Genomic DNA, 57,671 nt, shown 5'->3' with positions numbered 1-57,671 from the left:
GGCGTATCGATTATAATTTGGTAAGCGACTCATTAGAAAGCCGTTTAAAAAGAGCAGTGATCCTTCCAGATGCAGTGCATTCAGATCATTGTCCGGTTTTAGTTGAGATTGAGTAAACTTTGGTATTGTTATTGTTATAAAGCTTACGATTTTATTTAGGAGCTGCTTCCTGCTGTCCGCTGTATCTTTTCCTGGCTAAAGAAGCCAGAAAAAGGATGCCGCTTCCATCAGGGCTAGACCTTACATAAAACAAAAAATACAATTTATAAACGCCCCAAATATAAAACCAATTAAAGAAAGATGATTAAAAAAGCCTCCATCGGATTGCTGGTATTAGCCCTCTCCACAACGTCTTGTGTTTCTAAGAAAATTTACAATGATCTAGAAACCAAATATTCGGATCTAAAAAAAGAAAATCGTTCTGTTGTAGACGAAAATGATAATTTAAAGAAAGACAAAAATCAGTTAGAACTGGATCGCGATAAATTGACTAAAGATCTGGCAAGCACCAAAGATGATTTAGCCAAACAAAAAGCAGATTTAGCCGCAGAGCAAAAAAAATACAAAGTATTACAAGACTCTTATAACGCATTAGAAAAAAACAGCAACGATGCATTAGAAAGCAACATGGCCAAAAACCGTGAACTTCTAGCACAATTAGAAGCAAAATCTAAAAAGCTGGCAGACGAACAAGCACGCTTAGACAAAACTGCAAGCCGTCTAAAAGAGCTTGAAGACATGATCGCGGCTAAAGAAGAGTCGATGCGTAAACTAAAAGAAACTTTATCAAAAGCCTTAAACGGTTTTGAAGGTAAAGGTTTGACAGTGGAACAAAAAAACGGAAAAGTATATGTTTCTATGGAAAACAAACTGCTTTTTAACTCAGGAAGCTGGGCCGTTGGAACAGAAGGTAGAAAAGCGGTTGTAGAACTTGGAAAAGTATTGGGAGACAATCCTGATCTTTCGGTGTTAATCGAAGGACATACAGATGACGATCCGTATGCTGGTTCTGGACCAATTGCAAACAACTGGGATTTGTCGACTAAAAGAGCAACAGCAATTGTGGCAATTTTGAGTGAAAACACTAAAATCAACAAACAGAAATTAACCGCTGCCGGAAGAAGCGAGTTTTCTCCATTAGCGAGTAACGCAACTCCAGAAGGAAAAGCAAAAAATAGAAGAATCGAAATCATCTTGACACCAAGATTAGATGAGATTGCGGAGATGCTTAATAGTATTAACTAAAGTTCTGAGGGACTGAAGTTCTAAGTTGCAAAGGCTCAAAGTTTTTACTTTGAGCCTTTTTTATTTCCTGCAAGGTTTTAGAAATCTTGCAGGAGCATTATAAAAAACGTAGTTACGCAGCACCTTAGCACCTCACAAAAAAATCTTTTAGTTTTTTTAACCTTTAACAAATTTCAATTTGAAAAATCCCTTTGTACCTTTGCCTCTTTGCAACTTTGAACCTTAGAATAGAATGAAATACACAACATTACCCAACACCGATATAAAAGTCTCAAAAATATGTCTAGGAACGATGACTTTCGGGCAGCAAAACACAGAAGCCGAAGGACACCAGCAAATGGATTATGCGCTTGAAAGAGGCGTGAACTTTTTTGATACTGCCGAAATGTATTCGGTTCCGGCCAGTGAAGCCACTTACGGAAGCACCGAAAAAATTATCGGGACTTGGTTTAAGAAATCAGGAAATCGCGATAAAGTAATTTTAGCATCTAAAATTGCGGGGCCGAACCCAAATTTTGGATACATGCGTGAGAAATTAGACTTTTCGCCTGCGAGTATCAAATTTGCTGTTGAGCAAAGTCTGAAAAGACTGCAGACCGATTATATCGATTTGTACCAAATGCATTGGCCAGAGCGTAAAACAAATAATTTTGGGCAGCGCGCTTTTCACGGACATGATGATGTTTGGCAGGATAATTTTAGAGAAATCCTGGAAACTTTTGACGGATTAATCAAAGAAGGAAAAATCAAACACATTGGCGTTTCTAATGAAAATTCATGGGGAATGATGCGTCTTTTAGAAGAAAGCAAATATCAGAATCTGCCGCGAATCAAAACCGTTCAAAATCCGTATTCTTTATTGAATCGTTTGTTCGAAGTAAATGCCGCCGAAGTTTCAAAATATGAAAATGTTGGTTTGCTGGGATATTCGCCTTTAGCATTTGGAGTTTTGACAGGAAAATTTTTAACTGGAGAAAGTCACCCGAAAGCGAGAATTAACCTTTTTCCGCAATACAAACGTTACAACAGCGACCAATGTACCGAAGCGACCAAATTGTATCAGGAAATCGCTAAAAAACACGGTTTAACGCTGACCCAGTTAGCAATGGGATTTGTTTTAGCACAGCCGTTCTTGACAAGTGCCATTATCGGAGCTACGACTTTAGAACAATTAAAAGAAAACATTGACACGATTGATGTAGTGCTTTCTAAACAAATATTGGCAGAAATCGACGCCGTTCAGGCAATAATTCCAGATCCGGCGCCTTAATTTAAAAACAACAAAAAACACAAATTCCACAGATTAACACGGATCGTTCGTGAAAATTTGTGGAATTTGCATTTAATGCTATTTGCTTATAAATTTAAAACCTGGTCTTTCGGATATTTCACCCTGTAACTAATCCTGAATTTCTTGGTTTCATTTGCTTTTAGCAGCAGCTGCCAAGTCAGAATTCCGGTTTCAGAATTTACTTTGGCGCCGTCGCTTTGTAACAGCTCCACTTCAATTTCTTTATTGGTCGTCAACGGATATTGATCTTTTAATAAAAGTTCTACATTTTCTTTTTTGTTATTGCGAACCGTAATATCGTAGGTAAAAGTTTGTTCTTTTCTGGCAGACAAAAACTTAGTTCCCGATTTATCAGCGACTTTTTCTCTTTTTATAGAAACTTTTTTATCACGTCCCATACTTAAGTTTAAAGTATCGCTCGTCTGGTTGGGCTCAATAAACGTTTTGCCGACATACATGCCTTCAAAAATAATATTGGCTTCGCCTCGCAGTAAGTTGTATTTGCTGTAGTCTGCAATTTCGGCAAGAAGAAACGCTTCGTTTTCTACCCTTGGAGCAGCATAATATTTATAAGTTGCAGGCAGTTTTATTTCTTTTAAAGAAACGCTGTGTATCTTTCCGTTAGACAAAATATCATACGGAATATCTATGTCAAAAGAAATATTAAGCTGATTTTCGGCAACAGTAGTGTAGTCAGAAATTGATGATTCTGCCATTATAGGAGCCGCTGACATATCTCCAGTTGCTTTTGCTTTATGAATGCTTGCCTGCAGCTGATTTCTTGTACTGTTTCCGTAACCTGTAGCAGCAACTTGATTAGTAGAGGCTTGATTTGCCAAAAACCAAGAACTCAATATCGGTGCCTGATTGTTTTGGTTGGGATAACCGCTGGATAAACTCAATTTTATTTTTTTCCAGTCAATTCCTGTATTTTGAACCACCTGTGCTTTGTACATCATGTTAATGGGAGCGTTGACACTTTCGGTGCGCAAATCGTAAAATGGAGCCCACGAAGCACTATGTGTTAAGTATGAAATTTCAAGCGGAACCGGTCCTGTAACTGTATTCATAACCTGAACAATCAATTTTCCAGAAGACATTTTTTCTTCTTTGCTCGTATCTACTTCCAATTTATTGTTTAATTTTTGAAGCGTCTCCTGCAGCTTTTTCTGTTTATCTGTCAGTGTATTAATATTGTTGGCGATTTCTACTTGTTTGCTTTTGTAGTACTCTACCATTTTCATTAATTCGGCAACATTTAATCCTGTATTGGCTCCAGAGATCTGTTGATTTTTGTCTAACAGCTGTATGGTTTTTGTTTCAGAATTAATGGCATTGTTTACTTTCTGAATTTCCTTTTGAACGATTACGATACTGTCACTCACTCTTTTGATCAAAGGTGATTTAAAATCGGGCTCAAATTCTGAAATGTAATTATTGGTAAACTGCACCGAAAGTACCGTTACATTTGCCGGCGCACCAATTTGCACAGAGCTTTCGTTTAAGTTGGAAGCCACATTTTTGATCACGATTTCGCTTGTTCCGGCAGGAAGAGTTGTACTTGCGGTCTGCGAAATTTCGGCTGCATTAAAATATACTGTTGCCGCTTTTACTTTTGCGGTAGTAAAAATTGGTTTTTGCGCATTCGCGAAAGCGCTGATTAATAGCACAATGAATAGAATTGATTTATTCATAAGGTTGAATTTAAATTACAAGGGAAATATACAGATAATTGAGGTTGATTTAAAATCCGGGTGGAATAAAAGAAACTTTGCTTCTTATTGCCTTTGTGGCAAATCAATAATACATAACCAAAATAATTTTCTTTTTAGAAGTATCGATTGTTTTTTCTAATACGCTAAAAAACTTTTCATTCACCATCGGACATCCCAAACTGTTGCAAATAGGATAAGGCTGTTCCTCATCAGGAATATCTTCATACTTATGGAGCACAATATTTCGATCAAAGGCATTGCTGTTGGTTTGGTCTAAGCCATGCAGTTTGTAAGCCTTTCCGAATGTTCCAACATAAGAACCTCCAATAGAATACCTGCCCAGCGAACTGCAGTTGGAGTTTTTGACATTACTAAATTTTAATTCGCCCCGGATCCCTGTTTCTGAACCCGAACCATGTCCGACCAGACCTTTGTGCACTATTTTATTGTTTTTTAAGTCGTAAACAAAAAACCGATTTTTTCCAGAATCCAGCCTCATGTCTAAAAATAAAGCAACATCTGAATTGTAATGAGTAGATTTCCCCAAAAAGCTCCTCATTTTTGTTACTTCAGTTTTTAGTTTCTCTTCATAGGAATAAATCGGTTTCGAATTTTTGATCGTTATCGTTTTTTCTTTTTTGTTTTCACAGCTTAAACAAATAAACGGCATCACTGAAAACAGGATAAAATAGATTGTATTTTTCATTGAATTAGGGACTAACATTTCTTATTTCTCTACTGTATAACCTTTTACTTTTGCAAAAGCCACAATAGAACTGTTTATCGTGTTGCCTAAATCGTCTTGTTTTTTGGTTTTTTTAGCTTCGGCATCAATATATTCCTGGCGTTTTTTTGCCAAAACACTAATCTCTTTTTGAATCGCTTCGCGCTCTTTTGTTTTCTCGGTTACAATTGTTTTAATTTCTGCTTCCGATTTGTCCTTCAGTTCATCAGGCAGTTCTTCTTTTTTAATTTTAGAAATCACATTCGGATCTTGTTTTGTTTTATCAACCAAATCCCAGCTTTCATTTTTGTAGACTGCTTTAGATTTACTTACGGCGCGATTGGTATAATTGGCATTAGAAACTTTTTTTGCGTTTTGGTCCTGCATAACCTGATTCATTTTTTTAGCCGCTCCTTTTTCACCGTAATTAATATATGTTTTGTTTATTTTTTCATCGTATTTACTGATTTCATCGTCATAAGGCGTTGCGATATACTGTACAGATTGGTTAGAATCGATGTTGAAATATTTTCCTTTTCCGCGGTCAGCGCCGTCTTTCCAAAGAATGTTTATGCCTTCAATTTTATTGCCGCAAAAAATAGTATTCACATAAATATCATTTTTTAAAGCATCACTGATCGCTTCCTTATAACTGATCTTTCCTTGATTGAATCCTTCATTTCCGGCAATGTAAATCAATTTCATGCTGTTGTTTTCCGAAGCCCATTTCAATTCTTTAGTTGCATCCTGAATTACGGCACCGCAATATTCGTTGCCGCCGTTTATTCTAAGGGCAAATAATTGTTCTGAAATCAAATCGAGATCTGTCGATAGAGGCGTTATTTGTCTAATGTAATTGGACTTTTCAGACAAACCGCTGTTTCCATATTCATACAAAGCGATTTCTATTTCGGGAGTTCTTCCTTCGTATTTTAAGGTTGTCATTGTATTTACAATTTCCCATAATCTCGATTTCGCCTGATCGATTAATCCGTCCATACTGCTCGATGTATCTAGTAAAAGTGCTACTTGGATTTTGGTTGCAGTGCCAGAATCAAGATTTTTTATTTCTAAATTTTTTTGAGATTGTGCGTTAGAAGAATTGAAGCCCATCAATAGTAGCGTAACCGCTAAAAATGCTGTGGTAAAAAGATTTGATTTCATAATTGTTAGTTTTTAATTGGATGATTACAGATCAAACTTAGAAACTAAAAAAGCTCCGTTTTTGGACAAATGGTGAAACGGTCTTTTGACTTGGTGAAATAAATTAGCAAAGATTAGAACACCGATAACACAGATTTACTTTCGCAAAACCCAGATAAAATCGGATCTATCTTTAGTGTTTTAAAAAAATCCGCGTAAATCCGTGTCTTTGCGAAAGCAAATCTGTGTTCTCCGTGTTGAAATAGTACGTTCAATGATTGTAGATTAATACGTTTACTTCTTTTATTGTTTTACCCGTTTGGGGTGTGCTGAAAATCGCGGTATAAGCATCTGCTTTTACATTGGCAAATAATGCTGCTGAAAAGAAAGAGAATAGTTTTTCATGGTCGTTGTTTTAAGTTATGAAGCAAATGTATTGACTGAAAAAACGTATTTTTGGGAGAATGGGTCAACCGAGTGTTTGACTTGGTGAAAGATGTAGGTTAGAAATTGGAAATTAAGTTACTTTACACTTCTAAATATACTATTTGTGAAACGTCATCTATTAATTGGTTTTAGTCTGTTTTTTTTAACGTTATTGTTTCCGCAGCAAACAACAGCGCAGGCACTTCCTGAAAAGAAAGTGGAAACTAAAAACAAGATTAGCAAAGCGGCTGTTGAATTATCGAAATCATTGGATGAAAACGATGAATCGAAAATTGCGGCAAATTATGAAAAGCTGGCAAACGAATTCCTGAATAAAGGCGACAATGCCAAAGCAGAAGAATATTATAAAAGGGCTTTAAATACTTATACCAAATTAAAACTCAACGAAGATAAAACCCGTGTGACGAGAAGTCTTGCCAAAGCACAGGAAAATCAGAAAAACTTTGATTCAGCAATCAAAAATTATGAAGCAGCAGGTTCATTGTCCAAAGATGAAGCCGAAGAAAAAATCAATCTTAATGATGCCAATCGATTAAAAAATCAGGCAGATCCGGCGAGTCAGACCAATTATGTAGATTCTAATATCGAATTGCTCAAAAGAGAAAAGAAAAGCAAAGAAGTTAAAGAAGCCTACGTGCAAAAAGCCGAAAATTCTTTGGAGTTAAAAGATAAAAAAGTGGCGATTGAAAGTTATAAAAAAGCGCTGGACTACGCCAAAGACAAACCAGAAGAAGTCATTAAAATCAAAAACGAAATTGCCAAAGTTTACGTGGCAGACAATCAATTTGACAAAGCGCTTGCGATTAATGAAAAACTGCTGGCCGAGGCGAAAACCACTAATAATTATACAGCCGAAATAAAACAGCTGCAATCTCTGGCGGCTCTTTATTTTGAAAAGAAAGAACCTCAGAAAGCCATTTCGTCTTTAAAGAATGCCTACAATTTATCCTTTCAAAAAGGAAATTCGGCAGAAGCCAAAAAAAGTCTGTCTTCTCTGATTCAATATTACAAAACAAAAGGCGAAGACAAAGAAAGTATGGCGCTTTACCAACAGTTTTTTGATAATTTTGAAAAACTCATCAAGTCGGATACCACACTTATTGATGCTAAAACGTTTCAGATTACCGAAGATAAAATTCGACAGCTGGAAAAAGAAAAAGACTTGAAAGATGAATTGATTTCGAAGAAAAACTCTTTTAACTATTTTCTTTTAGGATCGGTTGGCTTATTACTGCTTTTGTTTCTTTTTATTGTAAAAGCGTTGTATTCCATCAAAATCAAGAATAAAGAAATTGCGCTGCAGTCACTCCGCCGTGAAATGAATCCGCATTTTATTTTTAACAGTCTCAACAGCGTGAATCAGTTTATTGCAGAGAACAAAGAACTGGAAGCCAATAAATACCTGACGTCGTATTCGAATTTAATGCGCAACATGATGGAAAACTCGAATAAAGATTTTATTTCATTAGATAAAGAAGTTGAGCAATTAAAGAAATATCTGGATCTGGAACACCTGCGTTTTCAGGATAAATTTGATTTTGAAATTGTAGTCGATGATTCGCTGGATGCCGAAAGGGTTTTTGTACCGAATATGATTATCCAGCCCAATCTGGAAAATGCGATCTGGCACGGGCTGCGTTATCTGGAAACAAAAGGGTTTCTGTCTTTGAGATTTGAATATACAAACAGAAAAATTAATGTTTTTATTGAAGACAATGGAATTGGTTTAACCAAAAGCCGTGAACTGAAAACAACGAACCAGAAAATATACGAATCGCGCGGGTTAAACAATACAAAAGAACGAATAGAGCTTTTGAATGAATTGTATAAAAAAGATATTTCGTTTACGATTTCAGAAAAAGAACTTCCAGAATCTGGAACCGTGGTTCAAATTGTTTTTCCATTAATTTATAAGATATGATGACGATACAAAAGATAAAAAGTGTAATTGTCGAAGATGAATTGGCGGCACGCGAAGTACTTAAGAATTACTTGAGCAAATATTGTCCGCAGGTTGAGGTTGTAGGCGAGGCGCAGAACATCAAAGAAGCCGTTCCGTTATTACACGAAATTAAACCGCAATTGGTTTTTCTGGATGTAGAAATGCCTTTTGGGAATGCTTTTGATGTTTTAGAAGCTTGCAAAGATTTGCAGTTCGAAACCATTTTTGTAACTGCTTTTTCAGAATACTCGCTAAAAGCCTTAAACCAAAGCGCGGCTTATTATCTCTTGAAACCAATCAGTATCGAAGAATTGATTGTTGCGGTAAACAAAGTCCAGCATCAGATTTTAAATCATGAAATTTTTAATAGAAACAAGATTATTGTAGAAAATTTTCACGAACAAAAACCAGAAAAGCAACAAGTTATTCTGCCCACTCTGGAAGGTTTTGAAGTTGTAAAAATGGAAGATATTATCAGACTTCGCGGTAACGGCAATTTTACCGATTTGTACCTGAATAATGGAAACAAAAAAATGGTCTGCCGATTTTTAAAACATTTTTCTGAGATTTTGCCATTGCCGTTTATACGCGTTCATAAATCGCATATTATCAATATCAATGTTGTCAAATCGTATAATAAAGGCGGTATCGTAACCTTAAACGACGGAACAGAAATAGAAGTTTCGCCGACTTATAAGGAAGATTTTTTAAAGAATTTTAAATAGTTGTTTTTTGCCACGAAGACGCTAAGGCACAAAGTTTTTTAATCACAGTGACCGTACTGCTTGTCATCCTTCGTTCCTCAGGATGACAAAAATGAGAATAACCTTTGCGACTCTGCGACTTTGCGAGATTAAAAAACTTTGTGTCTTAGCGTCTTCGCGGCAGCCCTAACTTTTACAAATCAAATTCATCAGTTGTATTGAGCGAATCTAATTTGATTGCCGTAGAATCCGGCACTTTAATTTTTATAAACGAACGCGCATTTCCAGAAATATAAACGGGTAACTGCCCAATGGTATCTTCGGGAATTAACAAACCTCTCCTAAACATCAGATTCTTCAAAAATGTCTGATTCTTCAAAGCGTAATCTTTCAAATTACCTTCGTCATTAAATTGATACATGAATTTTCTTGGTTTCGGAATAATCGTGGCCAAGTATAAACATTCATCGACATTTAAAGCTGATGGACTTTTCTGAAAGTAAAAATGACTTGCTTCGCCAATACCGTAAACATTTGGGCCCCATTCGATAATATTGAAATATACTTCGAGCATTCTTTCTTTGCTTACAATTCGATTGTTTTCTAAAATGTAAACCAAAAGGATTTCTTCAAGCTTTCGCGAAAGCGTTTTTTCACGAGTCAGGAACACATTCTTAATCAGCTGCATACTGATCGTGCTGGCACCGCGCGAGAATTTTTTGGTTCGAATGTTTTTTAGGATCGATTGTTTAAACGCTTCATTGATAAAACCGCGATGCGAAAAGAAAGACGGATCTTCTGTCGTTAAAACACATTTTCTTAAATAAGGCGAAATCTGGTCCAAAGGAGTGTAATTCGGATTGGCGTTTCCAACCAAAACAGGTCGCTGTAACACATTCTGAATAATCGCGCGATAGACAAACTCGCCGTTTAATTTGTTCAAATCGGCTTCGCCATATTTGGTAATGCGTAAATCTTCTTTGTTGAGTTTACTGTCGAAAACAAGCGTATTTGGTTTGTTTTTATTGAATTTGAAATCCAATTTATAATCGAAATTCCCCGTTGCCTGCATTCCTTGAAAATGGGTGAATAAACCATCAGGAAGCGAAACAATAAAATCCTGCGCTTTCATTTTCGGGATGTCCACTTTCAGCGTATAAACTGTGTCTTTTTCGGTATCATAAGAAACATAAGGACGTACTTTAATTTTGTTCAGCTGCATGGTCGAACTGCTGTCGATAGAAATAAAATTGTCTCCGAGTAAAAAACGGTAATCAAAACGGGCATTTTTGATCACAACATCTTTGCTGGCAATTTTTGGATGATTGATGGTAAGATTGGCGATCGAAGTATAACCGTCAATGTGTAATTCGCTGCCGCTTTTATCAATGTTCTGAACATTTAATCGGATAGAATCAAAACTTGCTTTTAAGTTATAACGTTCGTCCAAATAAGGCACTCGGATTGCACCTGTGTCTAGATTGAAGAAACGAATATCGGCTTTTTTATTTCTAGGATCTGCAAAACCTTTTATGTTCCAGCGCTGGTCAAAATCTTTGGCCTGAACATGAAGATTGGTTTCTAACTGTTTGTTGTTTAAAACCAGTTTATTTACAGCAATTGAAGTGTGTTTTCCGTTATCATCGATTTTGAATTGAAAGTTTTTCAAATCCATATCGGTCGGAACGAGATTTAATAGCTTTGAAATGATATTATAAGCAAACGAAGCATATTTGCGTTTTTCGTTAGAGTCGGTTTCGTTTTTGTCTCTTTTTAAGAAAGCATCAAAATTTCGTTTTTTACCTTTCTTTACTAATTGAATATATCCGTTATCAATTTTTAAAGTCCCAACCTGAACATCACCGATTAATAAGCTGCTTAAACTTACGCTGGTTTCTACACTTTTGATTTTGCAAAGAGTATCAGCGTTTATGGGCGCCAAAACGATATTGGTTAATTTTATAGTAGACAAACCATCAAAAGAAGCCTCTTTTACAGAAAAATTACTGTTGTACTGTACCGCCATTTTATGAGTGACTTTGGCAATAGCTTGTTTTAAAAGCGAATCACGAAAATAGTAGAGTCCAATGAAAAGCAGTATTATTAATACTCCTAGTATTTTTAATGCGGTGTATATTTTTTGTTTTGGAAAATTCATAGGGGGTGAATTTACAATATTTTTATGATGTATGTAGGGATTTTTTTAGCCGCGAATTCACGAATTATTATAATTAATAAAATAAATAATTCGTGGCAAATAAAAAAAATTAACCAAAAAGAATACTTGCAACATCTTCAATTTTTGCAACCAATTCAATTTTGATTCCGGTATTTTTTAAAGCAATTTTATTGTATTTGGAAACAAAGATCGTATCAAAACCTAATTTCTCGGCTTCTTGTATGCGCTGATCTACTCGGTTTACCGGACGAATTTCGCCAGAAAGCCCCACTTCTCCCGCAAAACAAAAACCTTTTCCCACCGGAATGTCTTCGTTTGAAGACAAAATCGCAGCAACAACCGCCAAGTCAATTGCAGGATCGTCGACAGAAATACCGCCCGTCACATTCAGGAAAACGTCTTTTGCTCCTAAACGAAATCCGGCTCTTTTTTCTAAAACAGCCAAAATCATGTTCAGTCTTTTGGCGTTGTAACCTGTTGTGCTTCGCTGCGGTGTTCCATAAACTGCCGTACTTACCAAAGATTGTATTTCGATCATCAACGGACGCATGCCTTCAAGCGTTGAAGCGATTGCAGTTCCCGATAATTCTTCGTCTTTGTGTGAGATTAAAATCTCAGACGGATTATTGACTTCTCGCAGACCGCTTCCGAGCATTTCGTAAATTCCGAGTTCGGCAGTAGAACCAAAACGGTTTTTTAGCGAACGCAAAATTCTGTAAACGTGGTTTCGGTCGCCTTCAAACTGAAGAACGGTGTCTACCATATGTTCCAGGATTTTTGGTCCGGCAATATTTCCGTCTTTGGTGATATGTCCGATAAGAATTACGGGAGTATTGCTTTCTTTAGCAAATTTGATCAATTCTGCTGTAGTTTCGCGAATCTGTGAAATACTTCCAGCTGTAGATTCAATATAATCGGTATGTAAAGTCTGGATAGAATCTATAATAACCACTTCGGGTTTCATAGTTTCAATCTGCTTGAAGATATTCTGCGTTTTAGTCTCCGTCAAAATATAGCAGTTGTCACTATTGGGCGTGATTCTTTCGGCACGCATTTTAATCTGCTTCTGACTTTCTTCTCCAGAAACGTATAAGGTTTTATAGGGTAATTTTAATGAAATCTGCAGCAAAAGTGTACTTTTTCCGATCCCGGGTTCTCCGCCCAAAAGCGTCAAAGATCCAGGAACAAGTCCGCCTCCTAAAACACGATTCAATTCGCTGTCAGTCGTATCCATGCGAACTTCCTGAGCCGAATCAATTTCGGTGATTTTTAAAGGTCTTGGTGCTTTGCTGGTAGAAGTTGGCTCACTTTTCCAAGCCACTTTTTCCTGTTTCTGGATAATTTCCTCGGCAATCGTATTCCATTCTTTGCAGGCATTGCATTGACCTTGCCATTTCGAATACTGCGTTCCGCAGTTCTGACAAAAAAAGGAAGTTTTAACTTTTGACATTATTTACTTTTTTTAGCAAGCGTATTCATTTCGTCGATTTTCTCATACATCAAATCTTTATTCAAATCACCAATCGGCTCCATCTGCGAAGCATTTTGATATTTTTTAGACGCATGTTTCGGGTCGCCCATTTTTTCATACATTAATCCTAACTCATATTCACCCAACATGGCTTTAGGATAATTTACATTTCCTATTTCCGCCATTTTTCCTAATTCATCGTAGGCATTCTTTTTTAAAATCAGATTTTCAATAACTTTAAAATCGCTCATTCTTACAGGAATCTGAACTCCCATAATTTCAGACATTGTCGCGTATTTTTTTTCTAAATAATCTGCATAACCAGTTTCAAGTACCGCAATTTTTTCGTTGTATTCAGCAGAATTTATTGGTCTGTATGCTTCAAAAATCTGGTACAAAGCACTTGGGATAGAGTGTAAGACCTCAGTATAATGGGTTGCACCCTTAATAACTTCATATTTATAATTCACTAACGGATTATTAGCGATTTTAATATTTCCGTTTAACTTTTCTATTGGTTCTTTTATTTTTTTAATATCACCTTCGCCGGCAGAAAGATAATAGAACACTGGTTTTTTAATTTTGGCAAACTTTTCTGCAATACGCACCTCCATTTTTGGAGCCAGTTCAGGGCTCAAACAGATGTAGGCATTAAAAAGCGGATCTTCTTTGTACAAATAAAAATTAGCAAAACTTGCTGTTAGATCATGGCCCGCAATAAGTCTAAAAGGCGAAGTGCGGTATTTTTTTTCGATATAAGGAACTAATTCACCACCTAAAAATTCAAAAAATTCGGCTCCTTTTTCAAACGGAAGTCCGGTATTTTGATCAATTGTGGTATCGTCAAAACGTTCTCCATCTTTATTTTGATGAATTCCGATAATGATCATTTCGGGCATATCATCCCAATACGAACCGTAACTTACGGCTCCAGAAAAAGGATCAAATAAATAATCTCCATCTAATAAATAAAGAACAGGATATTTTTTGTCTTTGTTTGCTTCGTAAGAAGGCGGTAATCCGATTGTGATTCTTCTTTCTGTTCCGAGTTTTTCAGATTTAATGTTGTCAAACGTTTTCTGTGAAAAGGCAGAAATTGAAATTAAAATAAATAATAGGTAAACTTTCTTCATGATTTGGGGCATTTCAGTGAATTAAAAAGTATTGGAAATAGTGTGGCAATATACTATTTTATTTGTTTCTATCTATGAAGAAAAAGAGGCTATCCATACAAAGGTTGTGGGGAAATATTTTTTTTGGCGTATTATTTAACCGCAAAGAACGCAAAGGTTTATTTGTAAGATTATTATATAAAAAGGATAAAGTTCGCAAAGCTTTACCTGTAATGCTTTGCGAGCTTTAATATTTATTAGATAGATGCTGTGTGCAAAAATCTTTGCGTTCTTTGTAGTTAAAAAAAGTTCGAGAGTAAATCTTTTCCGATTTACAGCAATAAGAAATGCTTTGTTCAAATATATTGGACAAAGCATGTATTTTTAAAAAATGAAAAGTATTACGTCAGCGAATTATCATTTTCGTTAGGGAAAATAATCCACGGTTTGAAGGTTTTGGCTTCTTCAAATTCTAAAGTTGCATAAGAAATGATAATGATGATATCATCTTTCTGAACTTTTCTTGCCGCAGGACCATTCAGGGTAATTTCTCCCGAATTTTTTTCTCCTTTAATGGCGTAAGTTTCAAAACGTTCCCCATTATTAATGTTTACAATAGATACTTTTTCACCTTCAATAATGTTTGAAGCTTCTAGTAGCGTTTCATCAATAGTAATGCTGCCAATATAATTTAAATCGGCACCCGTTACTTTAACGCGATGAATTTTAGATTTTATAACTTGAATTTGCATGCTGCAAAGTTAGATTAATTTAATGAAATGGTGTCAATCAGTCTTATAGAATTAACAAATACCGCTATAAATGCACGGTATTTTTTGTCTTTATCTTTCTGATCGATAGGCAAAAGTGTAGATTCGTCAGCAATAACAAAATACTCGAGCTCAAAATCTTTGTTGTTTTTGAAAGAATTTTCTACAAAATCAATGGTTTCTTTTGGAGTTTGTTTCTGGAAAATTTCTTTTGCTTCTGTTAAAACCTTGTAAATTATTGCGGCTTCTTTGCGTTCTTCGACAGTAAGGCGTTCGTTACGAGAACTCATTGCCAGCTGATTTTCTTCTCTAAAAATAGGACAGCCCACAATGTTAACCGGCAGATTTGTTTTTTCGACTAATTTTTTAACAATCTGGAGCTGTTGAAAATCTTTTTCGCCAAAGTATGCATTGGTAGGAGTAACGATTTCAAAAAGTCTTTTTACAATAGTTCCGACTCCGTTAAAATGACCCGGCCTGAATTTTCCTTCCATCTGATTTTCCAATCCGTCAAAATCAAAATCCTGCGAAACAGTGTTTCCTTCATAAATATCTTCGACAGAAGGAGCGTATAAAATAATTTTATCGCTTAATGTACGCATTTTCTTAACATCTTCTTCGAGAGTCCTCGGATATTTGGCCAAGTCTTCTGGATTGTTAAATTGAGTTGGATTGACAAAAATGCTCACTACCGTGTCGTCGTTTTCTTTAAGAGAACGCTGCATTAAAGCCAAATGTCCTTGGTGTAAAGCGCCCATAGTTGGTACAAATCCAATAGTTGAATTTGTGGTTTTGATAGTTTTTAAATAAGCTATCAAAGCGGCTTTACTGTAGAAAATATGCATTGAGGTATTATTAAAATTTAGTGCAAACATAATATATTAGTTATAAACTGCATAAAATTTTGTAATTTTGCGACGTTTTTATTACCAAAAATTAAGTAAATTACTATTATGAAAGATAAGAGGATATTATACGTATCATCTGAAGTCGTGCCGTATCTGGCTGAAAATGAGGTTTCTTTAATGTCTTATGACGTTCCGAAAATGATAAACGATCAGGGCGGTCAGATAAGAATTTTCATGCCAAGATATGGGAATATTAATGAAAGAAGACATCAATTGCATGAAGTAATCAGACTTTCAGGGATGAATTTGGTAGTGAATGATTTAGATATGCCATTGATTATTAAAGTAGCTTCTATCCCAAAAGAAAGAATTCAGGTTTACTTTATTGATAACGATGAATACTTTAAACGAAAAGCAACTTTTGCTGACGAAGAAGGTGTCTTGTATCCTGATAATGATGAACGAGCTATTTTCTTTGCAAAAGGGGTAGTTGAAACAGTGAAAAAATTAAATTGGGTTCCTGATATTATTCACGTTCACGGCTGGCTTGCTGCAATGCTGCCAATCTACATGAAGCATTTTTACAAACATGAAGCAATGTTCTCTGAAACAAAAATTGTGACTTCGGTTTACGGACAGTCTTTTGATGAGAATTTGGATTTGGAAATGATCAACAAAGTAAAATTTGACGGTGTGCCTCACGAATCTGTTTCGGATTTAGAAACTCCAAATTACGAGAATATCTTAAAAGCTAGTATATTACATTCAGATGGTGTTATTATCGCCTCAGAGAATGTTTCCCCAAGTTTAACAAAATTTATAGAATCTTCAGGAAAACCTTTTTTACCTTTCGCACCGAAAAATGCATTCGCAGAAGCGTATACAAATTTCTACAAAACGTTTGGTCTTTAAATTTAACTATATTTTAAAAATGTATAATACTTCTTTGATTAAGAAAATTCTATTAGCTGCAGTTGTTGTTTTTTTATATTCATGCGATAAAGATTTTAATGCTATTGGTGATGATTTGATTAGTGATGATCATTTTGGTCTGGAACCTGAAAAATATGATGTCTTGGCTTTTAATCAAGAAGTAACACCAATTCAATCCAATAATTTGGCAACAAATGCTTTGGGAATTTATAATGACCCTGTTTTTGGTGAAACTACTGCTAATTTTGCTACTCAGGTGACGCTTGAAACTTATGCACCTACTATTGGCGAGGACCCGAAAGTTGAAAGTGTTGTTCTAAGCATACCTTATTTCAGCCATATTACACAGACCAATACAGACGGAAGCCATGTGTATGCTTTGGATTCTATTTTTGGAGATAAAAAAGAAGGGAAAATTAAGTTAAGCGTTTACCAAAACGGAATGCAGATGCGTAATTCTTATTTTGATAATGGTACGCAGCTGGCTCAATTATATTATACAGATCAGAATGCAAGTTTTGAAAGTTTAAAAGCAAGTGCTTTGTTAAATGATGATGCGGATAAAACGCAGAATGATGAATTCTTTTTTAGTGCTGTTGAACGAAATGATAGTATTGCAGGAACAGATGGGAAAAAAACATTACAGAGAACGAAGCCTGAAATGCGTTTGAATCTGAACCAAGACGAGTTTTTAAATAAAATTCTTAAGGCACCAGCCGCAAAGCTATCTAGCGCTAATGTTTTTCAAGAGTATTATAGAGGATTGTATTTTAAAGTTGAAAAATCTGCAGCAAGCGCTACTACAAGTATGGGACTGATGAATTTTGCAGAAGGAAAGATCACCATTACTTATAACGTGAAAACGGATATTACTACAGATGATGAAAGTAAAAGAGAAACCCGTACGGTAGTTTTAAAGTTAGGAAGCTCGTTAAGTACAGCTAATTTTCTGCAAAACCAGAGAAATGCAACTTATGAAAACGCAATTACTAATGTAAATACGACCGAAGGAGACGAAAGACTTTATTTGAAAGGCGGACAAGGCTCTATGGCAATTCTTCGATTAAATGATTTTGCATCGAAGCTGGAAAGCATAAGAGATAACAGCTGGATGGTAAATGAGGCCAATTTGGTATTTTATATCGATGCTGAAAAAATGGCTCCGACTACAGAAGCAATGCGTGTGTACTTATATAACTTAAGTACCAATCTGCCTTTACCTGATTATTATAATGACGGTACTTCGGCAGTAAATTCAGATCCTAAATATGCTAAACAGATTTTTAGCGGGATCATTAACCTTGACGATAATAAGCGAGGGAAAAGTTATAAAATAAGAATTACAGATCATATACGCAGTCTTATTAAAGACAAGACGTATAAAAATGTAGATTTAGGATTAGTGGTTACCGAAGATATTGCTACAGTGACTTCAAGTGCTTTGAAAAATAAAATTCAAATCAAAGCAGATCCGATTGAATATTTTATAGCAGCGCCTAGAGCATCAGTTATGAATCCTTTAGGAACAATATTGTACGGAGGAAAATCTTCTGTTTCAGAAGATAAAAGATTAATGCTTCAGGTTTACTACACGAAACCAAATAAATAAATAATATATGTGTGGAATTGTTGGATATATCGGTCATCGAGAAGCCTATCCTATTGTAATAAAAGGATTAAAGCGACTTGAGTACAGAGGGTATGATAGTGCCGGAGTGATGTTGTATGACGCAAACGAAGGTGTTAAACTTTGTAAAACAAAAGGTAAGGTTTCAGATCTTGAAGCTAAAGCAAAAGAGAATCTTACTGTAAATGGTACTATCGGAATCGGGCATACACGCTGGGCTACTCACGGGGTGCCAAATGATGTAAACTCACATCCTCATCTTTCTAATTCTGGTGATTTAGTGATTATTCACAACGGAATTATTGAGAATTATGCGCCATTAAAAGAAGAGTTAATAAAAAGAGGTTATACTTTTAAATCGGATACAGATACTGAAGTTCTTGTAAATCTTATTGAAGAAGTTCAGAAAAAAGAAAACATCAAGTTGGGTAAAGCAGTCCAGATCGCTTTAAACCAAGTGGTGGGTGCTTATGCTATTGCTGTATTTGATAAAAAAAATCCGAACGAAATTGTTGCTGCTAGACTAGGAAGCCCGTTGGCAATTGGTGTGGGCGAAGGAGAATATTTTATTGCTTCTGATGCTTCACCATTTATCGAATATACTTCTAATGCAGTATATCTTGAAGACGGCGAAATGGCAAATATCAGATTGCACAAGCCTCTAAAAGTTAGAAAAATCAAAGACGACTCTTTGGTAGATCCTTACATTCAAGAGCTTCAAATGAATTTGGAGCAGATTGAAAAAGGTGGGTACGATCATTTCATGTTAAAAGAAATCTACGAACAGCCAAGTGTGATCAAAGATACCTACCGTGGAAGACTTCATGCAAATGAAGGAATCGTTCAAATGGCAGGTGTTGAAGATAATTTGGAAAAATTCTTAAACGCTAAACGCATCCTTATTGTTGCCTGTGGTACTTCTTGGCATGCTGGTTTAGTAGCAGAATATATCTTTGAGGAATTTACCAGAATTCCGGTAGAGGTAGAATATGCTTCTGAGTTCCGTTATAGAAACCCAATTATCAATAAAGACGATGTTGTAATTGCAATTTCTCAATCTGGAGAAACGGCAGATACAATGGCAGCTATTAAACTGGCTAAAGAAAACGGTGCTTTTGTATTTGGTGTTTGTAACGTAGTAGGTTCTTCTATTTCTAGAGAAAGTCATGCAGGTGCTTACACGCACGCAGGACCAGAAATTGGAGTAGCTTCAACAAAAGCATTTACAACTCAGATTACTGTTTTAACCATGATTGCTTTGCGATTAGGAAAAGCAAAAGGAACTTTGTCAAATCCAGATTTTCATGCTTATTTGCAGGAATTAGAATTGATTCCGACAAAAGTATCAGAAGCTTTAGAAACTAACGATAGAGCAAAAGAAATTGCTGCGGCTTTTAAAGATGCGCCAAACTGTCTTTACTTAGGCCGCGGGTATAATTTCCCAGTAGCTTTAGAAGGAGCTTTAAAACTAAAAGAGATCTCTTATATTCATGCTGAAGGATATCCTGCAGCAGAAATGAAACACGGTCCGATTGCTTTGATTGATGAGTTGATGCCTGTTATTGTAATTGCACCTAAACAAGGTCACTATGATAAAATTGTAAGTAACATTCAAGAGATCAAATCTCGAAGCGGTAAAATTATCGCTGTTGTAACCAAAGGAGATACGCAGGTTCGTGAGCTGGCAGACTATGTAATCGAAATTCCAGAGACTTCAGATGCATTGTCGCCGCTTATTACTACAATTCCGTTGCAATTACTTTCTTACTACATTGCTGTTATGAGAGGTTGTAATGTGGATCAGCCGCGTAACCTGGCAAAATCAGTTACCGTAGAATAAGGTTTAGATAAACATATTTAAAAAGCGAGATTTAGGTCTCGCTTTTTTTTATGGGCAAAAGTTAAATGTTACAAGGGCGTCTAGAGAATATTCCAAGTGAAAACGAAGTTTTGCAAAACGGAATCAATTTAGGTGAAATGAATGCCAAACTGCTTCAAAAAATTGAAGAATTGACTTTGTATTTGATTGATCAGAGCAAACAAATAATGGAATTAAAAACCAAATTAGAAAAAGTTGAATTAAAAAATTAGAAATTCAGGAAAATCCAACAATGTTAAAAAAGCGAGATTTAGGTCTCGCTTTTTTTTATTGTCAAAAAAAAAATTACGGATATGTATTTTTATGAAATATTCATTATTTTGAATAAAATTTATATGTATGCATAGTAAGTTGGTTTTTCTGTCGGTTTTATTTGATTTTATTCTAATAAATTGAATTAGCAAATAGTTAAAATATTGTACAAATTGGTATTAAATATTAATTTTATTTAACTTTTTTTTATACATATTAAAATATTTACGTATTTTGGCTATATAAACTAACGAATAACTAATCCAATAAAACTAACCCATGAGAGTCTACTTACTAATTATGTTGTTTTTCAGCGGAATTTGTTTTGCGCAGAATACAATTACCGGTTCGGTTACAGACAGTAACAAACAATCTATTCCAGGTGCCAATATTGTTGTCGTCGGAGATAATACCGGAGCGTCTACCGATTTTGACGGAACATTTAAATTAAGTACAACTGCCAAACTTCCGTTCTCGGTAAAAGTAACGGCAATTGGATTTGAAAGTAAAATAGTTAACGTTACTTCGGCCAGCCAAAAACTAATTGTTGTTTTAAAAGACGAAGAAACAAAACTAGATGAAATTGTAGTTTCTGCTTCTAGAACTCCTGAAAGGGTAATTGAGTCTCCAGTTACTATTGAAAGAATGGGGATTCAGGAAATTAAAAATACCACAGCGGCAACTTTTTACGACGGTTTAGAAAATTTAAAAGAGGTAAATTTCAATACGAGCAGTATTTCTTTTAAGTCTGTTAATACCCGTGGTTTTGCAACAGTTGCTAATACTCGTTTTATGCAGTTGGTTGATGGTATGGATAATTCTTCTCCTGCCTTAAACTTTGTTTTGGGAAATCTTATTGGAGTTTCGGATATTGATGTTGCCAGTGTGGAGCTTTTACCAGGAGCTTCTTCTGCTCTTTATGGAGCGAATGCTTTCAACGGAATTATGTTTATGACTAGTAAAAGTCCGTTTACTAATGAAGGAATCAGTGTTTATTACAAATATGGACAGACTACTCAAAATGCTGCAGGAACAAATGATTATAATGATTTTGGAATTAGAGCGGCAAAAGCTTTCACGAAACATTTTGCTTTAAAAGCTAACTTTACTTATATGGAAGCGAGCGAATGGATTGCAAATGATACAAGAAGTATGACAGGCGGTTCTGTTGGTCACGACATGAACCAGAATTATGACGGATTGAATATTTATGGTGACGAGGTTACTACTTTTATTCCGAATGTGGGGCAGGTGAGTAGAACGGGTTACCGTGAGCAGGACTTGACGGATAATAAAGTTCAGAGTATGAAAGCTGACTTTAGTGCGCACATCAAGCCATGGGCAAACGAAACAGAGTTTATATTGCAATATAAAATTGGAACAGGAAGTACTATTTATCAAGGAGCAAACCGTTATGCGTTAAAAGATTTCTTAATGCAGCAAGGTAAGTTTGAGGTAAAAGGGAAAAACTTCTTTGGTAGAGTGTATTTTACAAGTGAAGATGCCGGAAACTCTTATGATATGAGATTTGCAGCCTGGAATGTAAACAGAGCCGCAAAATCGGATCAAGAATGGTTTACAAATTATGCAACTGCGTATCAGTATGCAGGAGCAGTAATGGGAACAGATGCAAATCAATCTGCTTCTATTGCAAGAAACTTTGCCGATTATAATGTTTTGCCGGCTCAAATTTCATTTATTCCAAAACCAACAGGTGCTGCAAGATTCGAACCGGGAAGTGCACAATTCAATCAAGCGCTTGCAACTGCAGTTGCAAATCCAGATTTGACAAAAGGAGCTAAATTTATTGATCACTCAAAATTATATCACTCAGATGTGAATTATAATTTTAAAGATATTATCAAATTTGCTGAAATTCAAGTTGGAGGATCTTGGAGAAAATATGTAATGGATTCTGAAGGAACTATTTTTACAGATTATGACGGTCCGATTGAATATAAAGAATACGGTGCTTATGCGCAGCTTCAGAAAAAATTCTTAGACGACAGATTGAAGTTTACAGGATCTTTGCGTTACGATAAAAGTCAGAACTTTGACGGAAATATTTCTCCAAGAGTATCATTTGTATATTCAGCAGGAGCCAACAAAAATCATAATTTCAGATTGTCTTATCAAACTGGTTTCCGTAACCCAACTACACAAGATCAGTATATTGGTTTAGATTTAGGGCCGTTTGCATTAATCGGTTCAGCGCCTGAAAACTTAGATCGTTTTCAAGAAACGGTAAACGTAAGTGCAGCAGGACAAGCGGCAGGACAGCCGGCGACTATCGGAATGTCAGGTCAAAATGCGTATCGTAACGCGTATACAGTAGCTTCGGTTCAGGCTTTTGCTGCTTCTGCAAATCCAAGTGATCTTCAAATTGCAGATATAGGATTGGTGAAACCAGAGCAGGTTCAGGCTTTTGAAGCAGGATATCGTACTGTTATTCAAAATGATTTATCGGTAGATTTGAATGCTTACTATAATATCTACAATGACTTCATGAACACTGCAAGAGTAATTTCTCCTTATTACGGAACAGTGGGTACAGATCCAACGAATCCAGCGGTGCAGCAAACTTATCAAGCGCTTGCTTTTGGAGACAGAAGAGTCTATCAGGTTTATACGAATACAACAGCGCAGATTTCTTCTTTTGGTGTTGGTATAGGATTGAATAAAAAAGTTTATAAGGATTTTGAAGTGGGAGTTAATTATAATTATTCTCAATTTAACTTTGATCAGTCAGAAGATCCAGATTTCGTAGCTGGATTTAATACTCCAAAACACAGGATTAAAGGTTCCTTAGGAAATGCCAAAGTAATTAAAAACTTAGGGTTTAACGTGAATGTGAGATGGAATTCTGAATATCTATGGGAATCTTCTTTTGGAGACGGAATGATACCAGAAAATACAGTGCTTGATGCTCAGATAAATTATGCGCTTCCAAAATGGAAATCAGTTATTAAAGTTGGAGCGACAAACCTTTTTGGATCAGATTACCTTCAGGTTATTGGAGCGGGAGCAATCGGTAAAATGTGGTTTGCATCTTGGACAATTAATCCGTAATGGATTTGTAATGGAAATGAAAAGGTTATAATTTTAAAAAGTATTAAGATGAAAAAAAATATAAAATGGCTTTTATTGGTTTCTTTAACCGTTATGGCTGCTTGTAATAATGATGATAATAATGATGCACAGGCAGAAGTTCCAGTAACGCCGGGCTCTGCTGTATTTACAAAATATATTGCACTTGGTGATTCTTTTGCGGCGGGATATAGTGATAATGCATTATTTAAGAAAGGACAGGAGAATTCGTATCCAAATATTTTGTCACAGCAATTTGTTGCTGCTGGAGGAGGATCTTTTACGCAGCCATTAATGAATGATAATATTGGAGGTTTGTTGTTAGGTGGAAATGTTGTTGCCGGAACACGTCTTTATTTTGTTGGAGAAACTCAGACTCCAACAAATGTTCAAGGAAAACCAACAACAGAGATAACGGCTCGTCTTACAGGTACATTTAATAACTTAGGTGTTCCTGGGGCAAAAAGTTTTCATTTACTGGCTGCAAACTATGGTAATGTAGCTGGAGTAGCGACTGGAGCGGCGAATCCGTATTTTGCAAGATTTGCAAGTACGCCTTCAACAACAGTTTTGGCTGATGCTTTGGCGCAGGATCCGACTTTTTTCTCTTTGTTTATTGGAGGAAATGATGTTTTGGCTTATGCAACTTCTGGAGGAACCGGGAAAGATCAGACAGGAAATCCGAATCCTGCGACTTACGGATCAAATGATATTACAGATCCAGCGGTTTTTGCAAATGTATACGGGGGGTTAGTGACTTCTTTGACTGCGAAAGGTGCAAAAGGAGTTGTGGCTAATTTGCCGTATATTACGGCTTTGCCTCATTTTACAACTGTTCCGTACAATCCTCTTACTCCTAAATTGATTGGAAAAAATAATGAAGCTGTAGGTGTGGCTACAATTAAACTTCTTAACACACAGCTTTATGGTCCTTTGAAATTAGTTTTGACTAAGTTGGGTGCTGGGGATAGAATTAACCTTCTTTCAGAAACTGGCGCGAGTCCTATGTTGATAAAAGATGAGTCTCTTGAGAATTTGACTGTGGGTTTAATTACTGAATTTACGCCACTAGTGGGGGCGCAGACAGCTGCTTTTTATGGGGCTGTTTTTGGACAAGCGAGACAAGCTAAAGCTACTGATTTAGTAGTGTTGACTACAAGAGCAGATATTGGAACAGCGCCAACGGCGGCTAATTCTGGAATTGGAATGGCACCTCCAGCGCCATTAAACGCATTTGGAATCTCTTATCCTTTACAAGATAAACATGTGTTAATCCCAACGGAAATTGCGGAAATCAAAAAAGCGACAGATGCGTATAATGTAACAATCGAGGCGGCAGCTAAAGAAAAAGGCCTGGCGTTTGTGAATACAAAAGCAACTTTAACACAATTGGCAAACGGAGGAATTAGATTTGGAAATTTTACAATGAGTTCTTCTTTTGCAACAGGCGGAGCGTTCTCTTTAGATGGAGTTCACCCAAGCGCAAGAGGTTATGGGTTGATTGCTAATGTTTTTATCGATGCAATTAATGCAAAGTATGGTGCTACACTTCGTCATGTTGATTTAGGTATTTATCCAATCCAATATCCGGCAACACTTCCATAAAAAGAGATGCTTTAAAGTTATAAAAAACCGCTCATTTTTAAAATGCAGCGGTTTTTTCTTTTAATAAAAAAAATGCTGTTTTGGTTATTTTTCGGGTAAGTTTTATGAATCAAACAAAATCATGCTATTTTTTATGAAAAAAAAATTGATTTTATATTTTAAAAAATTATCTTTGCGCTCTGAAAAAAGAGGTATTTTCGATAAACCTAAATAGCTATTTAATAAACACATAAGTAATGTCAAAAGTAATAGGAAAAGTTGCTCAAATCATTGGACCAGTAGTTGACGTAGTTTTCAACGGTAAAGATGTTGAACTTCCAAAAATTTATGATTCTCTAGAAGTCAATAAAAAAGACGGAACTATTTTAGTTCTAGAAGTACAATCTCACATTGGAGAAAATACTGTTCGTACAATCTCTATGGACTCTACAGACGGTTTGTCGAGAGGATATGAAGTAGTTGGAACTGGTAATCCAATCCAAATGCCAATCGGTCCAGATGTATATGGAAGATTATTTAATGTTGTAGGAGATGCAATTGACGGTTTAGGAAACTTGCCAAAAACTGGAGAAAATGGTCTGCCAATTCACAGACAAGCTCCAAGATTCGAAGATTTATCAACTTCATCTGAAGTTTTATTTACAGGTATCAAAGTAATCGATTTGATCGAGCCTTATGCAAAAGGAGGTAAAATTGGATTGTTTGGTGGTGCTGGTGTTGGTAAAACAGTATTGATTCAGGAGTTGATCAACAATATCGCAAAAGGTCACGGTGGACTTTCAGTATTCGCAGGAGTAGGAGAAAGAACACGTGAAGGGAATGACTTACTTCGTGAGATGTTAGAGTCAGGAATTATTAAATACGGTGATGATTTCATGCACTCTATGGAAAATGGAGGATGGGATTTATCTAAAGTAGATATGCCGGGAATGAGAGATTCTAAAGCGACTTTCGTTTTCGGACAAATGAATGAGCCGCCTGGAGCTCGTGCACGTGTGGCACTTTCAGGATTATCTATCGCTGAGTATTTCCGTGATGGAGCTGGATCTGATCAAGGTAAAGATGTATTATTCTTCGTTGATAATATCTTCCGTTTTACACAAGCAGGTTCTGAGGTATCAGCACTTTTAGGACGTATGCCTTCTGCAGTAGGTTACCAGCCAACATTGGCAACAGAGATGGGAGCTATGCAAGAGCGTATTACTTCTACAAACAAAGGATCTATTACATCTGTACAGGCGGTTTACGTTCCTGCGGATGATTTAACTGACCCGGCACCGGCAACAACTTTCGCGCACTTAGATGCAACAACAGTATTGTCTCGTAAAATTGCTGAGTTAGGTATCTATCCTGCGGTTGACCCGTTAGATTCTACTTCAAGAATTTTGACTCCTCATATCTTAGGAGATGAGCACTATAACTGTGCACAAAGAGTAAAAGAAATTCTTCAAAAATACAAACAATTACAAGATATCATCGCGATCTTAGGTATGGAGGAGTTATCAGAAGATGATAAACTTGCTGTATCAAGAGCACGTCGTGTACAACGTTTCTTGTCTCAGCCATTCCACGTAGCAGAGCAATTTACAGGTATCCCAGGTGTATTGGTTGATATTAAAGATACTATCAAAGGATTCAATATGATTATTGATGGTGAGTTAGATCACCTTCCAGAAGCTGCTTTCAACTTAAAAGGTTCGATTCAAGATGCAATCGAAGCTGGAGAGAAAATGTTAGCTGAAGCATAAAAATAAAGTTAAAAGTTAGAAGTTAAAGGTTATACGTTTCGTAACTTTTAACTTTTAACAAATAACTTCTAACTTAAAAAATATGATTTTAGAAATAGTATCACCAGAAGCTAAATTATTTTCAGGAGAAGTAACATCAGTTACTTTACCAGGAGTTGATGGAAGCTTTCAGATTTTGAATCACCACGCGCCGATCGTTTCTATTTTAGAAAAAGGAACTATTAAAATCGCAGCACCAAGCTTTGATTTTTCTAAAGAGGCCGCAGATAAATTCACGAAAGTAAATGACCAAACCTATACTTTGGAGATTACTTCAGGAACTATCGAAATGAAAAACAATAAAATAATTGTATTAGTTGACTAAAACAATTACAGAATATTTTTAAAAGCCAGACAGTATTGTCTGGCTTTTTTTGTAATACCAAAATGCCTGAGATCTTTCATAAAATTAACAAGAAACCAAAATAACCACTTAAAAATGTTGTAGCATTTTACTTTGTCTTAAATATATTTGTAAGTATATTAACAAAAAACAAAGTAATTATGAAAAAAGTATTTTTAGGAATGCTGTTAACGGCATTAGGTTTTGGAACTATGTCTTTTGGTTCTAATGATATTACTAAAGCTTCTATCGACAATCAAGAAGGGATTGAAGTTGTTTTTGGGCCAACATATACAGCTCCGTGGCTAGGAGTTTGTTGTGAGTCGCCACTTACAGCGGTTGAACGTGATCTTGCTAATCGCGGATATCCTGCTACTACACAATACATTATTAAAAGTGCCACAAGTAATACTGTAACTTATACAGTTAATTAGTTTTTGAATAATTTAGATTTTAAGAAATAAGTTAAAGCTGGACAAATACTGTCTGGCTTTTTTTTATTTTATTATTTTTGAAGTATTAAAATCTCTTTATAAAATATTTGATCATTTGTAAAAGCTCAGTAAGCTTTTATATTTTGCTTCTTCGTCGATAAAGAAGCAAAAATTTTTATGTCAAAATTTTATAAAGAGATTATATGAAAAATATACAAAAAGTTGCCGTACTTGGCGGTAATGGCAGAACAGGAAATCATCTTGTTCGCCAATTATTAGAAAAAGGATTTGATTTAAAAGTGTTACTTCGAAATCCTGAAAATTTTTCCATTCAAAATCCTAAAATAGAAATTGTCAAAGGAGATGCTCTTGAGATGAATTGTATCCGAGATTTATTGAAAGATTGTGATGTTGCTATTAGTACTTTAGGACAGCGTCAAAATGAACCTTTAACAGCTTTGAAAGCAACAGGAAATATTCTTAAAGTCATGAAAGAATATGCAATTAAAAGATATATTCTGCTGGCGGGTTTAAACGTTGATACGCCATTTGATAAAAAAAGCGATATAACAATTTCTGCGACTAATTACATGAAGACTAATTTTCCAGAAATTCAAGAAGATCGTCAGAAGGCTTATGATGCTTTAGTTGAAAGTAATATTGATTGGACTCTAGTTCGTGTACCGTTCATAGACTTTAATGTTCCTTCATCTAAAATTTTGATAAGTTTGGAAGATTGTCTTGGCGAGAGAATTGCAGCGACAGCTATTACCCGTTTTATGATTAAGGTATTAGAAGAGTCTATTTTTATAAAACAAGCGCCATTTATAGCAGGAGAATAACAATTTGAAGAAGCAGGTTTAAAACCTGCTTCTTTTTTAGATTTTTAAAGGCGAAAAATAATGCAAAGCTATGAATGCTCCGGTTTTTTGCATTTAGGTCAATATAGCTCTTAAATTGGCTGATTTTTGAATGCTTAAGGCGGATAGTATTTATGTTTGATTTTATACCAAAAGCTTCGCTAAAATTCGGCAAAGATTCTCAAAAGTTAATTTACTGTGTCTTTGTGTTTTTACTTTTTGAATCTCTGTGGTAATTAATTTGAAGTAAAAAATTCTCTCGCTAAGCTTTATATTTCCTCACTTTTTAAAAAAGTTTTAATTTTTTTTGTAACGTTTTGATTGTTCGATTACTTACGAGTCGTAATCAAATAAAACCAAACAATTATGAAAACAAAATCAACTTCATCAGTAGAAAACATTTTTAAAATTATTCTTTACACTTCAATAGGATTTTTAGTAGGCTTTCTAAGTTACTTTTTAATCAAGTTCGTGGGATTTGTTATTGGTGTCTGTGTGATAGCAGCAATTGTGGCTTCAGAGCAGCGAAATAAATATAACAAATCTAAAAAGGAGTTTTAATCATCAAAAAGAAATCAATCAAATCAGCAACTTAAATCAATCAACAAAATGAAAAATGCAATCAAATCAATCGTAATCGCAGCAGCACTTTTTTTTAATATCACTGCTAAAGCGCAAAATGCACCAAAATTAGAAAATTCGCTTTTATGGGAAGTTTCAGGAAACGGATTATCAAAGCCTTCTTACTTGTACGGAACCGTTCATATGATTTGCTCGGGAGATTATTTTCTCACCGAAAAAACCAAAAAAGCATTTGATGCTTCATCTAAATTGGTTTTAGAAATCAATTTTGCTGATCCAAAAGAAACGTTAGAAATGCAAAAATTGGCCATGGGTAAAGAACCTTTGAGCAAAAAGTTAAGTCCAGAGCAATTGACTAAATTAGATGCGATTTTAAAACGTACTTCGGGAATGACAGTGCAGCAGGTAGATGGTTTTAATATGATGACCGTTATGAGTTTAATATCAATGAAGAGCTTTGGCTGTACCGATCTTAAGTTTTATGAATTGGATTTTATTGAACAGGCGAAAAAGAAAAACATGACTTTTGGCGGTTTAGAAACAGTGAAATCGCAATTTTCTATTTTAGAAGGCGCTTATTCTAATGACGAAATGATTAAGATGCTTGAGGAATCGGATCAAGAAGCGACTTCGAAATTAGTTGAGGAATATAAAAAAGAAAACATTGATGCTTTGTATGATATCATCACAGATAAAAAAGTAACCAGCGAAAAAACTAAAAAAGAAATTCTGGACAACAGAAATTTAAACTGGATTAAAATTATGCCAGAACTTATGGAGAAAGAAACAGTCTTTTTTGCAGTGGGATCGGCACATTTGGGAGGTGAGTTTGGAGTAATTGATTTGTTAAGAAAAGCAGGGTATAGTGTAAAACCAGTATTGAACTAAACTTATTTTGAAAGAGAAAGAGCAAGAATTTTTAAAACGGATAGAAAGTCATAAAGGGATTCTCTACAAAGTTTCTAAAATGTACATGGACAATCATGATGATCAGCAGGATTTGTTTCAGGAAATTGTCTGCCAATTATGGAAATCGTATGATACTTTTAGAAATGAAAGCCAGTTTTCGACTTGGATGTACAGAGTCGCGGTAAATACAGCCATTGTTTTTTTGAAGAAAGAAAAGAAGAAGGTTGATAAATACGAAATAGCTTCAGAAAATATTAAAGAGGATGAAGGGGATTCGGCAATAAAAGAAAGTCAGCTGGAGCATTTTTATAAAGCGGTTCAAAAGCTTGAAAAAATTGATAAAGCGATCATATTTTATCAGCTAGAAGGCTTTTCTCATAGAGAAATTGGGGATAATCTCGGAATTTCTGAGGGCAATGCCAGGGTTAAATTAAATAGAGCAAAAGAAAAATTAAAAGAAATTATTAAAAATCAAGGATATGGATTTTAACGATATACAAAACGCATGGAACAATGAAAAGACTGAAAATGTAGTTGTTCCAAATAATTTAGAAAAAATACAATCGGCAAATACGCCTTTGGATAAGATCCGAAAAAATTTGAAGGGTGAATTAATTGGGCAGTCAGTAGCTGTTGTTTTAATGGGCTTCACACCAATTTTATTCGACTTTCCTTCAAAATGGATCGTTCCGTTTTATTTGCTTTACAGTATTTTTACGTCAGTGACTGTGTATTATTTGGTGAAACTTTACATTTTTTATAAGAGACTAAATAAGATTAATTTAAAAACTAAGGACAGTCTTTATGAAACGTATTTTGACATCAGACTTCATATGGAATTGTACAAAACTTTCGGGTTTGCTTTGACTCCGTTTTTGGTTTTGTTTTTAGTTGGCTTTTTGTACTATAGGTTTTCCCTAAAGCCAGGTTTTCAATTGGATAATTTTAGCAATCAGTTTCTGATTGGTGTTTTTGTAATGGTTGCGTTTTCGATTTTATGGATGGGAATTACCTTAGAGTGGTGGGTGCGTTCTTATTACGGAAAATATGCTAGAGAAATCAGAAAAGTAATCGATGAGTTAAAAGAGGAATAAAACTCAATTAAAAAAACGATTTAAAATAAAAAATCCATTCTGTTTCATCACAGAATGGATTTTTTTATGGAGTAATTATTTAATTTTTATTGAAATATGATTTTCTTCGTAACGATATGATCATTTTCTAAAGTCACTTTCACCAATAAAACTTGATTACTTGATTGTAGATTTTGAATAGATAATTCGGTCTCATTCACTTTCTTTTTGTTGTATAATAAATGTCCCGCAATATCATAAACAGAAACTTCTTTGATGTTTTCGTTTAACGAATTCACTTTTACAATTTTGTCTTTTACTGAAACCAAAAGATTATTATCAGCACTTTCGAAATCCTCATTTCCTAATGTTTTGTTGGTATAACGTAAGACAAAACGATCTGTAAAAGTTCCGATTGCACTAGAAAAAGTATAATTTGAAGTTCTTAAATCATGAATTTTTTCTAGAAGTTTGTCTTCAAGATATACTTCTTGTCCAGTAAAGAATCCGTCAACCTCATTTATTGCGATTGTAAAATCACCCGCGATAGTCGTTTTGTATCCTACAGGAACTGTTTCTGTGTTGTCAAATGGCAATGCACGAGCCTGAATAGTCAGTTGATTAGTATTGCTGATCGTATAAAAATCAACATAACTGTTGGCATTCATTGTTTCGGCATCATAGTTCGTATCTATATTATTGGTTGCGCCCTCCATATAACCTAATAAGATCTGCTTAAAAGCTCCTTGTTCGTTGCTGAAATTCAACCACAAACGATTTTTATCCCCATCCTCGTTTGCGGCAGTTTTGTAGAACTGAGTATTGTTGCCAACTCTTCGCATAGAGTTTGTAAATACGATTGGAGTTGCAGTGCTGGAGTTAACAAAAAAGCCCTGCCCTGCAGCAATATAACCATTCGGTCTGTCTGCACCAGCTGTTGTGCCTGTGCCTCCTGCTAAAGTATATACGGCATAATCACTGCTGGTATAATTGTATTTTGCGTCACCAGCCACCGCATTGCTTGGAGGAGAATTGTGTGTCCACAAATAAATAGCTCCTGTATGTAGATTGCTGTTTATAAAAGCATCTGCAGATATTGCCGACGGATACGGGTTTCCAATTAGGTACCAATTTCCTGCTATTGTTGTAATAGAAAAGTTTCCATTGTTTGGAACTCCTGTGAATGTAGCCAGATAAGTTGCCGCATTTGTAATACTGTAAGTTTGTGGTGCGCGTACGCTGTAAGACACCCCTGGTGCCATAACCATTTCTCCTCTATAGCTTATTTTCCAAGTGCTGTTGGTAGAATCGTAATAATAATATTTATCTGCCAAAGTTGCAGAAGATAAAGATTTAAGTGTGTAAGCAGAACTGTAAATAGGAGAAGACCAATAGGTAAAATCGTATCGACGAACTGGTTTTGTAATTCTTCTGTAAATAATATTTCCTGTATTGGTAACATTATTAGTCTGTACAAGACTCGAATTGTTTTCAAAAGTTAAAGATCCGGTACTCGAAACCGAAACAGCATTTAATACATTTAGCGTAACGTTAGTTGGCACGACTAAATTTACCCCTGCGCTAACGGTTAGCGCACAAGCATTGATATTGCCGGTAATAGTATAAGGTCCTGAGAAAACAACATTTTTGTTAATATCTGGTGCGCCTTGGCTCCATGCCGTACCATCCCAAGTTGTAGTAGATTGGTTTACAATATTAAAAGGGGCAGATGAAGGTGATTTACAGCCAGAACTAGTGGTGACAGTAAACGAATAAGCCGTTCCAACCGGAATATTTGAAATAGTTGCGGTGGTGCCAGTTCCGGTCGTTACAACTCCTCCCGGAGTTCTTTGTACCGACCATGATCCAGCAGGAAGGTTGCTTAATTCAATACTTCCTAGATTAGAACAGCCGACATTGGTAATTGCGCCAAGAGTTGGCGGTGGAAGTAATATAATTTCAGTTGCAATGTTATCGGTATAACTATGGCCTGATACATCTTCAACAATGTTTAATGACGGATCAGATCCCGAAACTTTTGCAGAGTTTACTACTTTTCCTGCAGAAACATTCGCTGGCGTAATAGTATAAGTTCCCGTTAATGTTCTGGTATCTCCAGCAGCCAAAGTCGGAATAGAATTTCCAGCGATAGTTAATCCTGCCATCGGATCCGAAACACTAATATTGCTGATCGGAACCTCTCCAGTATTTTTAATATCAAAAGAATAGGTAAGAACATCGCCTGCTTTTCCACAAGCCGAAGGCATTGAAACACTTTTGATCATGCTTAATTCGGCAATTTTTAAAGATTCGGTATTAAAAGCAATAAAAGCGCAATCGGAGTTTCCAGAAAACGTAACCACAAAACGGTCTACTTGAGAAGCATTTGCAGCAGTAATACCAAATGAGCTGGTTTCAATTCCGAGCATTCTAATATCTCTTTTGTCAGCAGCGGTAAAGGCTGGAGCACCATTGTCTGCTCTAAATAAATCTAAACTGTAAGTACCGACTGCATCGATAGAAACAAAATTTACCGATATTTCAGTTCCAATAGTATTTCCAGCAGCATCAACAAATTTAAATTTGTCTGGTGTTCCTCCTGGTTCTGCAACTTGTGTTACAATAAGATCGGGTTTTCCGTCTCCGATTCCTGTAATGTTTAGATTGTTCGTCCCGATTTTAAATTCGGCAGTTCCCGCTTTTATGTTTGCGATTCCCGTTCCTAGAGTTAATCCGTTGACACCATCGGTAAGTCTTGCGGCAAGTTCTGGACCAGTAGCAGTTGTCCCTACAAGAGGCGGTTCTAATTTAGTGACAGCGTTAGATCCATCAATCATCGAGCCTTGTAAAAAATAGGTGTCGGTTGTGTAACCTAAAGATTGAATTTTTAAAGCTCTGAATTTTTGCGGAACGAAAGTAACACCCTGCGTAGTAAGAGTATTGTCGTTTACGCCTGTAGAATAGGTGGTCCCGTTCCACTGAAAGGCAAGTAAGTTGTTGGCAGTATCTGGACGATTGTTTACCAGTGTTTTGTCATTTGATGTCCAGTAACCTTTCCAGTCTGTGTGAATTCTTGATATTCTAAGTTGTGCAGTTGTCTTTATTGAAAATAAAAAAAACGACAACATTAAAAAATGCATCGTAAAAGAACGAAAGTGCAAATGCAATTTTTGTGACATGGGGTTGACGGTTTAGGGTTGGTTTAGTTATTTTTTTTCTCTTTTGCTTTTTCTTCTTATTGAAAAAAGTAAGCTCTAAAATCTGTTTTAATTTAGGTTAATCTCTATGCATAAAAATCCGGCAATGTTAGCTGCCGGATTTTGGTATGTTCTTAAATCAATTAATGAAATATAATTTTCTTAGTTACTGTGTAACCATTTTCCATCGTAACCTTTGCAAGTAAAACTTGTTCGCCAGACTGCAGATTGCTAATCTGATGCTCACTGCTGTTTACTTTGTTCTTACTGTAAAGCTGCTGTCCAGCTATATTGTAAATAAGAATGTCTTTTATGTTTTCCTGCGAAGAAGTAATTTTGATCAACTTGTCTTTTACAGAAATTAAAACACTTTCTGCGGTATTTTCAAAATCACCGGTTCCTAATGTTTTATTAGTATATTTTAGAACAAAACGATTTGTAAAAGTTCCGACAGCAGTTGTAAAAGTGTAATTGGCTGCACGCAGATCTACAATTTTACCATTCGTTTTATCTTCTAAATAAACAGCTTGACTAGTAAATAAACCATCAACATGATCAATCGAAATTGTAAAATCACCTGCGATAGTACTTTTGTATCCTAACGGAACTTCTTCAGTATCTGTAAATGGTAAAGCACGAGCTTGGATAGTCAATTTTTCGGCATCACTTATAGTATAAAAATCAACATAACTGTTACCGCTCATAGTAACTGCATCATAATTTAGATCGATACTATTTGTCGCACCGTCCATGTAACCAAGAAGTATTTGTTTAAAAGCACCTTGTTCATTGGTAAAATTCAGCCACAAACGATTTTTCTCAATAGCATCCGTTTTAGCAGTCTTAAAAAATTGACCATTTTTACTGCCAACACGCATATCGTTATTAAATACAATAGATTTAGTTCCAGTTGGGTAAACAAAGAAAGCTTGTCCAGAAGCAATAAACCCATCACCCACAACTGCATTATTATGTGTTACAACATGACCTGTAAGATTAAATACTGCATAGTCATCGCTGGTGTAATTGTATTTAGCATCTCCTGCAACAGCGCTGCTAGGAAGTGATTTGTGTGTCCAGAAGTACAATGCTCCAGTTTCAACACCATTTAATGATAAATTTAAATTGATGAACTTTTCAGCATCAACAGCAGAAGGATACGGATTTCCGATTAAGTTCCATTTTGAATTTGATGTAGTAGCATCGATGTCTCCATTGTTAGGAATACCTTTAAAAGTTGCTGTATAAACCTGACCAGAACCTGTAAGAGCATACGTCTGTGGTGCTCTCACACTATAACCTTTTGCTAAAGCCATACTCATAGTACCTTTTCCGTTTATTTTCCAAGCCGAAGTAGCAGCGTCATAATAATAATATTTGTCGCCCAAAGTTGCTGGTGATAAATTGTTAAGCGTAAAGTTCGATTCAAACGTAACAGGAGAAGACCAATAAGTAAAATCGTAACGACGCACCGGCTGAGTATCTCTTATTAATTCGAATGAAGTTGTAGAACCTTTATAGAAATCCTTACTTGAAGTAGTCTGTAAAAGAGATCCTCCGTTTTGCAAAATCAGTTTACCGTTTACATTTAAGTCTTGATCTACGGTTAAAGTTTTTCCGTCTGGAACAGTCAAACTCGCGCCGGCATCAATTGTACAAGAACAAACCTGAAGATCATTATTTAAGATAGTCGGCGTAGAAATTTTAATCGAAGTTGTATTGGATGGGAAAGTTCCTGTTCCATCATATGTAGTAGGGTTATCAACAAAATTTAGTGCGACATTTGCATCTCCGCCGTTCTCTCTTAAACGAACTTCTACTCTAGAATTTTGGTTTAAGAAATAAAGCGTAGGTGAATTTACTTCTCTAGCATTAGGACTGTAACCATCGTAATAGTATACCTCCTGGCCGTCAATAAAAATTTGTACAGCGTCGTCAAAGTTTGCAAAAGTAAGCTTGTAGCGGCCACAAGGAAACCCTTCACGTTTGTATGTTAAAGCAAAATTGTCAATAGGCATTGGTGCGCCTTGCCACGCAGGAGAGTATGATGGTGATTGCCCTTTTGGCCAAAATTTTTGACTGTCAAAGCTTAAATCCTTGTCTACATAAGTTCCAGCAAAAGCGGCACTTGGTAATGTCAGATCAGGTAAATTGAAACCATATACATTCCACTGATTAATTCCAAACGGAAGTGAAGCATTGGCAGCATTTACAGCGCCATATGAAAAGGAAACTCTTGCGATGCCGCCTTTTTCATAATACTCATATACGAAACTATGTGATCCTGCCGATAATGGAACTTGCGCTACATAGGTATTGTATCCATGATCACTCCAAGAGTTTGCTGGACTAACGTTTACTATATTTCCGTCAATGTAAAGTCGTACTCCGTCATCTCCTCCAATTGTAAAGTTATAGGTATCAGCTACAGTAGTAGTCTGCATCAAATAGCGCACAAGGAAATTTTCTGCAGGAACAGGTCCGCAAAAATTATCTGCTTCAACTGTGGCGTCTCCTGTAATAGTACCATATTCTACATTTCTTTCAAAATTTGCTTTTTCTGCAACACTTCCTACATAGGTTGTTGCAGCAGGAATGTTTCCTGTATAAGTATACACATATCCTTTCCAAAAATTATTTCCTGGAGTTAGTGTTGCCGCACATGGTGGTGCGGTTACATTTACAGTAACTGTTGCAGTAGAATAATCGGTTCCATTAAACAAAGTATATGTAAAAGTAGTCGTACCTACGAAATCTGCAGCTGGAGTAAACGTAACATTTGTTGTGCCATTAACCGCAACTGTTCCTCCAGTACTTGGCTGTGTAACGGTTATAGAAGTTAGGGGATTATAGTTTTCGTCATTAGATAAAATGGCAATCGGGATTGCAGTATTTTTAGCTGTAGATGCTGTGTCCGGATTTGCAGTCAATAAATTTGAAGGTTCAACAACACCCGTAATAGTTGGTCCTACTTCTCCTCCGTAATCATGTTTTATTTTGAAATAACCGTTATATTGATTCGGTACCGCGTATGGGTATATTCTGATATAAAAAGTTTGAGTGGTACTGCTTGTTACGATAGTATTTGCAGGGAAATTTAGGGTAACCTGAGTGTCAGCTCCTAATACAGCATTTGTTTCTCCTGCCAATACTGTTCCGCCATCGGCAAAAGTTGGGTCAGTAGAATAGCGCACCTGATATTTAGTAGCACCTTCATTATTTTCTGTTGGAGAATTATAAATAAAACTAAATTGCGTAAGTGTAAGTCTGTAATTCGTTTTAGGAGTAATGCTTACCTGTACATATTTGTCTTTATTGAATGTCGGTGTACCATTTACACCACTTAAATTAAAATAATTTGGGTTGCTGTAAGTGGCTAAAGCCATGCTAGCTGCCGAGATATCATTTCCAGTTATATTTGGATCTGTTACCACAGCTTTTGGCTGCTGTAATGCACCATTCCAGATAATTAATCGTGGAGTAAGTTCGGTAACTGTTACTGATACAGTTGCTGTAGATGATTTAGCACCAGCTGTTAAAGTATACGTAAACGAAGTCGTTCCTTTAAAAGTTGCTGTAGGCGTAAAAGTAAAAACGTTATTATTTCGGGTAACCGTACCAGCAGCTGCAGGCGGCTGTGTATTAGTAATAACTGCTCCTGCGTAATTACTATCGTTTGTTAATGGATTAAATGAAACAGCTCTTTTTTCCTGAGTCGTTACAAGATCATCATTAGCATTTAAATCATTTGTGTCATAGTTTAAAACAGTTCCTGTAAAAGTTGGAGTAGTGTTTCCTGCATCAAGAGTATTAGAATTAATCAAAAACAGAGGCGAGTTGTTGTCTTTGTTCGATTGTAATTTGTAACCATAAATACGTAAAGTCAATTTTTCTCCTGGATAAAGAGTTACATTCGATAAATCCAATGATTTGGTTACTTTTCCAGTTCCAGTTTGATCATCTATTAACAAAGTGCTTGTAGCAAAATCATCTTTAGAATAACGAACCTGATATCTTTGTACATAAAGATTGGCATCTCCTCTATAAGTAAAATTAAACGCATTCAATTTAATTTTATAGCCTGTTTTTGCCGAAACACTAACCTGAAAATATTTTGTGGCGTCTATACTAAATTGAGTTGGCCAAGGACTTCCTTTAAAGCCCTCGTTTGCAAGAGCATCTAGGGTTATACCAGATCCATTGGTCATACTTTCTGCCCCAACTGCGTTTGTAGATACTAAAATGTTTGGCAGTTTAGTATCAGGACCATTCCATTTTACTAAAGCAGTAGTAGTCGGGTCAGTAACTGTTACATTTACAGTTGCTGTAGAAGTATTTGTGCCGTCTCCAATGGTATAATTAAATGAAGTTGTCCCAGTAAATCCATCTGCAGGAGAGAATTTTATTGTTTTGTCTGCATTAACAACTGCAGTTCCGTTAGCAGATTGAGAAGCTATCGTTACTGTAGAAATGGGATTAGCTGCCTGCGTATCATTAGATAATACGTTAATTGATACAAAATTGTTTTTTATACTTGTGGCGTTATCGTTATTGGCTTTTAATGTTGGATTGTTAATGCTAACATTTCCATTTATAGTTGGTACACTATAAGTTCCTCCACTGTTTACATCTGGATGTGAACTAATTAACCCCCATCTAGCACCATTCCACCCATTTGCACTATAGTAACCATAAAAACGGATGTACATTGTTTCTCCAGGAAGTAAAAAAACATTTGCAGGAAAAGTTGCAACAGCATTGTTTTTTCCTGTTAGTGAACTTTGATTATCTAGTAATAAAGTTCCATTCGATGGAAAAGAAGGGTCTTTAGAATAGCGAATCTGGTATTTTCTACATGTTTGCGGATTATCGTAGTCAAAATAAGCATATTTTAAACTAGTTAAATCAATTCTATAACCAGCATCTGCTGTAATTGATATTTGGATGTAAGTATTTGAGTTGATAGAATTTGCAGTTGGCCAGTTTGTACCGGTAAATCCAACATAGTTCAACATTGATAGATTACTTCCTGTCATGTCTGTAGAAGTGACATGAGCAGCTAAAACGGTTGGAGTAAAATTGTTTGGATTGTCCCATCTCACCAAATCAGTTTGAGCAAATCCAAAAAAAGGTAACAATAAAAATAAAAGTAAAGTTTTCTTCATGTTAAATGTTTTCTATCAGGTTGTTATGCGGGCATAGGATTTAACAGCCGTCGCAAAGATAGATACATCTACGTGTGGTAAATAGTTCGGGTTTTAGGAACCCTTATTTAATCGATGAAATGTTAAAATAATCGACGAAATGCATAATGAAAACAGCAGATTTATGGAAATTCTTATAAATCTGACTGTTAAAAAATAAGAAAAATCGCAAATTGAAGCAATTTTTTAAGTGTTTTTTTGAGCTTTTTGTTCAAAAAACGCGAGTTTAGTTATAAAATCCAAAAGAATGGAATAATTTATAACCAATGGTTATGGTTAAATCCGTAAGGAATTTAAGATAATTCAAAACGGTAGCAATTGATAATGAGAATATAGCTGATTTTGTAATTTTTGACCGAAAAGTTAAACAAAAAAATCAGCCCTGATTTTTCTCTAATTCTTTTACTTTTTCATAGACAAGATCGCTCTCAAAACCTCTTCGCAGAAGATAGTCACAAAATTTCTTGCGTTTTTTCAGTTGATTGGTTTCCGTTAAGATGTTCCAAGACCTTTCCGCTAGATTTTCAAAAGTCGAAAGATATTCTTCAATTGTAATTTCTTTCATAGCCAGCGTAATATTTGCAGCAGATATTTGTCTGGCTTTCAGTTCGTTTTTGATTCGAATTCTGCCCCAGCTTTTCATTCGGTGTTTGCCTCTGGCAAAGCTGCAGGCAAAGCGGGTTTCGTTAAGGAAATTTCCCTCAATAAGCTTAACTATAATAAAATCAGCTTCATCGGGTGTCATTTTGAGACTATATAGCTTTGCGGCGACTTCTTGATGACATCTTTCTTGATAAGCACAAAAATGTTCTAATTTTTGCAGCGCTTCATTGGGTGTAAAAGTGTTTTTCATCGGGTTTTTCTCTCCTTTTAACGATTATATCATAAAGTAATCATTTGATAATCAAATAATTCTTAAAATTGTTAAATTTTTCTGTGATTTGATTTGCTTAAATCCTTGGGATTGTCAGTAAATTAAATATTTTTGTAAGTGATTTTAACATTTGTTGGAACTTTCTTCAAGACAGGATTTTAACACTATTTAGATCTCAAATTCAAAGCACAAAATTCGGAATACTTTTTTAAAGAAATGCCCTTTTTTTGTTTTGAATAGCCCAAAAACAAATTTATCATTAAATACCACTAGCCTATGAAACGAAAATTACTTTTGTTAATTATTTTTATCGTTTTTCCTTGTATAACTTTTGGACAATCTATTTGGACCAATCCAATAGGAAATAATTCTAGCGGATCAAATCCATATACAACTGGTCAGACAGTTGACCCAAATATTACAGTAAGTGGAATTGGAAGAGCATCTGCATTAATAGGATCTAACGTTAATGGTAGATATGCCGCTTCTAATTGGACAGGAACAACTGCTATTAATTTAAATAATTATTTTGAGTTTACTTTGACTCCAAATTCTGGTATTGGTATTAATTTTGTTAGTTTAGAATATGATGGACAGATAAGCGGAAGTGGTGGAAACTTCACCAATTTTGCGATTAGATCTAGCATTGATGGATTTAGCTCCAATATTTCGACTCCTGGTTCTGGAGGTGGTACCATATCGTTGTCAGCAGCAGCATTTCAAGGTGTAACATCTGCAATAACTTTTAGAATTTATGCATGGGGTGCTGCTACTAGTAGAGTATATGGTATAAATGATTTTACTTTTAATGGAACAATTTGTCGCTCAGCAGCAACTACAACACCGACTATAATTTGTCAAGGAGATGCAGCAACCATAAATGCTACTTCAACTTCGGCTGTTACAGGAAATACTTTTTCCGGGTCTTGGAATGGGGGTAGTGATCCAACAGCCAGAATTATTGCTTCTGCGATGAATGATAATGCTACCTGTGCCTTTGGAAATACTGTAAGAAATTATACGACAATAAATTTTACAGTAAATACAACCGGAAATTATGTCTTTAAAATGGCAGATACTGACGATTATGACGGTATGGCCTACATATATACGGGAAATTTTACTCCAGGTACATGTAGTGGAGGAGGGACATGGATAAGAGGTGACGATGATCATGGGACATTATACTCCGAGCCAAGGTTGACCACAACGCTAACTGCAGGAGTTGTGTACACATTAATTTCTACAACTTATTCGAATAATAATGGAACATATTCTGGTAATTATTCATGGAGCGTTACGGCTCCAGCTGGCGGACAGGTAACATTATTGCCAATAGAATGGTACACAGCTTCGACAGGTGGTACTTTCTTAGGTGGAGGTTCTCCGTTTAATCCTGTTGGAGTTGCAGGTTCAGGTTTGCCAAATACAAATACTCCAGGGCCATATACATTTTATGCGCAGGCAGTTGGAGCATGTACAAGGACTCCAGTTACATTAACCATAAATCCAAAAGCGACGATTAACGCTATGACAGCTACAATTTGTTCTGGAGGAACATTTACTGTAACTCCCGTAAATGGAACAAATGGCACTGTTCCGGCAAACACTACTTATAGCTGGGCAATACCAACAATGCCTGATGGAGTAAAAGGAGCTGTGGCAGGAAGCGGTGCTTCTAATATTTCAGGTACATTAACCAATATTAATACCACTTCGCAAAACGTAGTTTATGCAGTTACGCCTTTAACGGGAAGCTGTTCTGGAACTCCTTTTAATGTAACAGTAACAGTAAATCCAAGCGAGATTAATAATAAAATAACACTAGCTGGTTCCACACAAACTTGTGATACAGCAGCTGAAGGAGGTAATGCTTCTTTGGTTGCGCCTGCAGGGACATATTTTAATAATGTAAGTTTTGCCAGTTATGGGTTGCCAAACGGTTCTTGTGGTTCTTTTACAATAGGAAATACTTGTCATTCTAATTTAAGTCAATCGGTTTCCGAAACTTATCTTTTAGGAAATACCAATTCTATTACTATTCCAGCAACAAATATGGTTTTTGATGACGCCTGTGTTGGAACAGAAAAAAGATTATATGTTTCTGCAAATTATTCACAGCCAATATGTTCAGGTACAATACCAGGAGTTATTTCTGGAACTCTTCCAACAGGAACTGTAACGGCTTATTTATGGGAAAGCAGTACTTCAGGTGCGGCAGGGCCTTTTGGAAATGCAGCTGGAACTAATAATACGCAAAATTATACTCCAACTGTTGCCTTAACTCAAGATACTTGGTTTAGAAGAAAAGTTACGGTTAATGGATGTACAAATATTTCTGGCCTGGTATTGGTAAAAGTTAGTGCACTGCCTACAATTACACATGCAGCAACAGCAGCATCAATTTGTCAGGGTACAATAAGTACAACTTTAGCGTACACGGCTACAACAGGAACTCCGACAACTTACAGTATTGCTTGGAATTCAACACCATCAAATTCTTTCCTTGGTGTTGCAAATGCATCATTAAATTCTAGTCCTATTACTATAGCAATTCCATCAGGAGCTGCAGCAGGAACATATACAGGAACATTAACTGTTAAAAATGCTAATGGATGTACTAGTGCGGGAACAAATTTTACTGTTACAGTAAATCCTCTTCCAGCAGCAGCAGGAACCATTAGCGGAACCTCTCCTGTATGTCAGGGACAAAATGGTGTTACTTATTCAGTTCCTGCAATAACCGATGCAACGGGATATACATGGACTTTACCAGCGGGAGCTACAATTGCATCTGGCTCAAATACCCGTACAATTACAGTTAATTTTTCTGCAACAGCGGTAACTGGAAATATTACAGTTCAAGGAACAAACAGCTGTGGAAACGGAACAGTATCAAACAATTTTGCAGTTACAGTAAATCCTCTTCCAGCTGCAGCGGGAACTATTACGGGAGTATCCCCAGTTTGTCAGGGACAAAATGGAGTTACTTACTCAGTTCCTGCAATAACCAATGCAACAGGATATACATGGACTTTACCAGCAGGAACTGCAATAGCATCTGGTGCAAATACCCGTACAATTACAGTTAATTTTTCTGCAACAGCGGTAACTGGAAATATCACAGTTCAAGGAACAAACAGCTGTGGAAACGGAACAGTATCAAACAATTTTGCAGTTACAGTAAATCCTCTTCCAGCAGCAGCGGGAACTATCAGCGGTACGTCTCCTGTTTGTCAAGGACAAAATGGTGTTACTTACTCAGTTCCTGCAATAACCGATGCAACGGGATATACATGGACTTTGCCAGCAGGAGCAACAATAGCATCTGGTGCAAATACTAATACAATTACAGTTAATTTTTCTGCAACAGCGGTAACAGGTAATATTACAGTTCGAGGAACAAACAGCTGTGGAAACGGAACAGTGTCAAACAATTTTGCAGTTACAGTAAATCCTCTTCCAGCAGCAGCGGGAACTATCAGCGGTACGTCTCCTGTTTGTCAAGGACAAAATGGAGTTTCTTATTCAGTTCCGACGATTGCCAATGCAACAGGATATACATGGACTTTACCAGCAGGAGCTGCAATTGCATCTGGTGCAAATACTAATACAATTACAGTTAATTTTTCTGCAACAGCGGTAACAGGTAATATTACAGTTCGAGGAACAAACAGCTGTGGAAACGGAACAGTGTCAGGCAATTTTGCAGTTACAGTAAATCCTCTTCCAGCGGCAGCGGGAACTATTACTGGAGTATCCCCAGTTTGTCAGGGACAAAATGGAGTTACTTACTCAGTTCCTGCAATAACCAATGCAACAGGATATACATGGACTTTACCAGCAGGAGCAACAATAGCATCTGGCGCAAATACTAATACAATTACAGTTAATTTTTCTTCAACAGCGGTAACAGGTAATATTACAGTTCGAGGAACAAACAGCTGTGGAAACGGAACAGTGTCAGGCAATTTTGCAGTTACGGTAAATCCTCTTCCAGCAGCAGCAGGAACGATTAGCGGAACATCTCCTGTATGTCAGGGACAAAATGGAGTTACTTACTCAGTTCCTGCAATTACAAATGCAACAGGATATACATGGACTTTACCAGCAGGAGCTACAATTGCATCTGGTGCAAATACCCGTACAATTACAGTTAATTATTCTGCAACAGCGGTAACTGGAAATATTACAGTTCAAGGAACAAACAGCTGTGGAAACGGAATAGTATCAGGAAATTTTGCAGTTACGGTAAACTCAATGCCATCAACCCCAGTTGCTAGCGTAACTACACAGCCAAATTGTGGTGTGCCGACAGGAACCATTACAGTTACAAGTCCGGCTCCTGCAGCGGGAATCACGTATAGTATTAATGGATCAGTCTATACTAATACCGACGGTATTTTTACAGGTGTAGCACCGGGATCTTATACAGTATCGGTAAGAAACGGTTCTGGTTGTACTGCATCAATGGCAGCACCATTGAGTGTAACAATGACTGGTTCTAAAGTTTGGAATGGTGACACCAGTACAGATTGGAACGTAAGTACAAACTGGACTCCAAACGGTGTTCCAAACGATGGTGATTGCGTAGTGATACCAGATTTAACATTCATTACCAATAAACCAGCTGTTTCTGGAACGGGAGCTATAGCATTTGCCTATTCTCTTTTAGTAAATGACAAAAGTTCGTTAACGGTAAACAGTCTTTCTACTTTAAAAGTAGAAAATGCCGTAACGGTACAAGGAGATGGAGCTTTAGTTTTTGAGGACAAATCAAGTTTGGTTCAGACATCAAATATTGCGAATATTGGAAACATCACATACAAACGCCGTACAAAACCAGTTCGTCGATATGACTTTACTTATTGGACAGCTCCAATTTATAGTGCAGCTTATAAACTTACTAATTTATCGCCTGCTACACTAGGAGATAAATACTATTATTATGATGCTGCAAATTCTGTTTGGAAGATCAACGGAAAAGGGACTATGACAATGGAACGTGCACATGGCTACAGCGTGAGAGCACCGCAGACTTATGCTATTACAGGTGCAGGTCAGGTATATGAAGCTGAATTTAGAGGTGTACCGAATAACGGAGATATCAGTGCTGGAACAGTAAACGGGAAATGGAACTTAATCGGAAACCCATATCCATCTGCAATTGATGCCGAAGAGTTTATTGATTTAAATGCAAGTTTAAATGGTATCGATACAGGAGCATTGTATTTCTGGACTCATAAATCGCTGCCAAGTGATGCAGTAGATGGTGATGCAAAATACAATTATACAAGCGACGATTATGCTGTTTTAAATCTTACAGGGGCAACAGTAACAGTTCCAGGTGCAGAACCAGTAGATAAATTTATTGGATCCGCACAAGCTTTCTTCTTATATCCAACGGGAAGTAATACCAATTCGATTACTTTCACCAATGCTATGCGTGACAAAGTGGGAAAAAATTCTCAGTTTTTCAAAACAGCAAAAACAAGCAGTATTGAAAAAAATCGTTTGTGGTTAAACCTTAGTAATGCACAAGGAGCTTTCAAACAAGCTTTGGTTGGTTATGTTCAAGGAGCTACAAACAACTTTGATAATAATTTTGATGCTGTAACTATGAGCGGAAATACTTTTATAGATTTCTACACTATTAGTAATTCAGAAAAGCTGACGATTCAGGCGCGTGCAATACCATTTGATAATTCAGAAGTTATTCCGTTAGGATACAAAACTACTGTTGCAGGAGATTTTACTATCGGAATTGATCATGTTGACGGATTATTTACGAGTCAAGCTGTTTATTTAGAAGATAAAACTACTTCGAAAATCATAGATCTTCGTACAGGAAATTATACGTTCAAAACCGCAATCGGAACTTTTACAGACCGTTTTGTTCTTAGATATACCGACAAAACATTAGGAACAGGCGATTTCGAAAATCTTGAGAACACAGTAGTAGTTATTGTAAAAGATAAAAATATCAAAGTAGTTTCTTCAAAAGAAAACATAAAAGACGTATTGGTATACAATATTGGAGGTCAGGAACTTTATAACAAAAAGAAAGTAAATGCATCAGAATTGCAGATCACAAATCTTCAGGCTGCTGATCAGGTATTGTTAGTCAAAATAACATTAGAAAATGGACATACTGTTACTAAGAAAATTGTATTTCATTAAAAAATAATAAACAGAAACGTTTATTTCTTAAGCCCATCCTAGACAATAGAATGGGCTTTTTTATTTTTAGAAATATCCCTTAATCACGGTATTGCCAGTGAATGAAGAATCTTTTAATTTTCGGTTAATTCTTACAATGTGATTAATCTAATACTTTTGGTTTTGAAAATTATAAAACGTTCTTTATTTGGTTTCGTTATCCTGTTATTTTGTTCTGTACTTTCTGCACAGCAAGGCAAAGTTGATCTTAGCTTTAATACTATAGACGACGGTCTGACTGGAGATGGTTTTGACAATGCTGTCCGGACTTTGGTTTTACAACCCGACGGCAATTTAATTGTAGGCGGTGAATTTTTGAGTCTGAACGGAGTTCCAACGGCCTATTTAACAAGATTAAAACCAGACGGATCTGTCGACGAGACTTTTAATACAGGAGCAGGTTTTAATGGAAAAATTTACAAGGTATGCCCGCAGTCAGACGGAAAGCTTTTAGTCGGAGGCAGTTTTACCAGTTTCGACGGTCATAGTGCGGGGAGATTAATTCGATTAAATGCAGATGGCTCTTATGATGCTTCTTTTAATACAAGAATTGGTGCCCCGACCGGAATTGTTTACGATATGGCAGAGCAGCCCGACGGAAACATTATTATTGTGGGAAGTTTTGCAAAATATAATACTGTAACAGTCAATAGAATTGTTCGTTTATTTTCTAACGGTTCTATAGATCCTTCCTTTGCTACAGGAATCGGTTCAAGCGTAAACATTACCAGCGTCAAAGTGCTGACTTCTAATAAAATTTTAATTGGAGGTAATTTTATTTCTTTTAATGGTACTTCAGCCAATAGAATTGCCAGATTAAATCCAAACGGAAGTATTGATACTAGTTTTAATATCGGGACAGGTTTTAATGAAAATGTTAATGTCCTTGCTGTTCAGCCTGACGGAAAGATCGTGGCGGGAGGAAATTTTACAAGTTTTAACGAAATTGAAGCCAGCAGAATTATTCGACTCAACGAAGACGGCACGCCAGATACAGCTTTTGTATCTGGTTCGGGATTTAGCAAAGAGGGAGTTCAGACCATTAAAATTGACGGCGTTGGGAACATAATGGCGGGCGGATCTTTTACTGGATTTTACGATGGAAGCAATGTTAACAGAGTAGTTTTCTTAAATACCGATGGCAGTATAAAAAGTGATTTTGATCTCAGCAGCGGTCCTGGTTCTGCATCTGTTTTTGCATTAGAAACCGATCAAGACGGATCTTGGTTTATTGGCGGCTCCTTTGTTCTTTTTGATGGGCAAATCCAAGGCAGGCTTGCAAAAGTGTCGGATGAAGGCGAACATGATAGCGCTTATCTGGCAGCGGGTGTAGGTTTTGATAATTCTGTTCTTAATCTTCTTCCCGTAGAAAACAAAAAGACGATCGCTGTAGGAAGTTTTACAAAATTCAATGCTATTCCAACGTATCGGATTGCCCGCCTTTTAGAAAACGGATTACTAGATCCCTCTTTTAATTCAGAGAAATCGGGAGCAGATAATTTAATCAAAACTGCAGTGCTTCAAAATGACGGAAAGATTATTCTAGGCGGTAATTTTACAAAATACAATGAGGTGCAAAATAATCGTATTGTCCGAATTTTACCTGACGGAGCTATTGATGATTCATTTTCTGTTGGAAAAGGGTTTAATAGTCAAGTGTATGCCATGCAGCTGCAGTCTGACGGGCGCTTGATTGCAGCCGGAAATTTTGCTACCTATAATGGCGTGACTTCCCCTAAAATTGTGCGAATTCTTCCAGACGGATCACGAGACAGCAGTTTTAATCCTGGATTTGGAGCAAATGGAGTAATTGAAGCGATTGCCATACAGCACGATGGAAAAATTTTGGCTGCAGGAAGGTTTACTTCTTTTAATAATGATACTTATGCAAAATTGGTCAGACTAAATGCAGACGGAAGCATAGATAAAACCTTTTTTATCGGCGACGGTTTTGATAAAAATGTCTATGCTGTTGCGCTCCAGTCTGACGGAAAAATAGTATTGGGAGGTAATTTTACAGAGTATAATAGAACAAAACAAAATCGATTGGTACGTTTGAATCCAGACGGGAGTTTAGATACTTCGTTTGAATCTGGGAGTGGTTTTAATAAAGGAGAGGTCCGAACCATTTTAATTCAGCCCGATACTAAAATTATTGTGGGCGGTACTTTTTCTGGAACATATAAAAATGTAACCGCTCTTCGTTTAATAAGACTTCTTGAGAACGGAAATGCAGACAATTCATTTGCAGTAACTCTTAACAACAAACTTTTTGCGGTGACTATTGGAGCCGATTTTAGACTATGGATTGGCGGTAATTTTAATTCCGTTTCTGGAATTTCCAAACACCGAATAGCACGGCTTAAACTTTGTCTGGATTCAACCATTTGGAATGGTATTTCTTGGTCAAGAGGATTTCCGTCAGGCGGAAAAGAAGTAACTTTCAAAGAAGATTTTACACATTTAACTTCTGTAAATGTCTGCAGCTGTACCATCGAAAACCAAAAAACCGTCACTGTAGTAGAGGGAAATACTTTAGGAATTGAGTTTTCGTATTCAGGATCTGGAACTCTTGTGCTGGAAGAAGCAGCAAGCCTTTATCAGTCCGATGATGATATGGTGAATACAGGAATAATACATCTTAAAAGAAAAACACAGCCCGTATTAAAGTTTGATTTTACCTATTGGTCTTCTCCTGTGGCGCCTCAAAAGCTGTTGGATCTTTCGCCGCAAACCCTCGCAGATAAATATTATTCTTATAATGATGTTTTGCAAAATTGGAAGATCGAAAAACCTGCATCAATAATGCAGATCGGTAAAGGTTATTCCATTCGAAGTCCCCAATCTTTTTCGGATACGAATAGATCGGTTTTTGAAGGTGTTTTTAAAGGAATCCCAAATAACGGAAAAGTCGAAATAAATCTTGAAAAGGCCGATGATTACAATCTGATCGGAAATCCTTATCCATCGGCAGTAGACGCTTCTGTTTTTCTAAAGAAAAATGCTTATAAAACCAAAGGAGCACTGTATTTCTGGACACACAATACACCCATCACAAACCGCAAATATACCGCAGATGATTATGCTGTTTACAATCTCTTGGGCGGTACTGCGACAAGAGCAGCTATATCATCAGGTTTTAATAATTATGAACCCGATGGCACCATCGCTTCAGGGCAGGCATTTTTTATTAGAAGTAATACAGCTGGTACAATTGTATTTGATAACAGCATGCGTATCAGCGGTCAAAATAATATGTTTTTTAAACCTGTAAAAGAAAAAGAAAATAGCGGTTCACAAGAATTCAGACACCGCCTTTGGCTGAACATGACCAATAGTCAAGGACTTTTTAAACAAATATTGATCGGTTATGCGCCAGAAGCATCGAATGACTTTGATTTATTATACGATGCAGAATATATGAGCGGCAGCCAATCTGCAGATTTCTATAGTTTGTGTGGCAATACACATTTAGTAATCCAAGGCCGCGCATTTCCGTTTACCGATTCAGATACCGTTAAACTTGGATTTGATATTCAAGCAGCAGATACTTTTGTTATTGAAATAGATCATGCAGATGGAAAATTAGCAGATACAAATGTGTTTTTAGAAGATAAAGAAACACACCAAATGTACGATTTGACAAAAGCAGCTTATAAGTTTAATGTCCCTAAAGGAACATTCGATGATCGGTTTGTACTGCATTTTGATAATCACACTTTAGGAATCCCTTCCAAACTTGAAAATAAAGATCCAGATGTCTGGGTTGCCGTAAATCAGAAAATAATTCAGGTTTTTTCTTCGCAATCCAATATTCAGGACATTTCAATTTATGATGTTTTGGGAAAATTGCTTTATAACAGCAAGCAGATTGCAAGCAAATCAATACAGATTTCAGATTTAAAAGCTGCGAATCAAGTGCTTTTTGTGGAGACAATTCTTGAAAATGGGATTAAAATAAACACCAAAATTATTTTTTAACATAAAATTACGCTTTTTCTATAATGAATGCGACCCTTTTATGAAGATTTTTTGAAGCTGTTTTTCTTTCCACATTTTTCAATTTTTTAAGAATAATGAAAATCTGAAAACGGAGATAAAAAAGAATTTTTGTTAAAAAAATGATTTTTATTTAAAATATTGATTTGTAGGTACATATGCATTTATTAACAGTTTTTTCCTATAATATGTTAAAATCAATTTTTCACTGTTAAAGTTTAGATTTAAAAGATGGATATTTTAACCTTGCGTAAATAAAATCGTACCTTGTTGTAAGCTTTGATCGACAAAATGCTTTAAAAGTCGTCAAAACACACTATAAGCCTTTGATTTTTTTCTTTTTTTATCGCACAAATTTTGAGCTGAATCCTAAGGTTCAGTTTTTTTATCGGCCTAAAATTTCAAACCTATTTATGTACGCCATATTCTGATCTTTTAATTTAAATACCACAACATGAAAAAAAACTTACTCTCAATAGGCATTTTTTTTCAGCCTTCTTTCTCATCTTTTTCTATTTGGAAGCACAAAGCGGCTACGGCTAAAATCCTTTTTAGTCTATTCTTTTTTCTTTTTTATAATTCTTTAATGGCACAGCCTCCGCATAATTTAACCGCCGATGCTTCAATCGTAGTTCCTGCAGGAATTACAAGCATGGGTGTTCAGGCATGGGGTGGCGGCGGTGCTGGTGGTGGTGCAAGTGGAGCTCCTTTACTATCTGGACGAAGCGGTAGTGGCGGCGGTGGCGGCGCTTTTGCAAGTGCAACTATTACAGTAGTTCCAGGAAATACATTAGCTGTTAAAGTTGCAGCCGCAGTAAATGGTACTGCAGGTGCAAATGGAGCAGCTGGTGGACACTCAACTATAACTGGTTTTGAATCTGTGATTTATGCTGCTGGTGGAGCTGGAGGTATAGCAAATACTGCTGGAACTGCACCTGTTGGGGGTAGTGGCGGTACAGTCGCATCTTCTGCTGGGACTACAAGAACTCCTGGTGGTAATGGTACAGCAGGTAATGCAGCTCTCTTGTCACTTGGATTATCAACCGGTGCAGGAGGAGCAGGAGCAGGGACTGGCGGTGGTGCCGGTGGTGCCAGTTTTACAAGTGTACTTTTAGGAAATGGTCCCGGAAATAATGGTAGTCCACTTGGCGGTGGCGGTGGAGGCGCTATGAACTCTGCGTTAGGAGCCGCACAAGCAGGAGGAAGAGGAGAACATGGTCAAGTAATAGTAACTTATACTTGCCCAACCTATTCCTTCACGGGAATTTCAGCAGTACCTGTTTGTACCAGTGTAGGCAATACTTCGGTTGTGACTTTAACTGGAGTAGGTCTCCCAGCAGGAGTTTACACCGTAACTTATAGCAGAAGTGCTCCTTTACAAAATGGTTTAACAGCGGCAATGACTGTAACTACTGCAGGAACAGGAACTTTTACTGCAGTTGGATTAACAGCTCCAGGAATCAGTAGAATCACCGTGACACAATTGCAATCGGGTGTTTGTATAAGTCCAATTTCAACGGCTAATTTTATAGATGTCAATGTTTATGCTCCTAGTGTGGGAGGGACTACTTCAGGTGGAAGTACAATTTGCAGCGGTGCTAATAGTGGGGGTATAATAGTATCTGGTTATACAGGTACAGTAGAAAAATGGCAGCTTGCGGTATCTCCTTTTACAACTTGGTTTGACATTGCAAACTCAAATGGACCAGGTTTTGTTTTTGGACCATTAACACAGACTACACGATTTAGAGCAGTTGTAGTTAACGGAACTTGTTCGGCAGCCACTTCATCAGAAGTCCAAGTAACTGTAAATCCACTTCCAAGTTTGACGGTGAGCAGTGTTACTCCTGTATGTTTTAATTCTTTACCTCAAACTACAGCATTAAATTATACCAATGCATTACAATCGCCAACAACTTATAGTATTACTTGGAGTGCATCACCAACAAACAACTTCTTAGCTGTGACGGATGCAGCACTGCCGGCAAATTCCATTTCGATTACAGTACCAGCGGGAACTGCACCAGGAACTTATACGGGTTCGTTAACAGTAAAAAATAGTAATTGTACCAGTGCTGCGATACCTTTTAGTGTTGTTGTTAACCCGCTTCCAACCATTACGACAACAGGAACGGTAACGGCGGTATGTTCAAGTACAGGGATTCAGACCACAACACTTCCTTATACCGCGACAACCAATACACCCACGCGTTATGCAATTGATTGGGCCACTTTGACCGATCAAGGCTCAACGCCAATTACCTTTTCAGCAGGAGCTGGAACTATTACGGGAATCAGTGTTCCGGCCAATACTCCAGCAGGAAGTTATCCAGGAACGTTGACGATTTTTAATGCAAACAACTGTTCGGTAAATCAAGCGATTACTTTGGTGGTAAATCCGCTTCCAACCATTACGACAACAGGAACTGTAACTCCGGTATGTTCAAGTACAGGAATTCAAAGCACAACACTTCCTTATACCGCGACAACTAATACCCCGACCAGTTATGCGATTGATTGGGCGACTTTGACCGATCAAGGCTCGACACCAATAACCTTTTCAGCAGGAGCTGGAACTATTACAGGAATCAGTGTTCCAGCCAATACTCCAGCAGGAAATTACACAGGAACGTTGACGATTTTTAATGCGAACAGCTGTTCGGTAAACCAAGCGATTACTTTGGTGGTAAATCCGCTTCCGACCATTACAACAACAGGAACGGTAGCACCGGTTTGTTCAAGTACAGGAATTCAAACCACAACACTTCCTTATACCGCGACAACCAATACCCCGACCAGTTATGCAATTGACTGGGCTGTTTTGACCGATCAAGGCTCGACACCAATAACCTTTTCAGCAGGAGCTGGAACTATTACGGGAATCAGTGTTCCGGCCAATACTCCAGCAGGAAATTACACAGGAACGTTGACGATTTTTAATGCGAACAACTGTTCGGTAAACCAAGCGATTACTTTGGTGGTAAATCCGCTTCCGACCATTACGACAACAGGAACTGTGGCACCGGTATGTTCAAGTACAGGGATTCAAACTACGACGCTTCCTTATACCGCGACAACCAATACACCCACGCGTTATGCGATTGACTGGGCGACTTTGACCGATCAAGGCTCAACACCAATAACCTTTTCAGCAGGAGCAGGAACTATTACGGGAATCAGTGTGCCGGCCAATACTCCAGCAGGAAATTATACAGGAACGTTGACGATTTTTAATGCGAACAATTGTTCGGTAAACCAAGCGATTATTTTAGTGGTAAATCCGCTTCCGACCATTGCCACAACAGGAACTGTGGCACCGGTGTGTTCAAGTACAGGGATTCAAACTACGACGCTTCCTTATACCGCGACAACCAATACACCTACGAGTTATGCGATTGATTGGGCGACTTTGACCGATCAAGGCTCAACACCAATAACCTTTTCAGCAGGAGCAGGAACTATTACGGGAATCAGTGTGCCGGCCAATACTCCAGCAGGAAATTACACAGGAACGTTGACGATTTTTAATGCTAACAATTGTTCGGTAAACCAAGCGATTACTTTGGTGGTAAATCCGCTTCCGACTATTACGACAACAGGAACAGTAACTCCAGTGTGTTCAAGTGCAGGGATTCAAACTACGACGCTTCCTTATACCGCAACAACCAATACCCCGACCAGTTATGCGATTGATTGGGCGACTTTGAGCGATCAAGGCTCAACGCCAATAACCTTTTCTGCAGGAGCAGGAACTATTACGGGAATCAGTGTTCCAGCCAATACTCCGGCAGGAAATTATACAGGAACGTTGACGATTTTTAATGCAAACAACTGTTCGGTAAACCAAGCGATTACTTTGGTGGTAAATCCGCTTCCGAACATTACTACAACAGGAACTGTGGCACCGGTATGTTCAAGTGCGGGGATTCAAACTACGACGCTTCCTTATACCGCGACAACTAATACCCCGACCAGTTATGCGATTGATTGGGCGACTTTGACCGATCAAGGCTTAACACCAATAACCTTTTCAGCAGGAGCTGGAACTATTACAGGAATCAGTGTGCCGGCCAATACTCCGGCAGGTAGTTATACAGGAACGTTGACGATTTTTAATGGGAATAACTGTTCGGTAAACCAAGCGATTACTTTGGTGGTAAATGCATTGCCGTCACAACCAGTTGCAACAGTTACAAAATTACCGAACTGTTCTGATAGTACTGGAACAATAACCGTTACCTCACCAGCTTCGGGTACAGGATATACTTATAGTATAGATGGTGTAAATTATAGCAATACATCAGGAATATTTACAGGGCTTTCAGCAGGTACTTACAGCATAACAGTTAGAAGCAGTGCCTCCTGTACTTCTCCAATATTGAGTTTAATCGTTGATCCCGCGACCGTAAAAGAATGGAACGGAAGCGTGAATGCTAATTGGAATAATGCGGCCAACTGGACTCCATCTGGAGTACCGGTTAGTACAGATTGCGTAGAAATTCCTTTAGTTGGCAATGCACCGATAGTTTCGGGAACAAATGCGACTTTTGCAATGCACACCTTAACCGTTGAGGATAACGGTTTAATGATCGTTAATCCTACAAACACAATAACAGTTACCAATGCGGTTACAGTTTCTAATTCAGGTAGTTTGATTTTTGAGGATCGATCAAGTTTGGTTCAGTTATCCAACGCAGTAAATTCAGGAAACATTACTTATAGACGTAAAACAACTCCTGTTAGACGTTATGATTTTACGTATTGGTCATCACCGGTTACCCGTACTCCAGGTTTTACATTAAAAAATTTATCTCCAGGAACACTGGGTGATAAGTATTATAAATACAATCCATTAAGCGGCTGGTCAATATCGTACAACGGAGCAGAAGTTATGGGGAAAGGAGCAGGTTATTCTGTTAGAGCACCGCAAAGTTTTAGTCTTAGCGTGCCTGCGGTATATGATGCAGAATTTGTTGGAGTACCGAATAATGGTCCGGTGAATATCTCTTTAGGAGGAGCAGATACTTGGTCTCTTATCGGAAATCCTTATCCGTCGGCTGTTTATGCAGATCAGTTTATTGCTGATAATCAAGCCAATTTATACGGTACCCTTTATTTTTGGACACACAACTCACTGCCAAGCAGCAGTGTTCCCGGCGATGCACAAAATAATTATACAGAAAGTGATTATGCCATTTATAACTTATCAGGCAGCACCGTTCCAGGAAATATGGAGGGTAACGGAGCAACTACGCCAGGGAATCAATCGCAGCCTTTAGGATATATCGCAGCCGGCCAATCCTTTTTTGTACAATCTAAAACAGCTGGAACGGCAGTTTTTACAAATTCAATGCGTGTCACAGCAAACAACAGTCAGTTTTATAAAACGACCGCGGTTATTGAGCGCCATAGAGTCTGGCTTAATTTATCAAATACTCAGGGAGCATTTAAACAGCTTTTGATCGGCTATGTTCAAGGAGCAACCAATTTTTGGGATAATAATTATGACGCTATTACTATGGATGCTAATAAGTATCTGGATTTCTACAGTATCAATGAAGATAAAAAATTAGTAATTCAAGGACGTGCTCTTCCATTTAATGATACAGATGTTCTTCCGTTGGGTTACAGAAGCGCCATTGTGAGCGAGTTTAGTATCGAAATTGATCATGCAGACGGACTTTTAAATACTACTCCTGTTTATTTAGAAGATAAAAAAATGGGCGTTGTACATAATCTGCAAAAAAGCAGTTATAAATTTAAGACAGAAATAGGGACATTTGATGATCGTTTTTTAATTCGTTTTGGAAGCGGAACTTTAGGTCAGGACGAGTTTGAGAAAACAGCCAATGATGTGTATGTTTCTGTAAAAGACAATACCATTAAGGTCAGTTCAGAGACTTTACAAGAAAACCTTGCCGATATATTCGTATATGATATTTCAGGAAAATTATTATTTACCAAAAAAGCTATTGGAGATACCCAATTTTCGATAGAAAATTTTCAAGTCGCGAATCAGGTTTTAGTGCTCAAGATTGTTTTAGAAAACGGCACTGTAAAAACGACCAAAGTCATATTCTAGAAATAAGAAACCGCTGTAACTTAAATTTACAGCGGTTTTTATTCCTTCATTTGTTTTAATAAGCATAAAGTAAATGAGTTAGAACGGGATTAAACAGATTTGCTTTTCGCAAAAACGCGGATTTACACAGATAAGATCAAAAAAAATCTGTGTAAATCCGCGTTTTCGTGTTAACGAATCTGTCAAATCCGCGTCAAAATAAGTGCTTAGTATTCAAGCGTAGTGAATATACCCAACAAGTTGTTTTTATAAATACTGATGCGTATTTGCAATTGCTTTTTCGTTTTTATAATCAATCCATTTCTGGCCTTTTATTTTTCGCATCATAATATCAAAATGGCGCATGATAAAAACATTATAAGCCGCTTTTGAAAGGTTGCTGATGTTTTTAGGAAAAGAACGCAGACTCATAGAAAATCCCGGAGTTAAATATTTCATATAATGCCAATAACCTTCCGGCATGTACATCATTTCTCCATGCTTTAAATTGGTAATATATCCTTGAACATTTTTAAGGGCGGGAAATTTTTCGTAATCCGGATTATCAAAGTCAATGTCTTCTCTAGAGATCAAAGCGTGAGGAACTTTGTACATAAACTTCGTTTGATCTGGAGCAAATATCATGCATTGTTTTTCTCCATGAAAATGAAAATGCAGTATGTTAGAATAATCAATATCATAATGCATGAAGACCTTCGAATTTTCGCCTCCGAAAAAAATCATCGGCAGCTGCTTCACTAATTTCAAACCAATATCAGGCCATAAAAAATCATTTTTCAGCGATGGTACCTGTTTCATTAAATTATAAAGAAAAATGCGGTAATTGGTAGGCTTTTCTTCCAAAAGATCGATATAATCACTCATCTTCATTTGAGTATGCGCTTCATTAAAACCATCTTCATGATTCACCGGCCGATCATCATACAAAGGCACAATAGCATGACCTGCTATTTCTTTCATATAAGATAATTTCCATTTGCTGTATGCCGGCCAGTCTTCGGTCAGCTCTTCTACAACAACTGGAGTCTGGGTTTTTACATATTGGGAGATAAAATCTTTTTTGGAGATTTTTTTAACCCTTTCTATTTGTTTTAAATTCATTTCTATAAATAAAAAATTGCTTATAACACTGTG

General features: G+C 36.7%; 34 protein-coding genes (1 of these 34 running past the window's edge). 22 read left to right on the top strand and 12 right to left on the bottom strand.

Annotation, left to right across the window (positions count from 1 at the left end; translation table 11 throughout):
- From C4F50_RS21110 to C4F50_RS21100, 3 genes are all read left to right on the top strand, one after another.
- Nucleotides 1-116, top strand: partial view of an exodeoxyribonuclease III gene (locus tag C4F50_RS21110; RefSeq protein WP_194140781.1) — the final stretch only. It extends 646 nt beyond the left edge of the window; the window shows 116 of its 762 coding nt (coding positions 647-762); its start codon lies beyond the left edge, outside the window; its stop codon occupies nucleotides 114-116.
- A gap of 184 nt (nucleotides 117-300) precedes the next feature.
- Nucleotides 301-1,245, top strand: coding sequence for an OmpA family protein (locus C4F50_RS21105; RefSeq protein ID WP_194140624.1), 945 nt, complete (start codon nucleotides 301-303; stop codon nucleotides 1,243-1,245).
- A gap of 232 nt (nucleotides 1,246-1,477) precedes the next feature.
- A complete protein-coding gene (locus C4F50_RS21100; protein WP_194140623.1) occupies nucleotides 1,478-2,515 on the top strand; it encodes an aldo/keto reductase in 1,038 nt (345 codons plus the stop codon).
- An 86-nt stretch (nucleotides 2,516-2,601) separates the two neighbouring features.
- On the opposite strand, the gene C4F50_RS21095 is transcribed toward C4F50_RS21100, so the two are convergent.
- The 3 genes from C4F50_RS21095 to C4F50_RS21085 all read right to left on the bottom strand — a co-directional run bounded on the left by C4F50_RS21095 (nucleotide 2,602) and on the right by C4F50_RS21085 (nucleotide 6,139).
- Nucleotides 2,602-4,230 carry a DUF4139 domain-containing protein gene (locus C4F50_RS21095; protein WP_194140622.1) on the bottom strand — a complete coding sequence of 543 codons (1,629 nt, stop codon included), beginning with the start codon at nucleotides 4,228-4,230 and terminating at the stop codon, nucleotides 2,602-2,604.
- Between the two features lie 103 nt (nucleotides 4,231-4,333).
- Nucleotides 4,334-4,957: a murein L,D-transpeptidase catalytic domain-containing protein gene (locus C4F50_RS21090; RefSeq protein WP_194140621.1), complete on the bottom strand. Its 624-nt coding sequence runs from the start codon at nucleotides 4,955-4,957 to the stop codon at nucleotides 4,334-4,336.
- A 21-nt stretch (nucleotides 4,958-4,978) separates the two neighbouring features.
- Nucleotides 4,979-6,139 (bottom strand): vWA domain-containing protein, encoded by a 1,161-nt coding sequence (locus C4F50_RS21085; protein WP_194140620.1) that lies wholly within the window; start codon nucleotides 6,137-6,139, stop codon nucleotides 4,979-4,981.
- A gap of 529 nt (nucleotides 6,140-6,668) precedes the next feature.
- On the opposite strand from C4F50_RS21085, the gene C4F50_RS21080 reads away from it, so the two are divergent.
- Together C4F50_RS21080 and C4F50_RS21075 are read left to right on the top strand one after the other, a co-directional pair.
- Nucleotides 6,669-8,486, top strand: coding sequence for a histidine kinase (locus C4F50_RS21080; RefSeq protein ID WP_194140619.1), 1,818 nt, complete (start codon nucleotides 6,669-6,671; stop codon nucleotides 8,484-8,486).
- Entirely contained in the window at nucleotides 8,483-9,232 is a 750-nt protein-coding gene (locus tag C4F50_RS21075) for a LytR/AlgR family response regulator transcription factor (protein ID WP_194140618.1), read from the top strand. Before C4F50_RS21080 ends, C4F50_RS21075 begins: the two co-directional genes overlap by 4 nt.
- 172 nt (nucleotides 9,233-9,404) lie before the next feature.
- On the opposite strand, the gene C4F50_RS21070 is transcribed toward C4F50_RS21075, so the two are convergent.
- The 5 genes from C4F50_RS21070 to panC all read right to left on the bottom strand — a co-directional run bounded on the left by C4F50_RS21070 (nucleotide 9,405) and on the right by panC (nucleotide 15,618).
- A complete protein-coding gene (locus tag C4F50_RS21070) occupies nucleotides 9,405-11,369 on the bottom strand; it encodes a transglycosylase domain-containing protein (RefSeq protein ID WP_194140617.1) in 1,965 nt (654 codons plus the stop codon).
- A gap of 109 nt (nucleotides 11,370-11,478) precedes the next feature.
- Nucleotides 11,479-12,840, bottom strand: coding sequence for a DNA repair protein RadA (gene radA / locus C4F50_RS21065; protein WP_194140616.1), 1,362 nt, complete (start codon nucleotides 12,838-12,840; stop codon nucleotides 11,479-11,481).
- Nucleotides 12,840-13,994 carry an alpha/beta hydrolase gene (locus C4F50_RS21060; protein WP_194140615.1) on the bottom strand — a complete coding sequence of 385 codons (1,155 nt, stop codon included), beginning with the start codon at nucleotides 13,992-13,994 and terminating at the stop codon, nucleotides 12,840-12,842. The genes radA and C4F50_RS21060 overlap by 1 nt, the downstream gene beginning before the upstream one ends.
- A gap of 380 nt (nucleotides 13,995-14,374) precedes the next feature.
- The gene (panD, locus tag C4F50_RS21055; protein ID WP_026727479.1) at nucleotides 14,375-14,725 is read right to left on the bottom strand and encodes an aspartate 1-decarboxylase; all 351 of its coding nucleotides are present in this window, start codon (nucleotides 14,723-14,725) and stop codon (nucleotides 14,375-14,377) included.
- A gap of 14 nt (nucleotides 14,726-14,739) precedes the next feature.
- The gene (panC, locus tag C4F50_RS21050; RefSeq protein ID WP_194140614.1) at nucleotides 14,740-15,618 is read right to left on the bottom strand and encodes a pantoate--beta-alanine ligase; all 879 of its coding nucleotides are present in this window, start codon (nucleotides 15,616-15,618) and stop codon (nucleotides 14,740-14,742) included.
- Nucleotides 15,619-15,696: 78 nt separating this feature from the next.
- On the opposite strand from panC, the gene C4F50_RS21045 reads away from it, so the two are divergent.
- The 14 genes from C4F50_RS21045 (at nucleotide 15,697) to C4F50_RS20980 (ending at nucleotide 30,983) form a co-directional block, all read left to right on the top strand.
- Nucleotides 15,697-16,503: a glycogen/starch synthase gene (locus tag C4F50_RS21045; protein ID WP_194140613.1), complete on the top strand. Its 807-nt coding sequence runs from the start codon at nucleotides 15,697-15,699 to the stop codon at nucleotides 16,501-16,503.
- A gap of 19 nt (nucleotides 16,504-16,522) precedes the next feature.
- On the top strand, nucleotides 16,523-18,133 hold the full coding sequence (gene bamH, locus C4F50_RS21040; protein WP_194140612.1) for a BamH family beta-barrel-assembly machinery protein: 1,611 nt from the start codon (nucleotides 16,523-16,525) through the stop codon (nucleotides 18,131-18,133).
- A 7-nt stretch (nucleotides 18,134-18,140) separates the two neighbouring features.
- A complete protein-coding gene (glmS, locus tag C4F50_RS21035) occupies nucleotides 18,141-19,991 on the top strand; it encodes a glutamine--fructose-6-phosphate transaminase (isomerizing) (RefSeq protein WP_194140611.1) in 1,851 nt (616 codons plus the stop codon).
- Between the two features lie 65 nt (nucleotides 19,992-20,056).
- A complete protein-coding gene (locus C4F50_RS21030) occupies nucleotides 20,057-20,242 on the top strand; it encodes a hypothetical protein (protein WP_194140610.1) in 186 nt (61 codons plus the stop codon).
- Nucleotides 20,243-20,561: 319 nt separating this feature from the next.
- On the top strand, nucleotides 20,562-23,351 hold the full coding sequence (locus C4F50_RS21025) for a TonB-dependent receptor (protein ID WP_194140609.1): 2,790 nt from the start codon (nucleotides 20,562-20,564) through the stop codon (nucleotides 23,349-23,351).
- A gap of 48 nt (nucleotides 23,352-23,399) precedes the next feature.
- On the top strand, nucleotides 23,400-24,974 hold the full coding sequence (locus C4F50_RS25730; RefSeq protein ID WP_228012103.1) for an SGNH/GDSL hydrolase family protein: 1,575 nt from the start codon (nucleotides 23,400-23,402) through the stop codon (nucleotides 24,972-24,974).
- Nucleotides 24,975-25,210: 236 nt separating this feature from the next.
- The gene (gene atpD / locus C4F50_RS21015; protein ID WP_194140608.1) at nucleotides 25,211-26,722 is read left to right on the top strand and encodes a F0F1 ATP synthase subunit beta; all 1,512 of its coding nucleotides are present in this window, start codon (nucleotides 25,211-25,213) and stop codon (nucleotides 26,720-26,722) included.
- An 82-nt stretch (nucleotides 26,723-26,804) separates the two neighbouring features.
- Nucleotides 26,805-27,086 carry a F0F1 ATP synthase subunit delta/epsilon gene (locus C4F50_RS21010; RefSeq protein ID WP_194140607.1) on the top strand — a complete coding sequence of 94 codons (282 nt, stop codon included), beginning with the start codon at nucleotides 26,805-26,807 and terminating at the stop codon, nucleotides 27,084-27,086.
- Nucleotides 27,087-27,286: 200 nt separating this feature from the next.
- Nucleotides 27,287-27,538, top strand: a complete 252-nt coding sequence (locus C4F50_RS21005; RefSeq protein ID WP_194140606.1) for a hypothetical protein — start codon at nucleotides 27,287-27,289, stop codon at nucleotides 27,536-27,538.
- 203 nt (nucleotides 27,539-27,741) lie between these two features.
- The gene (locus C4F50_RS21000; protein WP_194140605.1) at nucleotides 27,742-28,380 is read left to right on the top strand and encodes an NAD(P)-dependent oxidoreductase; all 639 of its coding nucleotides are present in this window, start codon (nucleotides 27,742-27,744) and stop codon (nucleotides 28,378-28,380) included.
- Nucleotides 28,381-28,764: 384 nt separating this feature from the next.
- Nucleotides 28,765-28,959, top strand: coding sequence for a hypothetical protein (locus tag C4F50_RS20995; protein WP_194140604.1), 195 nt, complete (start codon nucleotides 28,765-28,767; stop codon nucleotides 28,957-28,959).
- Nucleotides 28,960-29,007: 48 nt separating this feature from the next.
- Nucleotides 29,008-29,868, top strand: coding sequence for a TraB/GumN family protein (locus C4F50_RS20990; protein ID WP_194140603.1), 861 nt, complete (start codon nucleotides 29,008-29,010; stop codon nucleotides 29,866-29,868).
- 7 nt (nucleotides 29,869-29,875) lie between these two features.
- Complete coding sequence (locus C4F50_RS20985; protein WP_194140602.1) at nucleotides 29,876-30,379, top strand: RNA polymerase sigma factor; 504 nt, start codon at nucleotides 29,876-29,878, stop codon at nucleotides 30,377-30,379.
- Complete coding sequence (locus C4F50_RS20980; protein ID WP_194140601.1) at nucleotides 30,369-30,983, top strand: hypothetical protein; 615 nt, start codon at nucleotides 30,369-30,371, stop codon at nucleotides 30,981-30,983. The genes C4F50_RS20985 and C4F50_RS20980 overlap by 11 nt, the downstream gene beginning before the upstream one ends.
- Before the next feature lie 86 nt (nucleotides 30,984-31,069).
- Here the strand turns inward: C4F50_RS20980 and C4F50_RS20975 are convergent, their stop codons facing one another.
- From C4F50_RS20975 to C4F50_RS20965, 3 genes are all read right to left on the bottom strand, one after another.
- Entirely contained in the window at nucleotides 31,070-34,141 is a 3,072-nt protein-coding gene (locus C4F50_RS20975) for a DUF8693 domain-containing protein (RefSeq protein WP_194140600.1), read from the bottom strand.
- Nucleotides 34,142-34,302: 161 nt separating this feature from the next.
- Nucleotides 34,303-39,324, bottom strand: coding sequence for a DUF8693 domain-containing protein (locus tag C4F50_RS20970; RefSeq protein WP_194140599.1), 5,022 nt, complete (start codon nucleotides 39,322-39,324; stop codon nucleotides 34,303-34,305).
- A gap of 415 nt (nucleotides 39,325-39,739) precedes the next feature.
- Entirely contained in the window at nucleotides 39,740-40,216 is a 477-nt protein-coding gene (locus C4F50_RS20965; RefSeq protein WP_194140598.1) for a regulatory protein RecX, read from the bottom strand.
- Nucleotides 40,217-40,513: 297 nt separating this feature from the next.
- Between C4F50_RS20965 and C4F50_RS20960 the strand changes: the two genes are divergently transcribed.
- The 3 genes from C4F50_RS20960 (at nucleotide 40,514) to C4F50_RS20950 (ending at nucleotide 56,537) form a co-directional block, all read left to right on the top strand.
- Nucleotides 40,514-46,417: a DUF8693 domain-containing protein gene (locus C4F50_RS20960; protein WP_194140597.1), complete on the top strand. Its 5,904-nt coding sequence runs from the start codon at nucleotides 40,514-40,516 to the stop codon at nucleotides 46,415-46,417.
- Nucleotides 46,418-46,579: 162 nt separating this feature from the next.
- Nucleotides 46,580-50,437 (top strand): DUF8693 domain-containing protein, encoded by a 3,858-nt coding sequence (locus tag C4F50_RS20955; protein WP_228012102.1) that lies wholly within the window; start codon nucleotides 46,580-46,582, stop codon nucleotides 50,435-50,437.
- A 472-nt stretch (nucleotides 50,438-50,909) separates the two neighbouring features.
- Nucleotides 50,910-56,537, top strand: a complete 5,628-nt coding sequence (locus C4F50_RS20950; RefSeq protein ID WP_194140596.1) for a DUF8693 domain-containing protein — start codon at nucleotides 50,910-50,912, stop codon at nucleotides 56,535-56,537.
- Between the two features lie 246 nt (nucleotides 56,538-56,783).
- Here C4F50_RS20950 and C4F50_RS20945 read toward each other — a convergent pair whose 3' ends face one another.
- Complete coding sequence (locus tag C4F50_RS20945) at nucleotides 56,784-57,638, bottom strand: cupin-like domain-containing protein (protein ID WP_194140595.1); 855 nt, start codon at nucleotides 57,636-57,638, stop codon at nucleotides 56,784-56,786.
- Nucleotides 57,639-57,671: the final 33 nt, after the last annotated feature.

Source organism: Flavobacterium hungaricum (assembly GCF_015182285.1).
GTDB lineage: Bacteria > Bacteroidota > Bacteroidia > Flavobacteriales > Flavobacteriaceae > Flavobacterium > Flavobacterium hungaricum.
This window is presented reverse-complemented; position numbering and strand designations above follow the sequence as displayed.

Excerpts from the sequence above, each read along its gene's own strand:
- glmS (WP_194140611.1), top strand. The coding sequence starts at position 18,141 with ATGTGTGGAATTGTTGGATATATCGGTCATCGAGAAGCCTATCCTATT.
- C4F50_RS21100 (WP_194140623.1), top strand. The coding sequence starts at position 1,478 with ATGAAATACACAACATTACCCAACACCGATATAAAAGTCTCAAAAATA.
- C4F50_RS21075 (WP_194140618.1), top strand. The coding sequence starts at position 8,483 with ATGATGACGATACAAAAGATAAAAAGTGTAATTGTCGAAGATGAATTG.
- bamH (WP_194140612.1), top strand. The coding sequence starts at position 16,523 with ATGTATAATACTTCTTTGATTAAGAAAATTCTATTAGCTGCAGTTGTT.
- C4F50_RS20950 (WP_194140596.1), top strand. The coding sequence starts at position 50,910 with ATGAAAAAAAACTTACTCTCAATAGGCATTTTTTTTCAGCCTTCTTTC.
- C4F50_RS21010 (WP_194140607.1), top strand. The coding sequence starts at position 26,805 with ATGATTTTAGAAATAGTATCACCAGAAGCTAAATTATTTTCAGGAGAA.
- C4F50_RS20975 (WP_194140600.1), bottom strand. The coding sequence starts at position 34,141 with ATGTCACAAAAATTGCATTTGCACTTTCGTTCTTTTACGATGCATTTT.
- atpD (WP_194140608.1), top strand. The coding sequence starts at position 25,211 with ATGTCAAAAGTAATAGGAAAAGTTGCTCAAATCATTGGACCAGTAGTT.
- C4F50_RS21000 (WP_194140605.1), top strand. The coding sequence starts at position 27,742 with ATGAAAAATATACAAAAAGTTGCCGTACTTGGCGGTAATGGCAGAACA.
- C4F50_RS21085 (WP_194140620.1), bottom strand. The coding sequence starts at position 6,139 with ATGAAATCAAATCTTTTTACCACAGCATTTTTAGCGGTTACGCTACTA.
- C4F50_RS21090 (WP_194140621.1), bottom strand. The coding sequence starts at position 4,957 with ATGAAAAATACAATCTATTTTATCCTGTTTTCAGTGATGCCGTTTATT.
- radA (WP_194140616.1), bottom strand. The coding sequence starts at position 12,840 with ATGTCAAAAGTTAAAACTTCCTTTTTTTGTCAGAACTGCGGAACGCAG.
- C4F50_RS21060 (WP_194140615.1), bottom strand. The coding sequence starts at position 13,994 with ATGAAGAAAGTTTACCTATTATTTATTTTAATTTCAATTTCTGCCTTT.
- C4F50_RS25730 (WP_228012103.1), top strand. The coding sequence starts at position 23,400 with ATGAAAAAAAATATAAAATGGCTTTTATTGGTTTCTTTAACCGTTATG.
- C4F50_RS21045 (WP_194140613.1), top strand. The coding sequence starts at position 15,697 with ATGAAAGATAAGAGGATATTATACGTATCATCTGAAGTCGTGCCGTAT.
- C4F50_RS21070 (WP_194140617.1), bottom strand. The coding sequence starts at position 11,369 with ATGAATTTTCCAAAACAAAAAATATACACCGCATTAAAAATACTAGGA.
- C4F50_RS21095 (WP_194140622.1), bottom strand. The coding sequence starts at position 4,230 with ATGAATAAATCAATTCTATTCATTGTGCTATTAATCAGCGCTTTCGCG.
- C4F50_RS20960 (WP_194140597.1), top strand. The coding sequence starts at position 40,514 with ATGAAACGAAAATTACTTTTGTTAATTATTTTTATCGTTTTTCCTTGT.
- C4F50_RS21025 (WP_194140609.1), top strand. The coding sequence starts at position 20,562 with ATGAGAGTCTACTTACTAATTATGTTGTTTTTCAGCGGAATTTGTTTT.
- C4F50_RS21005 (WP_194140606.1), top strand. The coding sequence starts at position 27,287 with ATGCTGTTAACGGCATTAGGTTTTGGAACTATGTCTTTTGGTTCTAAT.
- C4F50_RS21105 (WP_194140624.1), top strand. The coding sequence starts at position 301 with ATGATTAAAAAAGCCTCCATCGGATTGCTGGTATTAGCCCTCTCCACA.
- C4F50_RS21030 (WP_194140610.1), top strand. The coding sequence starts at position 20,057 with ATGTTACAAGGGCGTCTAGAGAATATTCCAAGTGAAAACGAAGTTTTG.
- C4F50_RS20965 (WP_194140598.1), bottom strand. The coding sequence starts at position 40,216 with ATGAAAAACACTTTTACACCCAATGAAGCGCTGCAAAAATTAGAACAT.
- C4F50_RS20990 (WP_194140603.1), top strand. The coding sequence starts at position 29,008 with ATGAAAAATGCAATCAAATCAATCGTAATCGCAGCAGCACTTTTTTTT.
- C4F50_RS20995 (WP_194140604.1), top strand. The coding sequence starts at position 28,765 with ATGAAAACAAAATCAACTTCATCAGTAGAAAACATTTTTAAAATTATT.
- C4F50_RS20970 (WP_194140599.1), bottom strand. The coding sequence starts at position 39,324 with ATGAAGAAAACTTTACTTTTATTTTTATTGTTACCTTTTTTTGGATTT.
- panC (WP_194140614.1), bottom strand. The coding sequence starts at position 15,618 with ATGTTTGCACTAAATTTTAATAATACCTCAATGCATATTTTCTACAGT.
- C4F50_RS20980 (WP_194140601.1), top strand. The coding sequence starts at position 30,369 with ATGGATTTTAACGATATACAAAACGCATGGAACAATGAAAAGACTGAA.
- panD (WP_026727479.1), bottom strand. The coding sequence starts at position 14,725 with ATGCAAATTCAAGTTATAAAATCTAAAATTCATCGCGTTAAAGTAACG.
- C4F50_RS20945 (WP_194140595.1), bottom strand. The coding sequence starts at position 57,638 with ATGAATTTAAAACAAATAGAAAGGGTTAAAAAAATCTCCAAAAAAGAT.